At 66.6% G+C, this 56,282-nt stretch carries 54 protein-coding genes and 1 pseudogene (2 of these 55 cut by a window edge); 37 read left to right on the forward strand and 18 right to left on the reverse strand.

Translation table 11 applies throughout. The features are described 5' to 3' along the window. Positions 1-18: the end of an HNH endonuclease signature motif containing protein gene (locus RZA67_RS07945; RefSeq protein ID WP_317212152.1), read on the forward strand. 660 nt of this gene lie to the left of the window's left edge; only the last 18 of its 678 coding nucleotides appear in the window; its start codon lies off the left edge, out of view; its stop codon occupies positions 16-18. 63 nt (positions 19-81) lie between these two features. On the opposite strand, the gene RZA67_RS07950 is transcribed toward RZA67_RS07945, so the two are convergent. Beyond that, the gene (locus RZA67_RS07950; RefSeq protein ID WP_317212153.1) at positions 82-672 is read right to left on the reverse strand and encodes a response regulator; all 591 of its coding nucleotides are present in this window, start codon (positions 670-672) and stop codon (positions 82-84) included. After that, positions 669-1,910: an ATP-binding protein gene (locus RZA67_RS07955; RefSeq protein WP_317212154.1), complete on the reverse strand. Its 1,242-nt coding sequence runs from the start codon at positions 1,908-1,910 to the stop codon at positions 669-671. Before RZA67_RS07955 ends, RZA67_RS07950 begins: the two co-directional genes overlap by 4 nt. 103 nt (positions 1,911-2,013) lie before the next feature. On the opposite strand from RZA67_RS07955, the gene ispG reads away from it, so the two are divergent. From ispG to RZA67_RS07970, 3 genes are all read left to right on the forward strand, one after another. Next, entirely contained in the window at positions 2,014-3,279 is a 1,266-nt protein-coding gene (gene ispG / locus RZA67_RS07960; RefSeq protein ID WP_317212155.1) for a flavodoxin-dependent (E)-4-hydroxy-3-methylbut-2-enyl-diphosphate synthase, read from the forward strand. After that, positions 3,260-3,988, forward strand: coding sequence for a phosphatase PAP2 family protein (locus RZA67_RS07965; RefSeq protein ID WP_317212157.1), 729 nt, complete (start codon positions 3,260-3,262; stop codon positions 3,986-3,988). The genes ispG and RZA67_RS07965 overlap by 20 nt, the downstream gene beginning before the upstream one ends. Before the next feature lie 201 nt (positions 3,989-4,189). Then, complete coding sequence (locus RZA67_RS07970) at positions 4,190-4,837, forward strand: response regulator (protein ID WP_317212158.1); 648 nt, start codon at positions 4,190-4,192, stop codon at positions 4,835-4,837. 91 nt (positions 4,838-4,928) lie between these two features. On the opposite strand, the gene RZA67_RS07975 is transcribed toward RZA67_RS07970, so the two are convergent. Genes RZA67_RS07975 through zwf form a run of 5 tightly spaced genes read right to left on the reverse strand, consistent with a single transcriptional unit; the run spans position 4,929 to position 10,742 of the window. After that, positions 4,929-5,588, reverse strand: a complete 660-nt coding sequence (locus RZA67_RS07975) for a bifunctional 4-hydroxy-2-oxoglutarate aldolase/2-dehydro-3-deoxy-phosphogluconate aldolase (protein ID WP_317212159.1) — start codon at positions 5,586-5,588, stop codon at positions 4,929-4,931. Positions 5,589-5,628: 40 nt separating this feature from the next. After that, positions 5,629-7,545: a phosphogluconate dehydratase gene (gene edd / locus RZA67_RS07980; protein WP_317212160.1), complete on the reverse strand. Its 1,917-nt coding sequence runs from the start codon at positions 7,543-7,545 to the stop codon at positions 5,629-5,631. A gap of 37 nt (positions 7,546-7,582) precedes the next feature. Further along, entirely contained in the window at positions 7,583-8,305 is a 723-nt protein-coding gene (gene pgl / locus RZA67_RS07985) for a 6-phosphogluconolactonase (protein WP_317212161.1), read from the reverse strand. Continuing rightward, entirely contained in the window at positions 8,302-9,309 is a 1,008-nt protein-coding gene (gene glk / locus RZA67_RS07990; RefSeq protein ID WP_317212162.1) for a glucokinase, read from the reverse strand. The genes pgl and glk overlap by 4 nt, the downstream gene beginning before the upstream one ends. Then, positions 9,306-10,742 (reverse strand): glucose-6-phosphate dehydrogenase, encoded by a 1,437-nt coding sequence (gene zwf, locus RZA67_RS07995; protein ID WP_317212163.1) that lies wholly within the window; start codon positions 10,740-10,742, stop codon positions 9,306-9,308. The genes glk and zwf overlap by 4 nt, the downstream gene beginning before the upstream one ends. 332 nt (positions 10,743-11,074) lie before the next feature. On the opposite strand from zwf, the gene ugpC reads away from it, so the two are divergent. Beyond that, positions 11,075-12,163, forward strand: a complete 1,089-nt coding sequence (gene ugpC, locus RZA67_RS08000; RefSeq protein WP_317212164.1) for a sn-glycerol-3-phosphate ABC transporter ATP-binding protein UgpC — start codon at positions 11,075-11,077, stop codon at positions 12,161-12,163. A 279-nt stretch (positions 12,164-12,442) separates the two neighbouring features. Here ugpC and RZA67_RS08005 read toward each other — a convergent pair whose 3' ends face one another. Then, complete coding sequence (locus tag RZA67_RS08005; protein WP_317212165.1) at positions 12,443-13,300, reverse strand: folate-binding protein; 858 nt, start codon at positions 13,298-13,300, stop codon at positions 12,443-12,445. Positions 13,301-13,339: 39 nt separating this feature from the next. Between RZA67_RS08005 and RZA67_RS08010 the strand changes: the two genes are divergently transcribed. The 9 genes from RZA67_RS08010 (at position 13,340) to RZA67_RS08050 (ending at position 20,259) form a co-directional block, all read left to right on the forward strand. Further along, entirely contained in the window at positions 13,340-13,516 is a 177-nt protein-coding gene (locus RZA67_RS08010) for a DUF1674 domain-containing protein (RefSeq protein ID WP_317212167.1), read from the forward strand. A gap of 55 nt (positions 13,517-13,571) precedes the next feature. Next, the gene (sdhC, locus tag RZA67_RS08015) at positions 13,572-13,967 is read left to right on the forward strand and encodes a succinate dehydrogenase, cytochrome b556 subunit (RefSeq protein WP_317212169.1); all 396 of its coding nucleotides are present in this window, start codon (positions 13,572-13,574) and stop codon (positions 13,965-13,967) included. Next, positions 13,964-14,350, forward strand: a complete 387-nt coding sequence (sdhD, locus tag RZA67_RS08020; protein ID WP_317212171.1) for a succinate dehydrogenase, hydrophobic membrane anchor protein — start codon at positions 13,964-13,966, stop codon at positions 14,348-14,350. The genes sdhC and sdhD overlap by 4 nt, the downstream gene beginning before the upstream one ends. A gap of 31 nt (positions 14,351-14,381) precedes the next feature. Continuing rightward, positions 14,382-16,172, forward strand: coding sequence for a succinate dehydrogenase flavoprotein subunit (gene sdhA / locus RZA67_RS08025; protein ID WP_317212173.1), 1,791 nt, complete (start codon positions 14,382-14,384; stop codon positions 16,170-16,172). A 69-nt stretch (positions 16,173-16,241) separates the two neighbouring features. Continuing rightward, positions 16,242-17,027 carry a succinate dehydrogenase iron-sulfur subunit gene (locus tag RZA67_RS08030; RefSeq protein ID WP_317212174.1) on the forward strand — a complete coding sequence of 262 codons (786 nt, stop codon included), beginning with the start codon at positions 16,242-16,244 and terminating at the stop codon, positions 17,025-17,027. A gap of 72 nt (positions 17,028-17,099) precedes the next feature. Then, entirely contained in the window at positions 17,100-17,348 is a 249-nt protein-coding gene (locus RZA67_RS08035) for a succinate dehydrogenase assembly factor 2 (RefSeq protein WP_317212175.1), read from the forward strand. Between the two features lie 422 nt (positions 17,349-17,770). Further along, entirely contained in the window at positions 17,771-19,012 is a 1,242-nt protein-coding gene (locus tag RZA67_RS08040; RefSeq protein WP_317212177.1) for a lipoprotein-releasing ABC transporter permease subunit, read from the forward strand. Then, on the forward strand, positions 19,005-19,718 hold the full coding sequence (gene lolD, locus RZA67_RS08045; RefSeq protein ID WP_317212178.1) for a lipoprotein-releasing ABC transporter ATP-binding protein LolD: 714 nt from the start codon (positions 19,005-19,007) through the stop codon (positions 19,716-19,718). Before RZA67_RS08040 ends, lolD begins: the two co-directional genes overlap by 8 nt. Positions 19,719-19,821: 103 nt before the next feature. Next, entirely contained in the window at positions 19,822-20,259 is a 438-nt protein-coding gene (locus RZA67_RS08050) for a DUF6491 family protein (protein WP_317212179.1), read from the forward strand. A 608-nt stretch (positions 20,260-20,867) separates the two neighbouring features. On the opposite strand, the gene RZA67_RS08055 is transcribed toward RZA67_RS08050, so the two are convergent. The 4 genes from RZA67_RS08055 to htpG all read right to left on the reverse strand — a co-directional run bounded on the left by RZA67_RS08055 (position 20,868) and on the right by htpG (position 25,628). After that, positions 20,868-21,137, reverse strand: coding sequence for an oxidative damage protection protein (locus RZA67_RS08055; RefSeq protein ID WP_317212180.1), 270 nt, complete (start codon positions 21,135-21,137; stop codon positions 20,868-20,870). Positions 21,138-21,142: 5 nt separating this feature from the next. Further along, positions 21,143-22,261: an A/G-specific adenine glycosylase gene (gene mutY, locus RZA67_RS08060; RefSeq protein ID WP_317213955.1), complete on the reverse strand. Its 1,119-nt coding sequence runs from the start codon at positions 22,259-22,261 to the stop codon at positions 21,143-21,145. Positions 22,262-22,268: 7 nt separating this feature from the next. Further along, the gene (gene ftsY / locus RZA67_RS08065; protein ID WP_317212181.1) at positions 22,269-23,624 is read right to left on the reverse strand and encodes a signal recognition particle-docking protein FtsY; all 1,356 of its coding nucleotides are present in this window, start codon (positions 23,622-23,624) and stop codon (positions 22,269-22,271) included. 111 nt (positions 23,625-23,735) lie between these two features. Further along, complete coding sequence (gene htpG, locus RZA67_RS08070; protein WP_317212183.1) at positions 23,736-25,628, reverse strand: molecular chaperone HtpG; 1,893 nt, start codon at positions 25,626-25,628, stop codon at positions 23,736-23,738. 230 nt (positions 25,629-25,858) lie between these two features. Between htpG and rsmD the strand changes: the two genes are divergently transcribed. The 6 genes from rsmD to RZA67_RS08100 all read left to right on the forward strand — a co-directional run bounded on the left by rsmD (position 25,859) and on the right by RZA67_RS08100 (position 30,717). Further along, entirely contained in the window at positions 25,859-26,464 is a 606-nt protein-coding gene (gene rsmD / locus RZA67_RS08075; protein ID WP_317213956.1) for a 16S rRNA (guanine(966)-N(2))-methyltransferase RsmD, read from the forward strand. A gap of 25 nt (positions 26,465-26,489) precedes the next feature. Further along, positions 26,490-26,999, forward strand: coding sequence for a pantetheine-phosphate adenylyltransferase (gene coaD, locus RZA67_RS08080; protein WP_317212185.1), 510 nt, complete (start codon positions 26,490-26,492; stop codon positions 26,997-26,999). A gap of 82 nt (positions 27,000-27,081) precedes the next feature. Further along, positions 27,082-27,576 (forward strand): hypothetical protein, encoded by a 495-nt coding sequence (locus RZA67_RS08085; RefSeq protein WP_317212186.1) that lies wholly within the window; start codon positions 27,082-27,084, stop codon positions 27,574-27,576. A 153-nt stretch (positions 27,577-27,729) separates the two neighbouring features. Continuing rightward, the gene (locus RZA67_RS08090) at positions 27,730-28,011 is read left to right on the forward strand and encodes a YfhL family 4Fe-4S dicluster ferredoxin (RefSeq protein ID WP_317213958.1); all 282 of its coding nucleotides are present in this window, start codon (positions 27,730-27,732) and stop codon (positions 28,009-28,011) included. Beyond that, entirely contained in the window at positions 28,008-29,729 is a 1,722-nt protein-coding gene (gene ggt, locus RZA67_RS08095) for a gamma-glutamyltransferase (protein ID WP_317212187.1), read from the forward strand. The genes RZA67_RS08090 and ggt overlap by 4 nt, the downstream gene beginning before the upstream one ends. Positions 29,730-29,832: 103 nt before the next feature. After that, positions 29,833-30,717, forward strand: coding sequence for an MBL fold metallo-hydrolase (locus tag RZA67_RS08100; protein WP_317212188.1), 885 nt, complete (start codon positions 29,833-29,835; stop codon positions 30,715-30,717). A gap of 195 nt (positions 30,718-30,912) precedes the next feature. On the opposite strand, the gene upp is transcribed toward RZA67_RS08100, so the two are convergent. Continuing rightward, positions 30,913-31,545 carry a uracil phosphoribosyltransferase gene (gene upp / locus RZA67_RS08105; RefSeq protein WP_317212189.1) on the reverse strand — a complete coding sequence of 211 codons (633 nt, stop codon included), beginning with the start codon at positions 31,543-31,545 and terminating at the stop codon, positions 30,913-30,915. Positions 31,546-31,710: 165 nt separating this feature from the next. On the opposite strand from upp, the gene RZA67_RS08110 reads away from it, so the two are divergent. From RZA67_RS08110 to RZA67_RS08135, 6 genes are all read left to right on the forward strand, one after another. Beyond that, entirely contained in the window at positions 31,711-34,245 is a 2,535-nt protein-coding gene (locus RZA67_RS08110; protein WP_317212190.1) for a TonB-dependent receptor, read from the forward strand. Between the two features lie 2 nt (positions 34,246-34,247). Beyond that, on the forward strand, positions 34,248-35,366 hold the full coding sequence (locus RZA67_RS08115) for a phytase (RefSeq protein WP_317213959.1): 1,119 nt from the start codon (positions 34,248-34,250) through the stop codon (positions 35,364-35,366). Further along, positions 35,363-36,748 (forward strand): metallophosphoesterase family protein, encoded by a 1,386-nt coding sequence (locus RZA67_RS08120; protein WP_317212191.1) that lies wholly within the window; start codon positions 35,363-35,365, stop codon positions 36,746-36,748. The genes RZA67_RS08115 and RZA67_RS08120 overlap by 4 nt, the downstream gene beginning before the upstream one ends. Before the next feature lie 66 nt (positions 36,749-36,814). Continuing rightward, a complete protein-coding gene (locus RZA67_RS08125) occupies positions 36,815-37,432 on the forward strand; it encodes an inorganic diphosphatase (protein WP_317212193.1) in 618 nt (205 codons plus the stop codon). Positions 37,433-37,528: 96 nt separating this feature from the next. Further along, a complete protein-coding gene (locus RZA67_RS08130) occupies positions 37,529-38,956 on the forward strand; it encodes a deoxyribodipyrimidine photo-lyase (protein ID WP_317213960.1) in 1,428 nt (475 codons plus the stop codon). A 104-nt stretch (positions 38,957-39,060) separates the two neighbouring features. Continuing rightward, positions 39,061-39,756: an OmpA family protein gene (locus RZA67_RS08135; protein ID WP_317212194.1), complete on the forward strand. Its 696-nt coding sequence runs from the start codon at positions 39,061-39,063 to the stop codon at positions 39,754-39,756. A gap of 184 nt (positions 39,757-39,940) precedes the next feature. Here the strand turns inward: RZA67_RS08135 and RZA67_RS08140 are convergent, their stop codons facing one another. Then, positions 39,941-41,533: an N-acetylmuramoyl-L-alanine amidase gene (locus tag RZA67_RS08140; RefSeq protein ID WP_317212196.1), complete on the reverse strand. Its 1,593-nt coding sequence runs from the start codon at positions 41,531-41,533 to the stop codon at positions 39,941-39,943. 345 nt (positions 41,534-41,878) lie between these two features. Here RZA67_RS08140 and RZA67_RS08145 point away from each other — a divergent pair. Further along, positions 41,879-42,088 (forward strand): annotated as a pseudogene (locus tag RZA67_RS08145) (OmpA family protein); the annotation flags it as partial. 121 nt (positions 42,089-42,209) lie between these two features. Here the strand turns inward: RZA67_RS08145 and RZA67_RS08150 are convergent. Next, positions 42,210-43,232, reverse strand: coding sequence for a LysR family transcriptional regulator (locus RZA67_RS08150; RefSeq protein ID WP_317212197.1), 1,023 nt, complete (start codon positions 43,230-43,232; stop codon positions 42,210-42,212). A 146-nt stretch (positions 43,233-43,378) separates the two neighbouring features. Between RZA67_RS08150 and RZA67_RS08155 the strand changes: the two genes are divergently transcribed. The 6 genes from RZA67_RS08155 to RZA67_RS08180 all read left to right on the forward strand — a co-directional run bounded on the left by RZA67_RS08155 (position 43,379) and on the right by RZA67_RS08180 (position 51,174). Beyond that, positions 43,379-43,606 carry a hypothetical protein gene (locus tag RZA67_RS08155; protein WP_317212198.1) on the forward strand — a complete coding sequence of 76 codons (228 nt, stop codon included), beginning with the start codon at positions 43,379-43,381 and terminating at the stop codon, positions 43,604-43,606. Then, positions 43,603-44,373, forward strand: a complete 771-nt coding sequence (locus RZA67_RS08160) for an SDR family oxidoreductase (protein WP_317212199.1) — start codon at positions 43,603-43,605, stop codon at positions 44,371-44,373. Before RZA67_RS08155 ends, RZA67_RS08160 begins: the two co-directional genes overlap by 4 nt. A gap of 98 nt (positions 44,374-44,471) precedes the next feature. Then, the gene (locus RZA67_RS08165; RefSeq protein ID WP_317212200.1) at positions 44,472-45,689 is read left to right on the forward strand and encodes an efflux RND transporter periplasmic adaptor subunit; all 1,218 of its coding nucleotides are present in this window, start codon (positions 44,472-44,474) and stop codon (positions 45,687-45,689) included. Between the two features lie 94 nt (positions 45,690-45,783). Beyond that, the gene (locus RZA67_RS08170; RefSeq protein WP_317212201.1) at positions 45,784-48,954 is read left to right on the forward strand and encodes a multidrug efflux RND transporter permease subunit; all 3,171 of its coding nucleotides are present in this window, start codon (positions 45,784-45,786) and stop codon (positions 48,952-48,954) included. Positions 48,955-49,024: 70 nt separating this feature from the next. Further along, complete coding sequence (locus RZA67_RS08175; RefSeq protein WP_317212202.1) at positions 49,025-49,762, forward strand: SDR family oxidoreductase; 738 nt, start codon at positions 49,025-49,027, stop codon at positions 49,760-49,762. Then, entirely contained in the window at positions 49,756-51,174 is a 1,419-nt protein-coding gene (locus RZA67_RS08180; protein WP_317212204.1) for an efflux transporter outer membrane subunit, read from the forward strand. Before RZA67_RS08175 ends, RZA67_RS08180 begins: the two co-directional genes overlap by 7 nt. A 198-nt stretch (positions 51,175-51,372) precedes the next feature. Here RZA67_RS08180 and RZA67_RS08185 read toward each other — a convergent pair whose 3' ends face one another. After that, positions 51,373-52,236: an endonuclease/exonuclease/phosphatase family protein gene (locus RZA67_RS08185; protein WP_317212205.1), complete on the reverse strand. Its 864-nt coding sequence runs from the start codon at positions 52,234-52,236 to the stop codon at positions 51,373-51,375. 177 nt (positions 52,237-52,413) lie between these two features. Between RZA67_RS08185 and RZA67_RS08190 the strand changes: the two genes are divergently transcribed. The 4 genes from RZA67_RS08190 to RZA67_RS08205 all read left to right on the forward strand — a co-directional run bounded on the left by RZA67_RS08190 (position 52,414) and on the right by RZA67_RS08205 (position 55,069). Continuing rightward, positions 52,414-52,626, forward strand: coding sequence for a hypothetical protein (locus RZA67_RS08190; RefSeq protein ID WP_317212207.1), 213 nt, complete (start codon positions 52,414-52,416; stop codon positions 52,624-52,626). 96 nt (positions 52,627-52,722) lie between these two features. Then, complete coding sequence (locus tag RZA67_RS08195; RefSeq protein WP_317212208.1) at positions 52,723-52,896, forward strand: DUF1328 domain-containing protein; 174 nt, start codon at positions 52,723-52,725, stop codon at positions 52,894-52,896. Positions 52,897-53,149: 253 nt separating this feature from the next. Next, positions 53,150-54,139, forward strand: coding sequence for a TraB/GumN family protein (locus RZA67_RS08200; RefSeq protein ID WP_317212209.1), 990 nt, complete (start codon positions 53,150-53,152; stop codon positions 54,137-54,139). A gap of 174 nt (positions 54,140-54,313) precedes the next feature. Then, entirely contained in the window at positions 54,314-55,069 is a 756-nt protein-coding gene (locus RZA67_RS08205) for a hypothetical protein (protein WP_317212210.1), read from the forward strand. A gap of 27 nt (positions 55,070-55,096) precedes the next feature. On the opposite strand, the gene RZA67_RS08210 is transcribed toward RZA67_RS08205, so the two are convergent. Both RZA67_RS08210 and RZA67_RS08215 read right to left on the reverse strand, forming a co-directional pair. Then, positions 55,097-55,759 (reverse strand): CerR family C-terminal domain-containing protein, encoded by a 663-nt coding sequence (locus RZA67_RS08210; protein ID WP_317212212.1) that lies wholly within the window; start codon positions 55,757-55,759, stop codon positions 55,097-55,099. Between the two features lie 89 nt (positions 55,760-55,848). After that, positions 55,849-56,282 carry the 3' end of a methyl-accepting chemotaxis protein gene (locus RZA67_RS08215; RefSeq protein WP_317212213.1) on the reverse strand. The gene runs 1,798 nt beyond the window's last position, so only the last 434 of its 2,232 coding nucleotides appear in the window; its start codon lies beyond the right edge, outside the window; its stop codon occupies positions 55,849-55,851.

A 56,282-nucleotide genomic window follows, 5' to 3' on the forward strand; every position in this document is an offset into this window, starting at 1 on the left:
GCACCTGCAGGAGCGTGACGATCAACGGTCGTCACCTGCCGGTAGTGCCCGGCTCTGCCCGGCAAGCCGCAGCCGGCAGCGTTACCCGCGGCTGGGGTCGCGTTCGGGGCTGGGACGCTTGGCCAGTTTGCGCTGCAGCGAGCGCCGGTGCATGCCCAGCAGGCGCGCGGCGGCCGAGACGTTGCCGCCGGTCTCATGCATGGCCTGCTGGATGTGTTCCCACTGCAGCCGGCTGATCGGCGTCATCGCATCGGGCACGTCCAGCTCGCTGTCATCAGCCGGGCCGTCGTCCTCTTCACCCAGCGCGCGCAGGATCATCGGCACCGTGGCCGGTTTCGGCAGGTAGTCATCAGCGCCCAGCTTGATCGCTTCCACTGCGGTAGCGATGCTTGCATAGCCGGTCACCAGCAGGATCCGCATGTCCTCGCGCAAGGCCCGCAACGGCTGGATCAACGCCAGGCCTGATTCGCTGCCAAGTTTCAGATCGATCAGCGCAAACGCCGGGGGTTGCTGCCGCGCCAGCAGCAGAGCGCTGGCGATGTCCTGCGCGGTGCGCGTTTCCAGACCCTTGCGGGCAAGGCTGCGCTGCAGCGTGCGCAGGTAGAGGTCGTCGTCGTCGACCAGCAGGCCATCGCCGGCCAGCACTGCGTGGGAGGGCAGGGGGGTGTTCATGGGGTTTCCTCGTGAGGCGCCAGCGGCACGCGGAAGCCTACGCGGCTGCCGGTGCCGACAGCCGGACGCATCCACATCTGACCGTGAAGACGCTCGATGGTGGCATGGGACAAGGCCAGGCCGACGCCCATGCCTTCGCTCTTGCTCGAGCTGAAAAGGGTGCCAGGCAACACGGCCTGGCGCGTGTTGAAACCGTGGCCGAAATCACGAACCTCGCCGACCAGGTCTGCCCCGTCAATGCGCAGGTCCAGTTCCACTTCCGCATGGCCGGCCTTTTCACCGGCATCGGCCGCATTGTTCAGCAGCACCATCAGCAGATGGCCGACGCCGGCGTCCAGCGGCAGGGTCAGCGGGGCGTCGTCGTTGCGGCGCAGGCGGATCGTCGGCCGTACCAGCCGCCACTGCTCCAGCACCTGCAGCGCGGTCGCCGGGCCCCGGCCGGGACGGTCCGGCGCCGCCGGGGCCGCCAGTGCCAGCACCCGCTCGCGGCACTGCACCAGCAGCTCGCGCAGGGTCTCCAGGTCCTCGCGCACCTCCGGGTTGGCTTCCTGCTCGGCGATGTCGTCGGCCAGCAGGGTCATCGTTGCCAGCGGGGTATTGAGTTCGTGCGCCACCGACGCGGCGTGCGTGGCCAGCGCAACGATGCCCTCGTTGCGGGCAAAGCGTTCGCGCAGCAACGACAGCTCGTGCTCGCGGCGGCGCAGCGCCATCGCCAGGCGGGTGGAGAAGGCGAGCACGACGGTCGCCGAGATCAGGAAGTTGGCCACCACGCCCCAGCGCTGCAGTTCTGCCGGTGAGAAGTAGCCACCGTCCGGCAACGGCAGGCCGAAGATCGCGCTGACGCTGTAGCCGAGCAGGCAGGTCGCGGCCACGGCCAGGGTCCAGCGGGCGGGCAGGGCGAGGGCCGCCAGCGCGATGAGGATCACAAACAGCGAACCGAACGGATTGCTGATGCCGCCGCTGCAGCCCACCATCCACGTCAGCACCGCCACGTCCACCAGGATGTGGCCGAAGGCCGTCACCGGCGCGGTGTCGGTCTCCTGGTCGCTGCGGTGCTCGCGCCATTGCACGTAGATGTTGAAGGCAGCCAGTACCGCCACACCGGCCCACAGCGGTCCTTGCCGCAGCGGCAGGCCGAGTACCCAGGTTGCCACCAGGATGGTCGCCGCCTGGCCGGCCACCGCCAGCCAGCGCAGGCTGCACAGCGTTCGCAGGAAGGGGGCGTCGGCACCGGTCATGGGGCAGATGGTATGCGCAAGCCGATGAAGCTGCCTGCGACAATCGGCCGCATCGGTGCGTCGGCAGTCACCCGCCCGGCAGCCGCAGCGGTAGAATGGGCGGATGCACGACGCCGTCTCCCGCCCGACCCCTCCTGCCGAGCCTGCTGCCTGGCCCCGTCGCTTGACCCAGCCTGTCCGCATCGGCGGGGTGGTCGTGGGCGGGGGCAAGCCGGTGGTGGTGCAGTCGATGACCAATACCGATACCGCTGACGTGGCTTCCAGCGTCAAGCAGGTCGCTGAACTCTGGCGTGCCGGCTCGGAAATGGTCCGCCTGACGGTCAACAACGCCGAGTCGGCAGCGGCGATCCCGCGCATCGTCGACAAGCTGGCGATGATGGGTATCGAGGTGCCGCTGATCGGTGACTTCCATTACAACGGTCACCAGTTGCTGGCTGCCGAGCCGGCCTGTGCCGAAGCGCTGGCCAAATACCGGATCAACCCGGGCAATGTGGGCTTTGGCAAGAAGAAGGACACACAGTTCGCCCAGCTGATCGAGTTTGCGATCCGGTACGAAAAGCCGGTGCGCATCGGTGCCAACTGGGGCTCGCTGGACCAGGCCTTGGCTGCCCGCCTGATGGACGAGAACAGCCAGCGTGCCAAGCCATGGGATGCCGGGCGTGTGCTGCGCGAAGCGCTGATCCGCTCGGCGCTGGACTCGGCCGAGCAGGCGGTGGAGCTGGGCCTTGCCCGCGAGCGCATCGTGCTGTCGGCCAAGGTCAGCGGCGTGCAGGAACTGATCGCGGTCTACCGTGATCTGGCCAACCGGTCCGACTTCGCCCTGCACCTGGGGCTGACCGAGGCCGGCATCGGCAGCAAGGGCATCGTCGCATCGGCCGCCGCGCTCGGCGTGCTGCTGCAGGAAGGCATCGGCGATACCATCCGCATTTCGCTGACCCCCGAGCCGGGGCAGTCGCGGACGCAGGAAGTCATCGTCGCCCAGGAACTGCTGCAGACCACCGGCCAGCGCGCGTTCACCCCACTGGTGACGGCGTGCCCAGGATGCGGTCGCACCACCTCCGAGTTCTTCCAGGAGCTGGCCAAGGTCGTGCAGACCCACGTGCGCGAGAAGATGCCCCTGTGGAAGATCGAACACCCCGGCGCGGAGAACATGACGCTGGCGGTGATGGGCTGCGTGGTCAATGGGCCGGGCGAGTCGCGCCACGCCAATATCGGCATTTCGCTGCCGGGTACCGGTGAGGCGCCGTCGGCGCCGGTGTTCGTCGACGGCGAAAAGAAGGTCACCCTGCGCGGGGAAAACATCGCCCAGGAATTCGTCGCGCTGATCGACGACTATGTCGAGCGCACCTATGTCCGAAGCGCCGGATAAGCCCGAGGTCATGGCCGTCGGCGCCGAAGCGGCGCCGGTGGTAAGGCACTGGATGGCGCGCAATGCGTGGCGTTTCGTGCTGCTGTTTGCCGGGATGCTGCTGCCGCTGGCCGGTTTCGTCAGCCTGGCTGAGGAAGTCCACGAATTCGAGGCCTTCAACTTCGACGCACCGCTGCTGTGGCGCCTGCACGGGTGGCATGACCCGGCACTGGACTACTGGGTGGTGCTGATCACCCGGCTGGGCTACGAGTGGTTCCTGATTCCGGCCGATGTGCTCATTGTCGCCGGGCTGCTGCTCTGGCGGCGCTGGCGCGAAGCGACGTTTGCAGCACTGTCGTTGGCCGGTTCGGCGGTCCTGAACCTGGGCAGCAAGCAGTTTTTTCAGCGTGATCGACCGAGCCTATGGGAATCCATCGCGCCGGAGAGCACCTACAGCTTCCCCAGCGGGCACGCGATGGGCTCGATGACCTTCGCCTGGGTGGTCGTGCTGTTGGCCTGGAATACCCGCTGGCGCTGGCCGGCGGTGGTGCTGGCCCCGTTGTTCACCCTGCTGGTGGGCGGCTCGCGCGTCTATCTGGGCGTGCATTATCCCTCCGACATCCTGGCCGGGTGGCTGGCAGCGACCGTGTGGGTGGTCGGCTGCTTCCTGCTGCTGTTCCGACGGCGTACCCCTTGGCGCGCAAGGCCTGTGGCGGCTCTGCCGCGCTGAGGCTGTCGCCTCCGGCAGCGCCGTGGCAGCGATAGGGTATATTTATCAATCAGACAGGTTCGGTGGGATGGGGTGTGTGGCCATGGGGATGGAGTGTGATCTGCACCGCACATCGGCTCGCAGTGGCGTCAGTCGCGCTTGTAGGGGCCGGGCAAGGCGCCTAGCGTGGCACTCACAAGCGGCGGTGGAAGGGGTAAGTGCATGACGATTCGTGTCTATCTGGTCGACGACCATGCCCTCGTCCGTACCGGGATGAAGATGATCCTGTGCGGGGAGACCGATATCGATGTAGTCGGTGAAGCCGAGACCGGCGAGGAAGCGCTGCGTGAGATCCGCCAGCTGCAGCCCGACGTGGTGCTGTGTGACCTGCACCTGCCCGGTGTCAGCGGGCTCGAGGTGACCGAACGGATCGTGCGCGGGCAGCAGGACGTGCGCGTGGTGATCGTGTCGGTACTTGAGGATGGGCCGATGCCCAAGCGGCTGCTCGAGGCCGGCGCGGCCGGTTACATCGGCAAGGGCTGCAATGCGCAGGAGCTGTTGCGTGCGGTACGTGATGCCGCGTTGGGACGGCGCTACCTGGGCAGCAGCATCGCGCAGAATCTGGCCTTGTCCACGGTGGAGGGCAGCGCATCGCCGTTCGACGCGCTGTCGCCGCGCGAACTGGAAGTGGCGCTGCTGCTTACCCAGGGCCTGCGACAGGAAGACATCGCGCGGCGCCTGAGCCTGAGCGCCAAGACCATCAACACGCACAAGGCGCGCCTGTTCGAGAAGATGGGTATCCACGACAACATCGCGCTGGCGCGCATGGCCAGCCAGTACGGGCTGGTCGACCCAGCGCGCCCGATGTAAACCCGGAAGGGCGACTCCCGGGTAGAGCCGACCCCACGGTCGGCTCACCGCGCCAAGGCGCGGCAAACCCTGCACACAGCGCCGGAGCGGTTCAGGCCGTACGCACGCGCGCAACAATGCGGGCCGCCTGCGCGGCGCTGTCACGGACCTTGTCCCATGCGCCATCGGCGATCCAGTTGGCCGGCACCATCCACGAGCCGCCGATGCAGACCACATTCTTCTGCTCCAGGTACTGCGCGGCGCTGTCTTCGGTAATCCCGCCGGTCGGACACAGCTGCAGGTCGGCCATCGGCCCGGCCAGGCCCTTGATCATCGCCAGCCCGCCCACCGCCGTGGCCGGGAACAGCTTGCAGACGCGGAAGCCGCGCGCATACAGCGACAACAGCTCGGTCGGTGTGGCCGCACCGGGCACCACCGGCAGCGGCGCCTCGGCCAGCGCATCGGCCAAGGGCGCTGGGGTGCCTGGCGTGACCAGGAAGTCGGCACCGGCGTCGATGGCCTGCTGCATCTGCTGCACGCTCAGCACGGTGCCGGCGCCAACCACCACGCCGGGCAGCTCGCGCTTGAGCATGGCCAGAGCCTCAAGCGCCACCGGGGTGCGCAGGGTCAGTTCGATGGCCGGCAGGCCGCCCTCGAGCAGGGCTGCGCTGACCGCGCGGGCCTGCTCCAGCGTGTGGACGGTGAGTACCGGCAGGATGCCGGCTGCGCGCAGCAGGTCGGCCGCGCGCTGTTGGTGCTGTTCAATGCTCATGCTGCATTCCTTTCATCATGCGTGGGGCTGCCCTGGACGCTCACGCGTCCTTGGCTTCGTGCGGCGCCAGCGCCGCGTCCGGGTCGCGTCCCAGATCGTATTCGGCGTCGTAGTTCCAGGCGCTGCCGTCGGCGGCAGCCGGGCCGCAGGAGATCGAGATGGCACCCTGGTCGGCCGGGCCCACCACCTGGCGGTTCACCGCGAACAGGTTGCGGCCCAGGTCGTGCGCGGCCGGTGCGGTGTTCGGCGCCAGGTCGCGCGCTGCCCAGTCGGCCGCGTCCACCAGAACCTCCAGCGTGCCGGCTTCACCGTCCAGACGGATCATGTCGCCCTCGCGCACCTTCGCCAGCGGACCGCCACGCGCTGCTTCCGGGGTGACATGGATGGCCGCCGGGATCTTGCCCGACGCGCCGGACAAGCGACCGTCGGTAACCAGCGCCACGCGACGGCCCTGGTTCTGCAGCAGGCCCAGCAGCGGTGCCAGTGAATGCAGTTCGGGCATGCCGTTGGCGCGCGGGCCCTGGTAGCGGACCACCGCCACGAAATCCTGCGGCAGCACGCCGGCGGCGTGCAGCTTGTTGAGCACCTGCGGGGCGTCGACCACCACCGCCGGCGCTTCGATCTGCCGGTACTGCGGCTTCACCGCCGAGAGCTTGATCAGCGAACGGCCGAGGTTGCCGCGCAGCAGGCGCAGACCGCCCTGGGCCTCGAACGGCTCGGCCACCGGGCGCACAACCTCGGTGTCGGCGCTGGTTTCGATGCCGGGCAGGTAGGTCAGCGCGCCGTCACGCAGCTGCGGCTCGCGGGCGTAGTCGGCCATGCCGCCACGCGCGACGGTGACCAGATCGCCGTGCATCAGGCCGGCCTTGATCAGCTCGCCGAACACGAAGGCCGGGCCGCCCGCAGCGGCAAACCGGTTCACGTCGGCCTCGCCGTTCGGGTAGACCCGGGCCAGCAGCGGGATCAGCTGCGACAGCTCGTCCATGTCGTCCCAGGTCAGGATGACACCGGCTGCGCGTGCCACCGCGATCCAATGGATGGTGTGGTTGGTCGAGCCGCCGGTGGCCATCAGTGCGACCACCGCATTGATGATGGCGCGCTCGTCGATCAGCCGACCCAGCGGACGGAAGTCGTCGCCCAGTGCGGTGATGTCCAGCGCACGCTCGGTGGCTTCGCGGGTCAGTGCGTCGCGCAGCGGCGTACCCGGGTTGACGAACGAGGCGCCCGGCAGCTGCACGCCCATTGCTTCGAGCAGCACCTGGTTGGAATTGGCCGTACCGTAGAAGGTGCAGGTGCCGGCGCTGTGATACGAGGCCGCCTCCACTTCCAGCAGTTCTTCGCGGCTAGCCTGGCCGGCAGCGTAGCGCTCGCGGACTTCGGCCTTCTGTTTGTTGGGAATGCCCGGGGTCATCGGACCGGCCGGCACGAACACCGCCGGCAGGTGGCCGAAAGCCAGCGCGCCGATCAGCAGGCCCGGCACGATCTTGTCGCACACCCCGAGGTACACGGTGGTATCGAACATGTCATGGCTCAGCCCGATGGCGGTGGCCTGGGCGATCACATCGCGCGAGAACAGCGACAGTTCCATGCCGCCGCGACCCTGGGTGACGCCGTCGCACATGGCCGGCACGCCGCCGGCAACCTGCGCGGTAGCGCCGAGGTCACGGGCGATCTGACGGATCTGCTCCGGATAGGTCTCAAACGGCTGGTGCGCCGAGAGCATGTCGTTGTACGAGGTGATGATGCCCAGGTTCGGCGTCACCCCACCGCGCAGGCGGCTCTTGTCGGTGCCGCCGCAGGCGGCGAAACCATGGGCGAGGTTGCCGCAGCTCAGGCGGCTGCGGAACGGGCCATCGCGCATCGCATCGTCCAGCGCGGCCAGATAGGCGGCGCGCGAAGCGGCGCTGCGGCGCACGATGCGTTCGGTGATGGCGTGCAGGCGGGGGTGCAGACTCATGGGCTACCAGTATTCCGAGGTGGCGGGAGAGATGCGCTCAAGCGCACCAGTGGACGCGCAGACGCGCACCGGGCAGGTTGATGGCGTTGAGGATCGGGTACTGCTGCGGGTCGTTGTTGTCCAATGCGTGGCGCAGCACTTCCAGCTTCTGCGCACCGCGCAGCAGCAGCAGGCGATGGCGGCTCAGCGCCAGCCCGCGCGGGGTGAGGGTGATGCGCAGCGGCCACTGGTTGGCGCCCGGGCAGCCGGTGGCGTCCAGTGCGGCGTAGGGCAGGGTGCTTTCCACCACCCGGGGCAGGTCGCGCGAACCGGGGAACAGCGAGGCGGTATGTCCATCGTTGCCCATGCCCAGCACCACCAGGCTCGGCGGCTGGCTGTGGTTGGCCTGCAGGTTGGCCGCGTACACGCACTCGGCCAACGGTTTGCCGATGCGCACCAGCGGATCGAAATGCACGCCCTCGGTGCGCTTGAGCAGGTGTTCGTTGACCAGCCAGGCATTGCTGTCACGGTCCTGTGGCGAGAGCCAGCGCTCGTCGGCCAGGCTCACCTCGACCCGGTCCCAGGCCAGGTCCAGCTCGGCCAGCGCCTGGTACACCGGCGCCGGGGTGCTGCCGCCGGACAGCAGCATGCGCGTGCGCCCGTTCTCGGCGATACCCTCGGCCAGTGCGGCCGCCATCTCCGCGGCCGATTTCTCGATCCAGTCGTCCGGGTCGCGATAGGTGACCAGATCAAAGCGGTCGGTGATCAGCGGTGGGGTCATGCACGGGCTCCGGCGAGGGCACGTTCGGCATCCACCGCGTAAGCGGCGGCGCCGAGCAGGCCAGGGTTGGGGTGGATCACGGCCAGCGACGGCACGCGACCCATGATCGAAGAGAAGCGCCCCTTGTTCTCGAAGCGTTGGCGGAAACCGGAGTGTCGCAGCGATTCCAGCATCCGCGGCACCAGGCCGCCGGTGAGGAACACGCCATCCCACGCGCCCTGGATCAGCACCAGGTCACCGGCAATGGCGCCGAAGATCGCGCAGAACAGATCCACCGCACGCAGCGCCTGCGGATCGTTGGCTGCCGCACGCGCGGTGACTTCGGCCGGCTGCAGCAGGCCCGGGTCGAACCCGGCCATCTCACACACCGCGCGATGGATGTTGACCAGACCGGGACCACAGACCAGGCGCTCGTTGGAGACGCGGCCGAAGGTTTCCGACAGGATTTCCAGGATGCGGATCTCCTCCGGCGTGCCCGGCGGGAAGCTCACATGGCCACCTTCGGTTTCCAGCGGCCAGCAGCGGTCATCGCGCACCACCAGTCCGCCCACGCCGAGCCCGGTACCGGGACCGATGACGCCGTAGTTGGCCGGTTGGCCGGGCAGGCGCGGGCTCCAGCGGGCACCGCCCAGCTGCACCACGTCCTGCGGCTGCAGCAGCGAGATCGCCATGGCCTGCGCGGCGAAGTCGTTGATCAGGTGCAGTTCGTCAAAGCCCAGTACCTGCGCGGTGCGGCTGCGTGAGATCACCCAGGGATGATTGGTGATGCGGGCCTCGTCGCCGTCCACCCGCCCGGCCACTGCGAAGACGCCACGCGTGGCGACCGCATCGGCCTGCTGCAGGTAGTGCGCGGCCGCATCGGCCAGCGAGGGAAACTCGCTGACGGCGAACTCGGCGATGCTGTCCTGCTGCAGCGGCGCGGCCTCGCGGGTGTCGGCCAGCGCAAAGCGCGCGTTGGTGCCGCCAATGTCGGCCACCAGCACCAGCGAGGGTGCCGCGCTCATGCCTTGTCTCCACGCGCGGCGGCTTCGAGTTCCTGCGGCAGGAACGTGGCCGCCTCGGCCGGGCCCCACTGACCGGCCGGGTACGGCTCAAGCGGCAGCTGGGCGGCCTTCCACGCATCGGCGACGCTGTCGATCCAGGCCCAGGCCGCGCGCACTTCGTCATCGCGCACGAACAGGGCGTGGTTGCCGTTGAACGCATCCAGGAACAGGCGCTCGTAGGCGATGCGACGATGCAGGCCGGTCGGCACGGAAAGTTCCAGTTCCAGCGGCTGCAGTTCCAGCGCGCCCCATTCCGGGCCGGCCAGACTGCTCATCAGGCCCAACTGGATGTTCTCCTGCGGCTGCAGCTGGAACACCAGACGGTTCGGCGCAGCCTGGCTGCGGGTGGGGCGCTCGAACAGCCAGTGGGTGACCGGCTTGAGCGTGACCACCACACGCGAGGTGCGTTCAGGCAGCCGCTTGCCGGTGACCAGATGGAACGGCACGCCGCTCCAGCGCCAGTTGTCGATGTGCGCGGTGACCCCGGCAAAGGTTTCCACCTCGCTGCCTTCCGGCGGCTGGTAGGCCTGTGCAGGCTGCCCGTTGATGCTGCCGGCGGTATAGCGCCCGCGGATGCTGTCGCGTGCCGCAGTGCGCGCTTCCAGCGGCCGCAGCGAGCGCAGCACCTTGACCTTCTCGTCGCGGATGCGGTCGGCCTCCAGCGAAGCCGGTGGCTCCATCGCCACCAGGCACAGCAGCTGCAGGATGTGGCTCTGGACCATGTCGCGCAGCGCACCGGAGCGCGCGTAGTAGGCGTCGCGGCCGTCCACGCCCTCGCTCTCGGCGACCAGGATGTGCACCGACTCGATGTAGTTGCGGTTCCACACCGCTTCCAGCAGCGTGTTGCCAAAGCGCAGCGCGATCAGGTTCTGCACTGCCGCCTTGCCCAGGTAGTGGTCCAGGCGGAACACCCGGTCCTCGTCGATCCACTGGGCGATGGTGGTGATGATCTGCTCGGCGCTTTCGCTGTCGCTGCCGATCGGTTTTTCCAGCATCAGCCGGTGCGGCGCGGCCAGCACTCCGCCCTTGGCGAGCCCTTCGCAGGTGGAGATGTACAGCCCGGGCGGGATGGCCAGATAGCTCACACAGCGGCGGTCGGCCAGGTCGGAGACCGCATCGGCCACCGAATCGACATCACGCAGGTCCACCGAACGGTAGTCGATGCGACGCAGCAGCGACTGGATGTCTTCGATCGGCGCCTGCGGCATGGCCTGCTGCAGACGCGGACGCAGGATGTCATGGAAGGCGTCGGTGTCATGCGCCGACAGCGCCATCGCGCGGATGCGGAAATCTTCCGCCAGCAGTCCGTCGGTCAGCAGCCGCAGCAACGAGGGGAACAGATAGCGCTGGGCCAGATCGCCGGTGGCGCCGAACAGGAGGAGGGTATCGTGCATCGTTCGAGTTTCAGATCCGGGTGACATCGTTGTCAATCGCTTGCTCGCAGGGTTTCGGCAGGGTCCGGTCGGCAGTCGGTCCAGGGTCTGGACAGCTGTCGCCGGGACGGATTCCGGGCGCATCGGGACATGCGGTGGTGCAGCACGACCCATGGGTCAGAATGCCCTGTCTGGATAGTGCCACGTGAAAACGTTTACATGGCAGAATGGGCAACTGTATTCGATTGCATTGGCTTCCGTCATGCGGCATCGAAGCAAATCCACTGTCATCGGGAGGGCCGACGGCAGTCCACATGCAACAGCTCCGGCATCGGGCGGACGGGAAGAGTGATATGGCAAAAGTGCAGCTGCAGGGTATTCGCAAGGTCTACGACAACGGGCAGGTCGCCGTCCAGAACGCGTCGTTCGAGGTTGCCGATGGCGAACTGATGGTGCTGGTGGGGCCGTCGGGCTGCGGCAAGTCGACGCTGCTGCGGATGATTGCCGGGCTTGAGGAAATCAGTGGCGGCACCCTCACCATCGGCGACCGCGTGGTCAACGACGTCGCGCCCAAGGACCGCGACATCGCCATGGTCTTCCAGAGCTATGCACTGTATCCACACATGACCGTGGCCGAGAACCTGGCCTTCGGGCTGAAGCTGCGCGGCCATGACAAGGCCACGATCGAGGCGCGCATCAGCGAGGCGGCGCAGACCCTGGGCCTGACCAGCATGATGGACAAGCTGCCCAAGGCGATGTCCGGTGGCCAGCGTCAGCGCGTGGCGCTGGGGCGCGCGCTGGTGCGCGAGCCGGCGGTGTTCCTGCTCGACGAACCGCTGTCCAATCTGGATGCCAAGCTGCGTCACAGTGTGCGCACCGAGATCGCGCAGCTGCACCGCAAGCTCGGCACCACGATGATCTACGTCACCCACGACCAGGTCGAAGCGATGACGCTGGGTCAACGCATCGTGGTGCTCAAGGATGGCGTGATCCAGCAGATCGACACGCCGATGGCGCTGTATGACCGCCCGGCCAACCTGTTCGTGGCCGGGTTCCTTGGCAGCCCGGCGATGAACGTCCTGCGCGGCACGCTGCAGGGCAGTGCGGCCGGCGTGAGCGTGCAGGCGGCCGACTGGAAGGCGCCGCTGGGCCAGGCGATCATCGACCCGTCATGGCTGGGCAAGGCGATTGCCGTGGGCGTGCGCCCCGAGCACCTGCAGCCGGCCGAGGCAGGCGATGAGCATGTGTTCAGCGCCCGCATCGAAGGCATCGAGCCGGTGGGCAACGAGATCTTCGTCAACATGGTCAGCGGGGGTCACGCGCTGACCATGCGCGTGGCACCGCGCGCGCTGCCTGCGGTGGGCGAGGACATCCAGGTAGCCGTGCAACCGCAGTCCCTGCATTTCTTCGATGCCGACACCGGCGAGCGCCTGGTCGCCTGAAGCCGCCTGGCGCGTGGGGAACAGCGTGACGACTGACAGTCGTCACCTGCCGCAGCCGCGCGGTGTCGTAGCGCCGGGCTCTGCCCGGCGAGCGCGCAGCGCGGCCGTCAGCGTTGCGTTGCGGTGTCCGGGGTAGGTGACGACCGTTGGTCGTCACGCCTCAGCGGCACAGCCGTGCCGTGACGCCGTGTCCAGGAGCAACAGCGTGACGACCAACGGTCGTCACCTGCCTCAGCCGCGCGGTGTCGTAGCGCCGGGCTCTGCCCGGCGCTGCGCCGCTCAGCGGTTCAACCCGTCCAGCAGCGGCAGGCGCTGTGCGGGGTGGCCGTCGACGTGCAGCGGCGCGTCGCTGGTCTCCAGCGGCAGCACCGCCAGCGCCAGCGGGCCGGCCACGCTGACTACCGTGCCCAGCGCGGTGTCCGCTTGCTGGACGCTGCTGCCCGGCGCGGCGGCACCGTCCAGCTCCAGCAGCTGCAGGGCGCGCTTGGCTTTGCCGAGAAAATGCGTGCGCGCCACGATCTCCTGGCCCGGGTAGCAGCCTTTGCGCACGCTGTAGCCGTCCAGCCGGTCCAGCCCGAGCTGCTGCGGTGTCCACTGCTCGCGCTGGCTGGCCACCAGGCGCGGCACGCCAAAGCGCAGGTCGGCCTGCCGCCACGCCTCGATGAACCCGGCATCCGCCGTGCGGTCTGCCGCGGCCGGGGCGATCTGCATCAGGCGCGGCAGCGCGTCGCTACCCACATCCAGTTCCAGTACCGCATCGCCAGCAATTACAGCACCCCGCGCGGCGTCCGGGACGGCCAGCGCGCCGCCGATCTGCAGATCAAGGCGCTCGGTCACCTTCACCTTGCGACGAAATACGAACCGCTGCAGCTGCGCAGCGATCTCATCGGCGCCACCGTCGGCCAGCACCAGCAACAGATTCTCCGGGCTCAGCCGCAGCAGCTGGAAAACGGCAATCGTGCGGCCCTTGGCGGTCAACCAGCTGCTCCAGTGCCAGTGCCGGTCGGGCAAGGTGGTGACGTCGCTGGAAAACTGCGCCTGGGCGAAAGTCAGCGCATCCGGGCCGGTGATATCGACCAGCTGATGGTCGCCAAGCCACGGAAATCCAAGGGAATCAGGGGAAAGGTTGTCAGGCACGTGATCGAGGTCTAGAATTTGTGCGTTGCGAGACCGACCATGATAGGCCAAACAACCCCCTCTCCCGACTCAGTATCTGAAGCTCCGCTGGACGACCCGCAGGCCCCCGTGCCTGAGGACACGCCCGCGCAGCAGAAGGAAATTGGTGGCCGTGGCGGACTTGATCCGGTGCGGTACGGCGATTGGGAGAAAAACGGACGCTGCATCGATTTCTGATCAGCATTGAGCCAACGCGGCATTTGCCGCCCAGCCGAGACAACGAGCCCAGCGAATGGCGACCAGAGAACGTCCCCTTTCCCCGCACCTTCAGGTGTATCGCTGGCAGATCCAGATGGCCACCTCGATCCTGCATCGAGCCACGGGCATCCTTCTGTCTGTTGGTGCCCTCATCATCGCTGGAGGCCTGCTGGCCTTGATGATGGGGCCCGAATCCTGGAACTGCTTCACCGGGCACGCCGGTGCGTGGTATGGAATGCTGTTCCTGTTCGCATGGACGTGGGCCTTCGCCTACCACCTGTGCAACGGCATCCGCCACGTGGTGCAGGATTTCGCCATCGGTTTCAGCATTGCCGCCTTCGTGCGCAGCAGCTGGATGTCGGTCATTGCCTCGCTGGTGATCACCGCGCTGGTCTGGGCTTACGTGCTGCTCGTTGGAGGTGCCGCATGAGCCGGTTCCGTACTCCCTTGAAGAACGTGCGCGGTCTGGGCGCTGCCAAGAGCGGCACCGAGCACTTCGTGCATCAGCGTCTGACCGCCACCGCGCTGGTCGCGCTTTCCATATGGTTCCTGGTCTTCGTGCTGAGCCTGATGGGCGCCGATTACGTGACCGCCACGGCCGCCGTTGCCAAGCCGTGGAATGCGATCCTGCTGGTCGGTTTCCTGGTGGCCATGTTCTGGCACGCCCAGCTGGGCCTGCAGGTGGTGCTCGAGGACTACATCCACAATTCGCTGCTGGCCGTGGCCCTGCAGACCATGGTCAAGTTCGTTGCCGTGCTCGGCGCGATCGTCAGCGTGTTCGCGGTTGCCCGCATCGCGCTCGGCGTCGCCTGAGCGCAGGCACCCAGACAGGAATCCAGAGTAGATGTCCGCTTACAAGATCACTGAACACAAGTACGACATGGTCGTGGTCGGCGCCGGTGGCGCTGGCCTGCGTGCCACGTTCGGCCTGGCCGCCAAGGGCCTGCAGACCGTCTGCCTGACCAAGGTCTTCCCGACCCGCTCGCACACCGTCGCCGCCCAGGGCGGTATTTCCGCCGCGCTCGCCAACATGGGCGAGGACGACTGGCGCTACCACTTCTACGACACCATCAAGGGCTCGGACTGGCTGGGTGACCAGGACGCCATCGAGTACATGTGCCGCGAAGCGATTCCGGCCATCATCGAGCTCGAGCACTACGGCGTGCCGTTCAGCCGCACCGAAGAGGGCAAGATCTACCAGCGCCCGTTCGGTGGCATGACCACCAAGTACGGCGAAGGCCCGGCGGCGCAGCGCACCTGCGCGGCGGCCGACCGTACCGGCCACGCCATGTTGCACACGCTGTACCAGCAGTCGCTCAAGCACGATGCACGCTTCATGATCGAGTACTTCGCGCTCGACCTGATCTTCGATGACGAAGGTGCCTGCCGCGGCGTGCTGGCGCTGGACATGGCCGACGGCTCGCTGCACCTGTTCCGCGCCCAGGGCGTGGTGCTGGCCACCGGCGGTTACGGCCGTGCCTACTTCAGCGCCACCTCGGCGCACACCTGCACCGGTGACGGCGGCGGTCTGGCCATGCGTGCCGGCATCGCCATGCAGGACATGGAGTTCGTGCAGTTCCACCCGACCGGCATCTACGGCGCCGGCTGCCTGATCACTGAAGGCGTGCGCGGCGAAGGTGGCATCCTGCGCAACAGCAGTGGCGAGCGCTTCATGGAGCGCTACGCGCCGCACTACAAGGACCTGGCCTCGCGCGACGTGGTCGCCCGTTCGATGACCATCGAAATCCGCGAAGGCCGCGGCGTTGGCGAGCACAACGACCACATCCTGCTTGACCTGACCCACCTGGGCCCGGGCGTCATCGACGACAAGCTGCCGGGTATCGCCGAGAGCGCGCGCATCTTTGCCGGCGTCGACGTGCACAAGCAGCCGATTCCGGTCATTCCGACCGTGCACTACAACATGGGCGGCATTCCGACCAACTTCCACGGCGAAGTGGTGCGCAAGGTCGGCGACAACCCGGACGCCGTGGTGCCGGGCCTGTACGCCATCGGCGAAGCGGCCTGCGTGTCGGTGCACGGCGCCAACCGCCTGGGCTCCAATTCGCTGCTCGACCTGGTGGTGTTCGGTCGTGCGGTGGCCAACCGCTGCGCCGAGACCATCAAGCCGAACGCGCCGCACAAGCCGCTGCCGTCTGATGCGTGCGACAAGGCGCTGGGCCTGCTGGACAAGCTGCGCTACGCCAACGGCGACACCCCGACCTCGGTCATCCGCGATCGCATGCAGCGCACGATGCAGGCCGACGCGGCGGTGTTCCGTACCAGCCAGACGCTGAAGGAAGGCTGCGAGAAGATGGCGCAGGTGTTCGATTCGTTCCAGGACGTGAAGGTCTCCGACCGTTCGCTGGTCTGGAACTCCGACCTGATCGAGACCTACGAGCTGAACAACCTGCTGCTCAACGCAGTGGCGACGATCAACTCGGCCGAGCAGCGCAAGGAAAGCCGTGGTGCGCACGCGCACGAGGACTTCCCGGACCGCGACGACGTCAACTGGCACAAGCACACGCTGGTCAACGTCGATGAGAAGGGCAAGTGCAGCTTCGACTACCGTCCGGTGCACATGTACACGCTGACCGACGAGGTCGACGTGGTGCCGCCGAAGCCGCGCGTGTACTGATCGCGTCCCCCGCCTACCATGCAATCCGCGCCCCGAGGGCGCGGGCCGCCTGAGCCAACGAGAGCAGCCATGGCCGAGTTTTCCCTGCCGAAGAATTCGACGATCACCAAGGGACAGCACTTCCCCGCCACGACCGGCGGCAAGAATGTGCGTACCTTCAAGATCTACCGCTGGAGTCCGGACGACGACAGCAACCCGCGTACCGATACCTACGACATCGACCTTGATGCCTGCGGTCCGATGGTTCTGGACGCGCTGATCAAGATCAAGAACGAGATCGATCCCACCCTGACCTTCCGTCGTTCATGCCGCGAGGGCATCTGCGGCTCGTGCGCGATGAACATCGACGGCACCAACACGCTGGCCTGCACCCGCGCCATCGCCGACTGCAAGAAGAAGGAAGTGCCGATCTACCCGCTGCCGCACATGAGCGTGGTCAAGGATCTGGTACCGGACCTGACCCACTTCTACGCGCAGTACGCGTCGATCAAGCCGTGGATCCGTACCCAGACCCCGGCGCCGACCGACCGCGAACGCCTGCAGTCGCCGGAAGACCGCAGGAAGCTCGACGGCCTGTACGAGTGCATCCTGTGCGCCTGCTGCTCGACCAGCTGCCCGAGTTACTGGTGGAACGGCGAGCGTTACCTGGGCCCGGCCATCCTGCTGCAGGCCTACCGTTGGATCATCGACTCGCGCGATGAGGACACCGGTGCGCGCCTGGATGATCTGGAAGATCCGTTCAAGCTGTATCGCTGCCACACCATCATGAACTGCGCACGGACCTGCCCGAAGGGGCTGAATCCGGCGCTGGCCATCGCCGAGATCAAGAAGCTGATGATGGCGCGCCGCGCCTGATCAGGGCCCTGCGGGTGAAGGTATGACGCAACGCCGGGCAGTGCCCGGCGTTGCTGTATGGGAATGAGGACGATGGACGAACAAACCCTGTTGAAGAAACTGCGCTGGCGCTGCCGCCGCGGCATGCGGGAGCTGGACCAGTTGTTCGAGCGCTATCTGGACAGCCGATGGGGCAGTGCACCGGCCGACGAGCGCGAGGCTTTCCTGTTCCTGCTCGACTGCGAAGACGATAAGTTGTGGCGGTGGTTCATGGGCTACGAGGCCTGTCCGCATGCCCACCTGCTTCCCCTGCTGCACCGGATCAGCGCCCTCAAGGCTTGAGTGGCGCCCATCGCGGCTGCAGTACGGCGCCCAGACGGTGGTGCTGCTGGCCGCGCCCTGGCTGCTGGCCACCAGTGCCGTGCCGCCGGCCTGGCAGCTTCCTCTGCTGCTGGCCGTGTGGGGCGTCGGCGGTGTGGGTCTGTGGCGGGGCCTGCGACAGCCGGCACAGGTGCTGCAGCTGCCCTTGGCGCCCGCGCCGCTGCTGCTGCAGGGTCGCGCGTTGCCGTGCCCCCGGCTGCAGGTGCGCGGGCCGTGGCTGCAGTTGAGCTGGGGGTCTGGTTGGCGCCGTCAGCGCCTGCTGTTCTGGCCCGACACCCTTGACCGCGCGCAGCGACGTGAACTGCGACTGGCCATTTCGGCCAGAGCAGTACCGCAAGCGGCCGGTCGATGGCACCATAACCTGAATTCATCGGCGAACCTGCATGTTCAAGCCACTTCCCGTAGCCATCGGCCTGCGCTACCTGCGTGCCAAACGGCGCAACGGCTTCATTTCCTTCATCTCGATGGCGTCCATCCTGGGCATCGCGCTGGGCGTAACGGTGCTGATCACCACGCTGGCGGTGATGAGCGGCTTCCAGAAAGAGATCCGTGACCGTCTGCTGCAGATGTCGGCCCACACCACGATCAGCCGCGACGGTGAGCCGATGCCGGACTGGCAGCGTGCGGTGGACACCGCCTACAAGGATGCGCGCGTGGCTGGCGCGGCGCCGTACATCGAGATCCAGGCGATGATCAGCGGCACCCGCGTGCAGGGTGCGCTGGTGCAGGGCGTGGACCCTGCGATGGAACCCAAGGTATCGGTCATCGCCGACAAGATGGTCAGCGGGCGCTTCGACGACCTCAAGCCGGGCAGCTTCAACCTGCTGCTGGGCAAGGAGCTGGCGCTGTGGCTGGGCGTGGATGTGGGCGACCAGGTGGTGGTGACTCTGGCTGAAGTGCAGGCCACGCCGGCAGGGGGGGTGGCTCGCATGAAGCGCTTCACCGTCAGCGGCATCTTCGAGGCCGGTTACAACGAGATCGACCGCGGTGTGGCGTTTGCCAACATGCAGGACCTGGAGCGCGTGCTGCGCATCGACGGCGCGACCGGCGTCCGCCTGAAACTGCACAATCTGGACCAGGCGCTGGATGTGGGCGTCAGTCTTGCGCAGAACCTCGGCGGTGCCTACCGGGTGAGCGACTGGACCCAGCAGAACGCCAATCTGTACCACTCGCTGCGCATGGAAAAGACCGTGATGGGCATTCTGCTCTCACTGATCATCGCCATGGGCGCGTTCAACCTGGTGTCCTCGCAGGTGATGCTGGTCACCGACAAGCAGGCCGACATCGCCATCCTGCGCACGCTGGGCCTGACCCCGCGCGGGGTGATGGGGGTGTTCATGGTGCAGGGCTCGTTGATCGGGGTGATGGGCACGCTGTTCGGGGTCATCGGTGGCATCACCCTGACCTTGAACCTGGAGCGCATCCTGGCCGGCATCGAAGCGCTGTTCAACGTCAAGCTGCTGCCCGAAGACGTCTACTACATCACCGGTCTGCCGACCGACATGCAGGCCGGCGACATCGTGGCGATCACCCTGGTGGCGCTGCTGATGAGTTTCCTGGCCACCCTTTATCCCGCCTGGCGCGCGGCACGTACCCAGCCGGCGGAGGCGCTGCGTTATGAATGAGATGTTCTCTCCCGGGCAGGAAGTGATCCGTGCCGAGGCGCTGGGCAAGACCTACGCCGAAGGGCGCATGCATACCCCCGTGTTCGACGGCCTGGACCTGCGCGTGGACGCCGGCGAGACCGTGGCGATCATCGGTGCGTCCGGCGCCGGCAAGAGCACGCTGCTGCACCTGCTCGGCGGGTTGGACGTGCCCAGCGCCGGCGAGGTGTTCGTTGCCGGAAAGCAGATGTCCGCGCTGTCGGATAGTGCGCGCGGCACGCTGCGCAACCAGGCGCTGGGGTTTGTCTACCAGTTCCATCACCTGCTGCCGGAGTTCACCGCGCTGGAAAACGTGATGATGCCGGTGCTGCTGGGCGGTGGCGAGGTGGCGGTGGCGCGTGAACGGGCGACCCAGTTGCTGGAATCGGTGCAGCTCGGTCACCGCCTGCAGCACAAGCCGGGTGAACTGTCCGGTGGCGAGCGCCAGCGCGCCGCCGTGGCCCGTGCGCTGGTCAACCAGCCCGCCTGCGTGCTGGGTGACGAGCCGACCGGCAACCTGGACGACCGCACCGCCGGCACCGTGTTCGACCTGATGCTCGAACTCAACCGCGCGCGTCACACCTCACTGGTGCTGGTGACCCATGACCGCAGCCTGGCACACCGGCTCGACCGGGTGCTGGAGCTGCGCGAGGGCAAGCTGCACGCACTGGCACACGCCCAGGTCTGAGCGGGGGTTCTGGCTGAGTGGACGGCAACAGCGGTCGCCGCCTGCTCGCCTGCAGCGCGTTGTCGGTGCATCATCGAGACAACGACCCTTCCGAGCGCTGACCATGAACAAGCTGATCGCCGCGGCCGCACTGTGTCTTGGGCTGACGGCCTGTGCCAGCAGTGGCCTGACCGGCACCGAGCGGCTCGCGCTGTACCGCGCCCACGCCGCGCCTGCGCAGAGCGACATGCCGTTGTTTGGCAGCCTCAACGGCTGGACCGAGCTGGGTGACAGCGCACTGGCGGTGTGGACCCGGCCGACCGAAGCCTACCTGCTCGAACTGAGTGGCCCCTGCCCGAACCTGGCCTACGCGCCGGCGATCGGCCTGACCAGCCGCATGAACCGGGTGTCATCGCGTTTCGACCGCGTGCTGGTGCATGACCCCACCGGCGGCCCGAACCTGCCATGTTTCATCAGCAGCATCCGCCGTCTGGACGTGAAGGCGCTGCGCGCCGAAGAGCACGAGCTGCGCCAGGCGCAGGCCCAGGAACGCGAATCGTAACGCCGCACGGCAGGTGACGACCGTTGGTCGTCACGCTTCAGGGCAATGGCGTGACGACCAACGGTCGTCACCTACCGGAGCGCGCAGTTCGTAGCGCCGGGCTCTGCCCGGCGAGCGCGCAGCGCGGCCGTTGGCGCAGCGGTGCCCGAGCACGATAGGTGACGACCGTTGGTCGTCCCGCTTCAGGGCAACGGCGTGACGACCAGCGGTCGTCACCTACCGGAGCGTGATATTCGTAGCGCCGGGCTCTGCCCGGCGAGCGCGCAGCGCGGCCGTTGGCGTGGCGGTGGCCGAGCACGATAGGCGACGAGCGTTGGTCGTCACGCTTCAGGGCAACGGCGTGACGACCAGCGGTCGTCACCTACCGGAGCGCGCTGTTCGTAGCGCCGGGCTCTGCCCGGCGAGCGCGCAGCGCGGCCGTTGGCGTGGCGGTGGCCGAGCACGATAGGCGACGAGCGTTGGTCGTCACGCTTCAGGGCAACGGCGTGACGACCAACGGTCGTCACCTACCGGAGTGCGCTGTTGGTAGCGCCGGGCTCTGCCCGGCGAGCGCGCAGCGCGGCCATTGGCGTGGCGGTGGCCTAGGAGCAGCCGGGCAGAGCCCGGCTCTACGCTTCGGGCACGAAGCCGGCCGGTTTTTCGGCATCTTTCTCGAACAGGAACTTGACCAGCTCGGTCTCCAGAAACGCGCGATGCTTCGGGTCGCGAGGCGACAGACGGTTTTCGTTGATCAGCATGGTCTGGTGTGCCAGCCATGCCGCCCAGGCCTGTTTGCCGATGCTGGCAAAGATGCGCTGGCCCAGCTCGCCGGGGTAGGGCACGAAATCCAGACCTTCGGCATCGCGCTGTTCGTACTGGCAGAAAACGGATCGGCTCATGGTTCTCACGTGAGGTTGCGGGATCGGCGCGGTGGGCGCGCGGGTACGGTGAGCGTGTCACCCTCAAGCAGTTTACGGATCGGCGCAGGCAGGCCCAGCGAGGCCAGCTGTTCAGCCGCAACCCAGCGCAGGCCGGGTGTCTCCACGCGCAGGCCCTGCACGCGGCGGGCGAGAATCTGCAGCTGCAGCCGGTAATGGCTGAAGGTGTGCTGCAGCACCGGCAGTTCTTCGGCATCCTCCAGCGAGCCCTCGACATGGGCATCAAACCAGTCCTGCAGCGCGCTGCCACTGTCGGCCTGCGGCAACGTCCACAGCTGGGCCCAGATGCCGGTGTCCGGCCGCTTGTGCAGCAGCACGCGACCCTGCGCGTCACGCAGCAGCAGGGCGACTGCCTCGCGCTCAGGCAGCACCTTGCTGGCTTTGGGCGTAGGCAGTTCGGCGGTGCGTCCTTCGCGGCGCGCCACGCAGGCCTGCTGCAATGGGCAGATGACGCACGCCGGGCGACTGCGCGTGCACACCGTGGCACCGAGATCCATCTGCGCCTGGGTGTAGTCGGCCATGCGCCCGACCGGCACCTGTGCCACGTGTGCGGTGGCCAGTGCCCACAGCGGCTTTTCCACTGCCGGCAGGCCGGGAAAACCGTCGATACCGTGGTAGCGGGTCAGCACGCGTTTGACGTTGCCGTCGAGGATGGGGAATGGATCATTCCAGGCCTGGCTGAGGATCGCGCCTGCGGTACTGCGGCCGATGCCGGGCAGTGCATGCAGCGCATCGAAGTCGCGTGGCAGCTCGCCCCCATGTTCGGCGACGCAGTGCTGTGCGGCTGCATGCAGGTTGCGCGCGCGGGCGTAATAGCCCAGGCCCGCCCATTGCGCCATCACCGCATCGTTGTCGGCGGCCGCCAGGTCGGGCAGGGTGGGGAAGTGCTGCAGAAAGCGCTGGAAATAGCCGATGACCGTGGCCACCTGGGTCTGCTGCAGCATGATCTCCGACAGCCATACCCGGTAGGGGCTGCGCGGGTGCTGCCAGGGCAGGTCGTGCCGACCGTGGTCGTCAAACCAGTGCAGCAGGCGGGCAACGAATGCATCGCCTGCGTCAGCTGCCCCGCATGCACGCGTGGCCAGTGCCGCGTCAGGCACTGCCCAGTGCTTCAGGCAGCAGGGCGTCGACGAAGGCTTCCGGGTCGAACAGGCGCAGATCTTCCGGGCGCTCGCCGATGCCGGCAAAGCGGATCGGGATGCCGAACTCGCGCGCCAGCGCGAACACCACGCCACCCTTGGCGGTGCCGTCCAGCTTGGTCACCACCAGGCCGGTCACCTTTACGGCAGCATTGAACTGGCGCAGCTGCGAGAGCGCATTCTGGCCCGTGGTGCCGTCGATCACCATCAGTACCTCATGCGGTGCGGCAGGGTCGATCTTGCCCAGTACACGGCCGATCTTGCCCAGCTCGTTCATCAGCCCGCCCTGGGTATGCAGACGGCCAGCGGTGTCGGCAATCAGCACCGAGGTGCCGCGTGCCTTGCCGGCCTGCAGCGCATCGAACGCTACCGAGGCGGCGTCGGCATTCTGCCCCTGCGCGACCACGGCCACGCCGTTGCGCTCGCCCCACGCCTGCAGCTGGGCCACAGCGGCGGCACGGAAGGTGTCGCCCGCGGCCAGCATCAGGCTATGGCCTTCGTCCTTGAAGCGCTTGGCCAGCTTGCCGATCGTTGTGGTCTTGCCGACGCCGTTGACGCCGACGGTGAGCACCACGAACGGTCTGGCTGCACGGTCGATGACCAGCGGCTTGGCCACCGGCTGCAGAATGGCGATCAGCTCGGCGCGCAGCGCGCGCAGCAGGGCCTGTGCATCGGCGAACTCGCGCGCCTTCATGCGCTTGCGCAGGCTCTCCACCAGCGAGGTGGTGGCCGTAACGCCGACGTCGGCAGTCAACAGCGCCGTCTCGATCTCATCGAGCAGGTCGTCGTCGAGCTTGGGGTTGCGCGAGAACAGCCCGCCAAAGCTCCTGGCGAAACTGCTGTTGCGCAGGCGCTCTCGCCAACCGGGCTTGCCGGCCGGTGCAGCCGGCGCATCGGTGAACACCGGCAGATCGGCAGCCGGGGCACTGGCTTCGGCCACCGGCACCACCGGGGCCAACGGCGCGATTACCGATGCGATGGCCAGGGCGTCGGCCTGCGGGTCCACGGCGGGTTCCGCCACGGCGGTCGGCAAGGGGGTAACCGGGACAACCGGCTCGACCAGGGTTTCCGGGTCCGCCGCAGGCACAACCGGCGCGACGACCGGCGGCACCCCAGGCACCACCGGCGCGACCGGCGCGACCGGCGCCTGCGTCGGCGCTGCCGGCGCGACAGCGGAAGGCTCGGGCGTTGCGGCCGGTGCGGACGAGGGGAACGCGGCCGCCAGCTCTTCAGCCGTGAAGGTCTGGGTCTTGGGCGCCTCGGTGGCCGGGGCGTCCTGGGGCTTCTTGCGGCGGAAAAAACTGAGCATGGGCGAAAGCGGCTGTAAATCAGAGGGCTATGCTACCACCGGGGCCGATCAGCCCCATGTGGAGGACGGTGCGGCGCGGCGGCCGGACCCGCAGGCCCGGCCGCACAGTGCTCAGCTGGCCAGTTCCAGCAGCAGCTTGTTCAGGCGCGCCACGTACGCACCCGGGTCCTTCAGGCTGTCACCGGCGGCCAGCGCGGCCTGGTCGAACAGTACCCGGCCCAGGTCGTTGAAGCGCTCGCCTTCGGCCTCGGCGTCAAGCTTGGCGATCAGCGGGTGGGTCGGGTTGATCTCCAGCACCGGCTTGCTGTCGGGCACCTTCTGCCCGCTGGCCTCGAGAATCTGGCGCATCTGCACGCCCAGGTCCTGCGCGCCAATGGCCAGCACCGCCGGCGAGTCGGTCAGGCGGTGGGAGACGCGCACTTCGGCCACGTCCTCACCGAGCAGCGAGGTCAGGCGCTCCAGCAGGGCCTGCTTGTCCTTGGCCGCGTTTTCCTGCGCCTGCTTGTCCTCCTCGCTTTCCAGCGCCCCCAGGTCGAGGTCACCGCGGGCGATGTCGACAAAGCCCTTGCCATCAAACTCGGTCAGGTAGCCCATCAGCCACTCGTCGATGCGGTCGGTCAGCAGCAGGACCTCTACGCCCTTCTTGCGGAACACTTCCAGATGCGGGCTGTTGCGCACCTGGCCGAAGCTCTCGCCGGTGAGGTAGTAGATCTTGTCCTGGCCTTCGGCCATGCGGCCAATGTAATCAGCCAGCGACACGTTCTGGGTTTCGCCTTCGCCGCGGGTGGAGGCAAAGCGCAGCAGGCCGGCGATCTTCTCGCGGTTGCCGAAGTCCTCGGCCGGGCCTTCCTTCAGGACCTGGCCGAAGTCTTTCCAGAACGTGGCGTACTGCTCCGGCTTGTCCTTGGCCAGCTTCTCCAGCATGTCCAGCGAACGCTTGGTCAGCGCGGCCTTCATCGAGTCGATGACCGGGCCAGCCTGCAGGATTTCGCGCGAGACGTTCAGCGACAGGTCGCTCGAGTCGACCACGCCCTTGATGAAACGCAGGTAGAGCGGCAGGAACTGCTCGGCCTGGTCCATGATGAAGACGCGCTGCACGTACAGCTTCAGGCCCTTCGGCGTGTCGCGGTGGTACAGATCGAACGGCGCGCGGCCCGGCACATACAGCAGCGAGCTGTACTCCAGCTTGCCTTCGACCTTGTTGTGGGTCCACGCCAGCGGGTCGGCGTGATCATGCGCCACGTGCTTGTAGAACTCGGTGTATTCCGCGTCGGTGACCTCGCTGCGCGGGCGGGTCCACAGCGCGCTGGCGCGGTTGACGGTCTCCCATGCCGGTTCGGCGCCCTCGTCGCCCCCTTCGGCCGGCATCTGGATCGGCAGGCCGATATGGTCCGAATACTTCTTCAGGATGCCGCGCAGGCGCCAGCCGTCGGCGAAATCGTGTTCGCCATCCTTCAGGTGCAGCACGATGCGGGTGCCGCGCTCGGCCTTGTCCACCGCCGCCACATCGAACTCGCCTTCGCCGCGCGAGGACCAGTGCACGCCCTCGCTGGACGGCAGGCCCGCGCGGCGCGAGTACACGTCCACCTGGTCGGCGACGATGAAAGCGCTGTAGAAGCCGACGCCGAACTGACCGATCAGCTGCGAGTCCTTCTTCTGGTCGCCGGAGAGCTGGCGCAGGAAGTCGCCGGTGCCGGACTTGGCGATGGTGCCAAGGTGGGCGATGGCGTCCTCGCGGCTCATGCCGATGCCGTTGTCGTCGATGGTGATGGTATGCGCCTGGGCATCGAAGCTGACCCGCACGCGCAGTTCGCTGTCATCTTCCAGCAGGCCCGGCTCGGTCAGCGAAGCAAAGCGCAGCTTGTCGGCCGCGTCGGCGGCATTGGACACCAGCTCGCGCAGGAAGATTTCCTTGTTCGAGTACAGCGAATGGATCATCAACTGCAGCAGCTGCTTGACTTCGGTCTGGAAGCCAAGGGTTTCGGTCTGGGTCGTTTCGGTCATCGGAAGTCTCCATGTGCAATGCCGCGCCAGCAGGTGCGGCCCGCAGCAAGGGGTAAGGGTGATTGTCCCGAAATCAAGGGCAGCGGATGCGCCTGCGAGCCCCGCCGCGCCCGGCAGGTGACGACCGTTGGCCATCCCGCTCCTGCGCCTGGCCGGCAGCCCGCAGCGTGTCGAACGACCATCGGCGGCCCGCACCGCCGGTGCGGCTACAATCGTGCCATGTCGATTCCATTCAATTCTTCCCTGCGGAGCTGCCGGTGAGTGCCCGCGGCGGCAACGAAGGCCAGGTCCGCATCATCGGTGGCCGCTGGCGCAACACCCGGCTGCCGGTGCCGACGCTGCCGGGCCTGCGGCCCAGCAGCGACCGCGTGCGCGAAACGCTGTTCAACTGGCTGCTGCCCAGGCTGGGCGGGGCGCGGGTGCTGGACCTGTTTGCCGGCAGCGGCGCGCTGGGGCTGGAAGCGCTCTCACGCGGTGCCGCCCATGCCACCTTGGTCGAGCGCGATCCGCAGCTGGTGCGCAACCTGCAGGCGGCCGTGGCCAGGCTGCAGGCCGCCGACCAGGCCAGCGTGGTGCAGGCCGATGCGCTGCGCTGGCTGCAGGGCGCAGCCGACCAGCAGGCCGACCTGGTGTTCATCGACCCGCCGTTCGCCGATGGGCTGTGGCAGGAGGTGCTGGCCCAGCTGCCACGCCACCTTGCTGCCGATGCCTGGCTGTACCTGGAGTCGCCGGCCGGGCATGCGCCCGTGCTGCCGCCAGCGTGGATGCTGCACCGCGAGGGAGGCAGCCGCGAAGTGCGCTTTGCCCTGTATCGCCGCACCGCTGCTACACTTTGATCTGTCTTTGACCGTCCAGATGCCCATGACCGTGGCCAATCGCCGCATTGCCGTCTATCCCGGAACGTTCGACCCGATCACCAATGGTCACATCGACCTGGTGAACCGGGCCGCGCCGCTGTTCGAGAAAGTGGTGGTCGGCGTGGCGCAGAGCCCGTCCAAGGGCCCCACGCTGCCACTGGAACTGCGTGTGCAGCTGGCCCGCGAAGCGCTGGGCCATCATGGCAACGTGGAAGTGCGCGGCTTTGACACCCTGCTGGCGCACTTTGTGCGCTCCATGCAGGGTGGGGTGCTGCTGCGCGGCCTGCGGGCGGTGTCCGACTTCGAGTATGAGTTCCAGATGGCCAGCATGAACCGCCATCTGATCCCGGAGGTGGAGACCCTGTTTCTCACCCCGGCCGAGCAGCACAGCTTCATTTCCTCGTCGCTGGTGCGCGAAATCGCGCGGCTGGGCGGCGATGTCTCCGGCTTCGTGCCGGCCTCGGTGCTCGATGCCCTGCGCAAGGTGCGCGCGGCCCGGGCCAGCCAGGACTGATGTTCCAACACTGCCGTCGCCGGCCTGCCGGCACTGGCATCCGCACGATCTGCAACCACTGAACCACCACGGGAGGAAACCCATGAACACCACCATGCGCGCGATGCTCATCGCCTCGTTGGCCCTGTCCTTCACTGCCTGCAAGAAGGAAGAGGCCGTTGCCCCGGCCGACCAGGCCCAGCAGGCGCTGGTCGCTCCGGCCAAGGACGACGATGCGGGCTGGAAGAAGTACCTGCAGGCCGTGGCTGTGCAGAACATGGGCAACGTCACCAACAGCCCGTTCCTGTACTACCTCGCCCCGGAATCGGACCCGGAGTTCCAGGCCAAGTTCGAGCGGCAGACCGAGAGCGCGACCCAGGCCGTGGCCCGTGGCGTGCAGCCGGGCAACATGCTGGCCTTCGGTTCGTCGGCCTCGTCCAAAATGGCCGACATGATCGGCATGGTGTTCAAGGACGTCAGCGCTGACTCGATGAAGGGCGTGCGCGTGGTGTTCATCGGCGATGCCGCTGACAATGCCCGCGTGCAGTCCATCGTGCAGCCGACCGGCGCCGAGTACGTGTTCGTCGAAGCCAAGTAACCGGCTTGCTGGCCACGCCTTCGGGCGTGGCCGCCGGTGGCGGTCATGTCGGCCGCCGCCGCTGACCGCTCCGCGCGCCCGCGCTGGCCGGCCAGGATTCAACCGCTGGCCCGCCAGGGCCACCGTGATGCGCGGGCGAGGAGTTGTTGCGCCGTGTCGCTGAAAATCAATGAGCTCTGCGTCAACTGTGACGTCTGCGAGCCCGCCTGTCCCAACCAGGCCATCTCGATGGGTGAAACCATCTACCTCATCGACCCGGCGCGCTGCACCGAATGCGTCGGTCATTTCGACGAACCGCAGTGCGTGGTCGTCTGTCCGGTCGAATGCATCGACCCGGACCCCGAGATCGTGGAAACCGAAGCCGAGCTGCTGGCCAAACTGCGCCGGCTGCAGCACGATCATCCGGAACTCTATGCGGAGCCCCCAGCCGAATGAAACTCATTGCCCGACCCCTGTTGCTGCTGGGCCTGCTGCTGACCCCCCTGGCCTGGGCCGACGCGCCCGCGCGCGCCACGCACCCCGACGGTGCGGCCATCGCCAGCGGCCATGCACTGGCCACCCAGGCCGGCATGGACATTCTGGCCCAGGGCGGCAACGCGTTTGACGCCGCAGTGGCGGTATCCTCCACGCTGGCGGTGGTCGAGCCGATCAGCTCCGGGCTCGGCGGAGGCGGCTTCTTCCTGCTGCACGATGCGGCCACCGGCAAGGACGTGATGCTCGACGCGCGCGAGACCGCACCGCAGGCGGCCACGCCGCAGGCCTTCCTGGACAAGGACGGCAATCTGGATCGCGACCGCTCGATCAACGGCGCCTGGTCGGCCGGCATCCCCGGCCTGCCGGCGGCCCTGGTGGAACTGTCGGCCCGGCACGGCAAGCTGCCGTTGAAGACCGCGCTGCAGCCGGCCATCCGCATCGCCCGCGAAGGTTTTCCGGTCTATGCGCGCATGGCCAAGGGCTACGCCTCGCGCGCCGACGTGATGCAGCGTTACCCGGGCACGCGCGAAGTCTATCTGCGTAACGGCCGACCAATCGCTGAAGGTGATGTGTTCCGGCAGCCGGAACTGGCACGGACGCTGGAGCGGCTGGCTGAGGGCGGATTCGACGGGTTCTACCGGGGCCAGACCGGCCGTCTGCTGCTGGCGGGGGTGAAGCAGGCCGGCGGCCGCTGGACCGCCGAGGAACTGGCCGGTTACCAGGTCAAGCTGCGCGAGCCGATCGTCTTTGATTACAACGGTTGGAAGATCACCACCGCACCGCCGCCTTCCTCGGGTGGCATCGCACTGGCGGCCATGCTGCAGATCCTGGAAGGCTGGGACATCAAGGCGATGGACCCCGCGCACCGCACGCACCTGGTCGTGGAGTCGATGCGCCGCGCGTACCGCGACCGCACCTTCTTCCTGGGTGACCCGGATTTCGTGCAGATTCCGCAGAAGGTGCTGACGAGCAAGGATTACGCACAGGGGCTGCGCGCCACCATCCACCCGGAAAAGGCCACGCCGAGCGATCTGCTCTCCGGCAACCCGACGCCGCTGGAAGACGACGAGACCACGCACTTTTCCATCATCGATGCAGCCGGTAACCGGGTCGGTGCCACCCAGACGGTGAACCTGCTGTACGGCTCGGGCCTGATTCCCAAGGGCACCGGCGTGCTGCTGAACAACGAGATGGACGATTTCGCGCTCAAGCCGGGTACGCCCAACGCGTTCGGGGTGATGGGCTACGAAGCCAACGCACCCAGGCCGGGCAAGCGCATGCTCAGCTCGATGACCCCCACCTTCATGGAAAACGATGACAAGGTCGTGGTGCTGGGCACGCCGGGTGGCAGCCGCATCATCACCATGGTGCTGCTCGGGGTGCTGGGGTATGACGCGGGCCTGCAGGCACAGCAGGTGGCCGCATTGCCGCGCTACCACCACCAGTGGCTGCCGGACCTGATCGAAGCAGAGACCGACACCTTCGATGCCGACACGATCAAGCAACTGCAGGCGATGGGTCACCGGATCGACCTGCCTGGCGAAGTCGCCGCCGGCGGGCGCGGTTCCAGCCATGTATGGGGCAACCTGCAGACGGTGGAATGGGACCGTCGCAGCAACACCCTCTACGGCGGCAGCGACCCGCGCAACCCGGTGGGCAGCGCCCAGGTCACCGACTGACACCCTCCCGCGCCCGGCAGGTGACGGCCGCTGGTCGTCACCCTGTTATCTCCGCCGCCGCCGCTGAACCATTATTTAACGCCGCCGCGCCGATAATTACCCCATGAAACTCTGGTCAATCCGTGGCAACACGCAACGCCTCGACGGCGGCGCGATGTTCGGCAACGCACCGCGCGCGGTGTGGGAAAAATGGGCAGCACCCGACGATCTCAACCGTATCGAACTGGCCTGCCGGGCTTTGCTCGCCAGCCCGCTGGAAGGTCGCACGGTCCTGTTTGAAACGGGCATCGGTGCGTTCTTCGAACCGCGCATGCGCGAGCGCTACGGCGTGCAGGAAAGCGAGCACGTGCTGATGGAATCGCTGCGCGAGGCTGGCTTCGAGCATGAGGACATCGACGTGGTGGTGCTCAGTCACCTGCATTTCGATCATGCCGGCGGCCTGCTGGCGCCATGGTGCGAGGGCCGCGAACCGGAGTTGCTGTTCCCCAATGCCACCTTCGTGGTGGGCGCGGCGCATTGGCAACGTGCACTGCAGCCGCATCCGCGGGACCGTGCCAGTTTCATTCCCGAGCTGCCAGCGCTGCTGCAGGCCAGCGGGCGTCTGGAGATCGTCGATGGCGAGTACTCCAAGGCCCTGGGGCGCAGCGTGCGTTTCAGTTTCAGCGACGGGCATACGCCCGGCCTGATGTTGGCCGAAATCGCCGGTCCGGAAGGTGCGCAGGGCCAGCCTTACGGCGGCCTGGTGTTCTGCGCCGACCTGATACCGGGTCGCTCCTGGGTGCACGTGCCGATCACCATGGGCTATGACCGCAATGCCGAGCTGCTGATCGACGAGAAGCGCAGCTTTCTGGAAGACAAACTGGCGCGTGGCGTGCAGTTGTTTTTCACCCATGACCCGCAGGTGGCCATGGCCAGGGTCGGCCGCGATGAAAAGGGCCGTTTCGTGACCAGCCACGAGCAGGGCGAGCTGGTCGGCGCAGAGCTCTAGCCCCGCAACCGCAGCTCGCCGCACTCTGCCGAAGAACGGCGCCGCCACGGAGCGGGTAGGTGACGACCGTTGGTCGTCACGCTTCAGCGGCGCAGCCGTGCCGTTCGTTGTGCGCCCAAGCAACAGCGTGACGACCAACGGTCGTCACCTGCCATACCCACAGCTGCACCCACCCATGCCGCCTACGGTGGCGGCTCAGCCTACGCGCGTGCCGAAGATGCGGTCGCCGGCGTCGCCCAGACCCGGCAGAATGTACGCCTTGTCGTTGAGCTTTTCGTCGATGGCGGCCGTATAGATCTCCACGTCCGGATGCGCGGCCTGCACGGTGGCGATGCCTTCCGGTGCGGCCACCAGGAAAATCCCCTTGATGCGGCGTGCGCCGGCACGCTTGAGCATGTCGATGGTCGCCACCAGCGTACCGCCCGTGGCCAGCATCGGGTCCAGGATCAGCGCGTCGCGCTCTTCCAGGCGGCCGGTCAGACGCTCGAAGTACGGCACCGGCTGCAGGGTTTCCTCGTTGCGCTGCAGGCCCACCACGCTCACACGCGCAGCGGGAATCAGCGACAGCACGCCGCTGAGCATGCCCAGCCCCGCACGCAGGATCGGCACCACGGTGATCTTGGCCCCGGCGATGCGCTGCACGGTGACCGGGCCGGCCCAGCCGTCCATGGTGTGCGCCTCGGTCTCCAGGTCGGCCGTCGCCTCGTAGGCCAGCAACGTGCCCAGCTCGTTGGCCAGTTCACGGAAGTCCTTGGTGCTGAGCGCGGCGTTGCGCATCAGGCCGATCTTGTGCTGCACCAGCGGGTGGCGCACTTCGACGATGTTCATGGTTGCTTCTACGGCAGGGCGAGGGTGTCCATTTTGCCGCAGTGCCTGCAGCGGGGCCAGCCGATGACGTCGATGACGCTGTCATCAGGCCGCCCGGTGTCATGGCGGTGCAATCTCTTCGACATACCGTGCTCTCCCATTCTTGACACCGAATGGGGACACCACGTGCAGAACCGGAATCCGTTGGCAATCGCCATTGCCAGCACCCTCGCCCTGACACTCGGCGCCAGCGCGCAGGCCAGGGCGGATGTTGCGGCCAACGCCATCGACCTGGACCGGGTCGAAGTGCGTGCCCAGCTTGAGTCGCAGGTGCGCGCGGTAGACCTCAAGCGCAGCAGCAACGCCATCGAGGACGCGGTGTCCTCCGATGCGCTGGGGCAGTATCCGGACAAGAACGTGGCCGAGTCGCTGCAGCGGTTGCCGGGCGTGAGCGTGACGCGCGACCAGGGCGAGGGGCGCTTTGTGGTGGTGCGTGGCCTGGACGCCAACCTCAACAGCGTCAGCGTCGACGGCATCGCGGTGGGCACCCCGGAAGATTCCAGCCGTGCTGCGCCGCTGGATGTGATTCCCTCCGACTCCACCGAACGCCTGCGCGTGGTGAAGTCGCCGACGCCGGACATGCCCGGTGACAGCATCGGCGGCGCCATCCTGGTCGAATCGGCCTCGGCCTTCGACCGCGACGGCCGCAGTGTGCGCGGCAAGCTCGAAGCCAGTCATCAGTCGCTCTCCGGCCACACCAGCCCCAAGGCGGCGTTCAACTACAGCGAAGTGGTGGCCAACACGTTTGGCGTGGCGCTGGGCGTGAACTACCAGCAACGGCGTTTTGAATCGGACAACACCGAAGTGGAGTATGACGGCGAGCGCGATGCCCGCCCCGGTGATGTCACTGCCATCAACCTGCAGCACCGCAAGTATGAGATCGAACGCACGCGACTGGGCGCCAACCTCAATCTCGACTGGCGTCCGGATGCGGACAACCAGTACTACCTGCGCACGCTCTACAGCCGCTTCGACGATGCCGAGACCCGCCAGCGGGTGATCTTCAACTTCGACGAGGCCGACAGGGTGGCTACCGGCACCGACCAGTTCCGTCTGGACGACATGCCGGCCGATGGCATCGACAAGCGCATGCGCTACCGGACCAAAAAGGAAAATACCTTCGCCGTCAGCCTGGGGGGTGAGAACCGCCTGCGCGCGGCAGTGGTCGACTACAAGCTCGGCTACACCCGTACCGAAGAGCGGGTCGACGATGAAATGGAAGCGCGCTTCACCCTGGCCGGCGAGGACATGTCCGGCACGCTGGACCAGCGTGGGCGCCTGCCGCGCTACACCTTCAGCGATGCCGGCTGGCAGGACAACAACAACTACACGTTCGATCGCATGATCATCGGGCCCAAACAGGTCAACGACAGTGAACGCAGCGCGCAGGTCAACGTGCGCTTTGACGGCGACAACAGCAGCTACAGGTTCGGTCTGCTGGGCCGGTGGCGCGACCGTGACGTCAACGTCGACGAGGCCGAACTGCGGCGCGGGCCGGCGATCGATCTGTCCAGCTGGACCGCGGCATCGCCGTCGTTCCGCCACGGTACCTTCGGCCAGGGCATGAGCTCGGATGCAATGCGCCGTTACTGGGCACAGAACAGTGGCCAGTACAGCGCCCGCCCGCAGGACGTGGCGGGCAATGCGGTCACCTCGCTGGAAGAGGACTACACCGCACGCGAAGACATCTTCGCCAGTTACGCGATGGGTACCTGGGACATCGGCGCGCTGCGCATCATCGGCGGCGTGCGCGTGGAAAGCACCCGCTTCAAGGCCACCGGCAACAGCGTCGAGCTGGACGAGGGCGACGGCTATACGGTGAGCCCGGTAGTGGCCAACCGCAGCTACAGCAACGTGCTGCCCGGCCTGCACCTGCGTTATGACGCTGCCAACGACTGGGTACTGCGCCTGTCGGCCAACAAGACGGTCGCGCGCCCGTCCTTCGGCGACGTGTCGCCGCGTCGCGCGCTCAACCGCGGCGACGAGGAACTGCGCCTGGGCAACCCGGCGCTGGACCCGTACGAGTCGACCAACATCGACCTGTCGGTGGAAAAATACATCGGCACCTCGGGCATTGTCTCGCTGGGTCTGTTCCACAAGCGCATCGACGGCTACATCGTCCAGACCACCCGGCTCAACGACCCGGCCTACGATGGTCTGGATGTGACCACTTCGATCAACGGCGACAAGGCTACCGTGCGTGGTGTCGAGTTCAACTACCAGCAGCAGCTGGACTTCCTGCCGCCAGGGCTGGACGGGCTGCTGGTCGGTGCCAGCGGTACCTGGCTGGACACCGACTTCAACCCGGGTCTGGCTGACCGCAGCGGCGAAGACTTCACCCTGCCGCGCGCTTCAAAGCACGTCTACAGCGCCCATATCGGCTATGAGAAATATGGCCTGAGCACGCGTCTGGCGGCGGTCTACCGCAGCGAGTATCTGGATACGCTGGGCGCCGGCCGCGCGTTCGACATCCATGTGGCACCCAACACCCAGCTGGATTTCTCGCTGGACTACAAGTTCACCCCGCGCGTGAGCATGTACCTTGAAGCGCAGAACCTGCTGGACAAGCCGCTGGAGCTTTACCAGGGCACGCGCTCGCGCACTCTGCAGCTTGAAGAATATGGGCGTACCTACGCTGTTGGCCTGAAGGTGGCACTGTGATGATGCATCGTTCGATCCTGGTGGTCGCGCTGGCCACCGTCCTGCTGGCTGGCTGCAGCAGGCCGGCCACGTCCGAGTCCGGGCGGGCCGCCGGCCCGGCGGCCACCGACCTCGCCAGCGGAACGCGCGCGGTGGCCACCATCGCCGAGGCCTTCCTGAGCCCGATGACGCCCGATGACAACATCGACTCGCCCGCCAGCTGGCAGACACCGGACGGCAAGGTCTGGCTGATCGCCACGGCCAAGGCCACCGACAAGCTGGTGGTGTATGACGGCAGCACCGGCGCCCACCTGCGCGATGTGGGCAGTACGGGAACGGCACTGGGCCAGTTCGACCGCCCCAACGGCATCGCGGTGGTCGACGACCTGCTGTGGATCGTCGAGCGCGACAACCGCCGTGTGCAGGTGCTCTCGTTGCCGGAATTCAGGCCGCTGGCGGTGTTCGGTGAGCGAGAGCTGCGCAAGCCCTATGGCCTGTGGGTGGACAAGCGCAGCGACGGTTACACGCTGTACGTCACCGACTCCTGGGTCGACGGCGAGGATGCCGAGGGCAACGACATCCTGCCGCCGCTGGCCGAGCTGGACAAGCGTGTGCGCCAGTACCACGTCAGCCGCGAGGGCGACGCGATCAGCGCGCAGCTGGCCGCCAGCATCGGCGACACCAGCGAGGCCGGCGCACTGCGCGTGGTCGAGTCGATCTGGGGCGACCCGAAGAACGATCGGCTGCTGATCGCCGAAGAGGACGAGACCTACGCCAATGAGTTCAAGGTCTACACGCTGGCAGGCCGCTTCACCGGCGCTACCTTCGGCCGCGATGTGTTCAAGGCGCAGGCCGAGGGCGTGACCCTGCGCACCTGCGGCAGCGAGGGCTGGTGGATCACCACCGAGCAGGGCAAGGGGCGCAGCGTGTTCCACCTGTTCGACCGGCATACGCTCAAGCCGGTGGGCGCCTTCCAGGGCAACACCGTGGCCAACACCGACGGCATCTGGTCGATGCAGCAACCCAGCGCTCGTTTCCCGCAGGGTGCGTTGTATGCGGTGCATGACGACCAGGGCGTGGTGGCATTTGACTGGCAGGACATCGCTGGACAGCTTTCACTGCCGTTGGAGTGTGGCGCATGAACACGTTGATCAAAGGCACCCACATTGCCGCGCTGGCCCTGCTGCTTGCCGCACCGGTGTCGACCTGGGCGGCCAGGGAGGCGTCGCGCGTCGAGCCCAACACCCAGGTACCCGCCGGCAACCCGCATCATGCCGCAGGTGCGCTGCCCGACCGCATCGTGGCCACGCCCGCCGCCGACGCGGCCCATGGCTTCGCGGTGGCCTGGCGTACCGACGCCTCGGTGCAGGCACCGCTGCTGGAGATCGCGGTGGCCGGTGACTCACCGGCCATCGGGCCGGTGCGCCGGATCACCGCGGGCAGCCGTGCGTTGCAGAGCGAGAATGGCCTGTCCCACCATCACCGCGCCGATGTCGAAGGACTGCAGCCGGATACCCTCTACGTCTACCGCGTGCAGGGGCAGGGCAGCTGGAGCGCCTGGAACCAGCTGCGCACCCCGGCCGCGGCCGGCAAGCCTCTGACCCTGCTGTACTTCGGCGACACCCAGAACAAGAACGTCAGTCATGTGAGCCGGGTCATCCGCGCGGCGCAGAAAGCCGCCCCGCAGGCGACGGTGAGCCTGTTTGCGGGCGACCTGGTCAGTGGCGGCGATGGGGCCGACGACAACGAGTGGGGCGAGTGGTTTGCCGCCACCGGATGGCTGGCCCAGGAGACCCTGGTCGCGCCGGCGATCGGCAACCACGAGTACTTCGAGGAGTTCGAGGACACCCTACAGGAGCGGCGCGTGCTCGGCCGGCACTGGCCGGTGACCTTCGCGCTGCCGCGCAACGGCGCGCCGGGCGTGGCTGACACCACCTACTGGTTCGACGTGCAGGACGTGCGCATCGCCGTGCTCGATGGCACCTCCGCGCTCGACCTGGGCACCGCGCAGGCGCAGGCCAAGTGGCTGGACGGCGTGCTCGCCGACAACCCGCATCCGTGGAGCATCGTGCTGTTGCACCAGCCGTTCTACTCGCCCCGCGAAGGCAGGCAGAACGTCGCGCTGCAGCAGGTGCTGCTGCCGGTGGTGCGTCGGCACAACGTCGACCTGGTGCTGCAGGGCCATGATCACACCTACGGTCGTCGGGGTGAAGGACAGGCGCCCACGCCGCAGTACGTGGTGACCGTGGCCGGTCCAAAGCAGTACCGGCTTTCGGACGAGGCCAGGGCCACCATGGCCCCGGTCGGCGAGGATACCCAGCTGTTCCAGGTGCTCACCATCGACCCCAGCCACCTGCGTTACGAAGCACGCACGGTCACCGGGCGACGCTACGACGCGTTCGAGCTGACCCGCAGTCCGGACGGACGCAAGCAGCGGCGGGAGCTCACCGAAGGCCGCATCGCACCACGCGATTGCGGGCGCGAACAGACGCTCAAAGGCCGCACGGACCGCTGCTGGGAATGATCATCACCGGCTGTGCCACGCCGGTGGCGCAGTCTGTTTTCTTTCAATGCACGCCGGAGGTGCTGGATGCAGCTGCAACGAGGATGGTCGATGGCCGCACTGACCCTGGGCCTGGTGTTGATGGTCGGTGCCAGTGTGGCCGCTGACGCGGTACTGCACCCGTTCCTGACCGCGCAGCCGAAACAGGCGCCGGCCGAAGTGAACCTGGCCGTGGAGATTCCAGCAGGCAGCTTCACCAAGTACGAGATCAAGGAAGACGGGCTGGTCCATGTGGACCGCTTCCAGTCGATGCCGGTCGCGTATCCGGCCAACTATGGCTCGATGCCGCGTACCCTGGCCGGTGACAACGACCCGCTTGACGCACTGGTGCTGACCCGCGAACCCCTGCATCCGGGCGTGATCGTGCGCTTCCGCCCGATCGGCTACCTGAAGATGCTCGACGGTGGCGAGCACGATGAGAAGGTCATCGGCGTGCCCACCGACAAGGTGGACCCCAGCTATGCCGGCATCCGGGATCTGGACGACCTGCCGATGATCGAACGCCAGCGTATCGAGGCCTTTTTCCGCATCTACAAGGATCTGCCGGCTGGGCGCAATCCGGTGCAGCTTGGCGGCTGGGGCAACGCCGCCGAGGCCCGCCAGCTGATCACCGAGGCCATGCAGCGCTTCGACGCGGCGCGCTGAAGCGCTCGGGCCGCGCGGCACTCGAGGTCGTCAACGGCCTACCTGGCCTTCACCCCTGATGACTATGCTATGCGCCTTGTCATCAAGGGTGTGCCTGTGTCTGTAGCATTGCTGTGGTTCCGCCGCGACCTGCGCCTGCAGGACAATCCCGCGTTGCAGGCCGCGCTCGACGCCGGGCATACGGTCGTGCCGGTCTACATCCACGCACCCGCCGAAGAGGGCGAGTGGGCGCCAGGCGCTGCCAGCAACGCGTGGCTGCATCGCTCACTGGCGGCGCTGGATGCCGACCTGCGTGCACGTGGCTCATCGCTGGTGCTTGCCGAGGGCGGCAGCCAGCAGGTGCTTGAACAGCTGATCGCGCAGACCGGTGCCGAAGCGGTTTACTGGAACCGCAAGTACGAGCCGGCGACCCAGCCGCGCGACGCGGCGATCAAGAAGGCACTGCAGGAACAGGGGCTGTTGGTGCAGAGCTGCAACGGCAGCCTGCTGTTCGAGCCGTGGGAACTGGCCACCCAGCAGGGCAACCCGTACAAGGTGTTCACTCCGTTCTGGCGCACGGCGCTGACCCGCTGGCGCCTGCCCGCACCACAGGCCGCGCCCAAGCGGATGGTCGCCCACGGCGTGGACGGCCTTGCACTGGACACGCTGGCTCTGGCGCCTTCGCTGGGCTGGGACGCCGGGTTCTGGGAACACTGGCAGCCGGGGGAAGCCGGCGCGCATGAGGCGATCACCGTGTTCGTCGACGGTGCCTTGAACGGCTACCGCCAACAGCGCGACCTGCCCGACCGGGTGGGCACCTCGCTGCTGTCACCGCACCTGCATTTTGGCGAAATCGCACCGTGGGCTGCCGCCCATGCACTGGAAGCCGAGCGCAGTGCCGGCCGCAATGCCGACATTGACGCCTGGCTGCGCGAACTGGGCTGGCGCGAGTTCGGTTACCACCTGCTGCATCATTTTCCGCAGACCCCAACCCGGAATCTCAACCCGCGCTTTGACACCTTCAAGTGGGCATCGCCCAGCAAGGCCCAGTTGCAGGCGTGGCAGCGGGGGCGCACCGGTGTCCCCATCGTCGACGCCGGTCTGCGCGAGCTCTGGCACACCGGCTACATGCACAACCGCGTACGCATGATCGTTGCCAGCTACCTGTGCAAGCACATGCGCGCGCACTGGCTGGAGGGCGCGCGCTGGTTCTGGGACACACTGGTGGACGCCGACCTGGCCAACAACACCATGGGCTGGCAGTGGGTGGCCGGCACCGGTGCCGACGCGGCGCCGTATTTCCGGGTGTTCAACCCGGTCACCCAGTCGGAGAAGTTCGACCCGCAGGCGCGCTACATCAGCCGTTGGGTGCCCGAGCTGGCCGCGCTTCCGTTGAAGGCACGGTTCGCGCCGTGGCAGCACCCGCAGCTGCTGGCCGAGCATGCGCCGGACTATCCGCGCTCCCCGCTGGTCGACCTGGCCGCGGGCCGCGACGCGGCGCTGGCCGCCTACCGGCACACCAGCACTACCTCCGCAGAAAGCTGAACGGGGCCCGGAATGGAGGCCCGGTCATCATCCCGGCATCGCGTGCGCGTGGTTATGCTCCCCGCCACCGCATGCCGGCTGGTCCGGTCAACAAGGAGAGCTCCATGATTCGAAACACCACCCGTAATGTAGCCGTGTCCCTGATGGTCGCCGCCGCGCTGTCAGCCTGCGCGACCGGTGGCTCCTATGTGCAGAGCGACCAGTACGGCAACCAGACCGAGCAGCAGAACCGCACCGGTCGTGGTGCCTTGATCGGTGCCGCCATCGGTACCGCTGCCGGTCTGCTCAGCGGCAACAGCGCGACCGAGCGTCGCCAGCACGCCATGATCGGCGCGGGCATCGGCGCGCTGGGCGGCGCAGCCGTGGGCAATTACCAGGACCGCCAGGAACGCGCGCTGCGTGAGCGCACCGCCAACACCGGCATCGATGTGTCCCGCGACGGCGACAACATCATGCTCAACCTGCCCGACGGCATCACGTTTGATTTCGGCAAGTCGACCCTCAAGCCGCAGTTCTACGGCTCGCTCAACGGCGTGGCCAAGACGCTGGCCGAGTACAACCAGACCATGATCGAAGTGGTCGGTCACACCGACAGCGTGGGCAGCGATGCGGTGAACAACCGTCTGTCCAAGGAACGTGCTGATTCGGTGGCCGCTTACCTCAACGGGCAGGGTGTGCAGCAGGCGCGTATTGAAACCCTCGGTGCCGGTAAAGCCTATCCGATCGCCGACAACAGCACCGATGCGGGCCGTGCGAAGAATCGCCGCGTCGAGATCCGCGTGATTCCGCTGACTCAGTAATCCGCAGCGCAGGTTGTGTTACGGCCTGGCCGCAACGAAATGCCGCCCTCGTAGGCGGCATTTCTGTAAGCGCAGGCCACTGGTCGGCATCCATTGAACGACCAGATTTCATACTTCAACCCGCATTCGCAACGCTGATCTGCAAAGCCCTTACGCACGAATCGATCAGTTTCAACAGTATGAGTCATTGCACGCCAGCAGAGCACGAAACCGTATGGTCAACGGCGGACGTTACAATACCGTCTGCGTCTCTCACGGTGCTTCTCAATGTGAAGGTTGCAGGGGGGTTGGTATTGGGTGCGTCGCAGTAGAACGTGGGCGTAATCACGTTATCGACGGCCGTCCTGAACGAGTTGGTTTTCGTGCGGCACTTCCAGTTCGGTGGGCAGATGACGGGTACGAGCACCACCGTAACCGGGAAGCGCGGGTGTCCCTGCAGGGTTACAGGGACAGGCAGCCTTACACGAAATTTCCCCGAAACGGAGGGAATGGAGGCGATCTTGAACGGCGAGCATTCGGTCTCACCCTTCTTGAAAGTCCTGTAGCCTTTTTCAACGCCGCGCATCGCAGCGGCGCGAAAAACTGAACTCTGGAGGGCTTTCGAGTCGTCTACGTTACTGTGGAAGCCAATTTCGACCAGTGTAGTGGGCATCGCTGCCTCCCGTACCTCGCCATAGTTTGTGCCGTCTCTGACACCGGGTCGAATTGGGTACGTGGCGTAGGATGGCAGCTGTTGAATCTGCTCGGTGACATAGCAATGGATATTTGAGCCAAGCTGGTATGAATTGGGGTCATCAATGTTGGCAATGATAGTCGCGCCGCGAGCAGAAGGATTGTCACTGGCATCGGTATGGAGGGAGATCAATGTCCCGGCATTGATATAATTTGCGTACTCTGGTCGCGCCCTGATATCTTCATCATATTCGCGAAGATAACCTCGAGATGGCGGCTTCCGATTCGGCGATCCATTTGGAAACTTATTCCAGATCTTTTCCCCCAGGCTCGGGTAGAGTCGTTTAAGATGATAGCGCGCACCGAGTTCAGCCCATGCGAGTCCGCTCTCAGGGTCTATCTCGGCATTGCCTATGTCGCGAGTATGATGGATCGTGGTGATAGTGTCAGAGCTTCGCTGCGCCAATAAGCGTGCGAGAGTCGAGGAATACCCTGGTGTGACAGTGTCTTCGTAGACGTCCGTTGTTCCAGCGTACGGTGTAGGACGTTGATGGCGCCAGGTTTCATCAGCATGGTGGAGATAACGGCCATGCCCGGGATTAAGGACAACCGAACCCGGTACAGATGTGATGACAGCAGGGGGTGTCCCAGTGGTTTTCTTTGTCGAGTGCTCCGGCGGATATATCTCATTGAGATGCCTGCCGCCAATTCGAATCTTGACATAGCGAAATCTTACCAGTCCAGCTATCAGCTCATACGCTTCATTCTCGACGTCTCTAAGCTTGGCACCTAATTCCTCGCTGAAGACCGGCGCATCCTTTGGTAAGTAGCCAGCGCCGAGGTCGATCCACACCACACCAGTGACGGGATCGGCGGTGACCACGACCGTGATTTGCGCTGCCTGAGTTGGCAGGCGCTCTTGATGGTCAACGAATCTCTGCAGCGCGGGTTCAATCTCGCTGGCCAATGCTTGGCTATTCTGGATGGTGAGTGGCGGGATATCCGAACTCACCCCTGCTTGCCCGTAGGCGCCCAGGCTGAATGTCGAGACAAATACACTGCCGAAGGCAAGCATCAAGCACGTTTCACAACGTATTCTGTTCATGATTCATCTTTCAGTTTAAGCGGGATTATCCATGAGTAACGGATCTCTGCTGGCGCAAGCAGGAGTAGAGGCGCGCTTGGATTGCGGCAACGCACATTGTCTGCGTCACGTCGCAGGGCATTGCTCCGATCACCTGATCAAGGTGAGATGCGGCTTCATCTATCAGTAGCGCTCGACCGATATAGAGCATCCGATGGCGACTCTGAATCTAGATAGACGCAGTATCGCGATGGACGGCAGCGCTGAGTGCACTGCGTTCACGAAGATATTCTGCGGTTTGAGTCGTGAGTGACCAATAGGCTTAGTCCCCATCTGCGTGTCGGAAGATTCGCAAAATTAGGCGCCGACAGCGTGGGCAGCGATGCAATGAACAACCGCCTGTCCAAGGAACGTGCCGATTCGGTGGCCGCCTACCTCAATGGGCAGGGCGTACTGCTGGCCCGTATTGAAACGCTCGGTGCCGGCAAGGCCTATCCGATCGCCGACAACAGCACCGATGCGGGCCGCGCGAAGAATCATCGTGTCGAGATCCGCGTGATTCCGCTGACCCAGTAATCCGCAGCGCAGGTTGCACTGCAGCACAATGCCGCCCAAGAGGGCGGCATTTTTGTGTTCGCACCTGCTCACGAGCAATGACAACCAACGGTCGTCACCTGCCGGTGGCGTGCGCTCCGGGTCAGGCGGCGGTGGCTGTTTCCAGAATGCGCTTGCCGGTCGCTTCCAGCTCGGCTTCAAGCTTCTCGTTCTGCTGCTGGGCGTACTTGGCCGCCGGGCACTGCGAGAGCATGTAGTTGGCGTCGAAGTTGAGCTTGTCCACCAGGAAGTCGACAAACGCTCGCACCTTCGGCGAGACCAGCCGGCCCCCGGCGAAGACGGCGTTGAAGTCCACATCCGGTCCGGTCCAGCCGGCCAGCACCCGGCGCACCATGCCGGTCTCGATGAAGGGCTTGGCCATCACATCGCCGGTCAGCAGCAGGCCTTCGCCACAGACCAAGGCACCGTTGAGCGCTGACGGATCGTTGGCCACCATCAGCGGATTGACCGGGAAATCACGCAGTTCGCCGCCGTTCTCACCGAGCTGCCAGGTGATGCGTCCGGGATGGGTATGGTGCGCCTTGCGCATCGCCAGGATGCGATGGAACTGCAGTTCGTCCGGGTGCAACGGCTCGCCATGCCGCTCGATGTAGGACGGGCTGGCAAACACCTGGGTACGCAGCGTGCCGAGCTTGCGTGCCACCAGGTTGGAGTCGGGCAGGGCGCCCACGCGCAGGGCGAGGTCGGCTTCGCCGGAAATCAGATCAAGCTTTTCGTTGCCCAGATGCATGTCCAGCTTGATCTCCGGGTACAGCGCGTGGAACTGCCCCAGCAGCGGTGCGATCCAGGTGATCCCGATCGAATAGGGCACGGTGAAGCGCAGCCAGCCACGCGGGCCGGACTGCAGCTGGTTGACCGCGCTTTCGGCTTCTTCCAGCTCGCGTGCGATGCGCTGGCAGTGCTCGTGGTAGATCGAGCCGGCTTCGGTCAGGCCAAGCCGGCGTGTGGTCCGGTGCAGCAGACGTGCGCCCAGCCGCGATTCCAGCTCCTGCACCTTGCGGCTGACCGTGGTCTTGGGCAGGCCCAGCGACTTGGCAGCGGCGATGAAGCTGCCCTGCTCGACCACTTTGACGAAGATCAGCGTTTCGTTGAGATCGTGGGACATGGTCGGGCTCCTGGACGGCGGGGACGCGCTTATGGTGACAAAAAGATTGGACCGCGAGCGGGATGATTATTCCCCTTAATCAGGACTAATCAAGTAGGAGTTAGGGGGCTAAGGTGGCGCCATTCCCGTGATGGAGCTGGCCAACCATGAGCCTCCGCAACATTCTGAACACCCTGCGCGGCCTGCGCCGCAGCACGCTGGACCAGGCGATGACCGTCGAGGCGCGCCCGAGTTCATTGATCCACAAGGACTTTCGCGAGTTCACCGCGCCGGCCAGGAGCCAGCGCGGCGGTGCGATTCGACTGACCGGGCGCACGCCCGACCGCTTGGCGCGAATCGGGATAATCCCATCAGCGGGAGTAAATATCCCGTGAATGGGACGCTCGCTCCCGAAGTGCTGGTGCTGGGCGGCACCGGCGCGCTCGGCCAGGGGCTGGTAGCGGCGCTGCTGGAGGCGGGCAGCCCGGTGCTGGTCGTCGGCCGCGATCCTGCACGGCTTGCCGCCCTGAGCGAACAGTTCGCCGACGAGCCGGGGCTGCAGACCCTGCTGGGCTCGTTGGCCGACGATGGCTCGGCCCGCACGTTGGCCCAGCGCGTAGCCGCGCGGCCCCGGCCACTGGCGGCGGTGGTGGCGGCGATGGCCGGTCCCTACAACCGTGGCCGCGTCATCGACCGCAGCGGTGACGCCCTGCTGCAGGCGCTGCAGCTGGACCTGATGCCGCACGTCCACGCGGCCCGCCACCTGCTGCCGCTGCTGCAGAACCAGGTTCAGCCGCGCCGCTACGTGATGCTTGGCAGTCCCGCCGCGGTCAAGCCATGGGCCGGCTACGGCGAAACCTCGATCACGGCCGCTGCGCTGCGCATGTATGCCCAGGTGGTGCACCAGGAAGCACAGTCGCTGGGCGTGCGGGTGCAGATGCTCGATGTCAGTGACCCGGTGTGCACCCCGGTCAACGCGGCCAACGCCTGCAGCGAGTGGCCCAGCGCGTTGCTGATCGGGCGTCGGCTGGTTTCGCTGCTCGATGGCTGTACCGACAACCGCGCCATCGTGCGCTGTGATTCGCGCGACGCGCAGCTGCCCAGCCGACTGCTGAAGCTCGACGCGCCGCCGCCACGTCCCTTGGCTGCCGACTGCGCTTGACCTCAACGTTGGTTGAGGTTGCACCATCCTGCCGCCGCGTCGAAAGGCGCCTCCGCATCACCGTCTACGTATCACCACCCCTTATGGATACCTTCCCCATGACATCCCAGTCCTCATTCCAACGACGTACCCGCCAGCTCGCACTGGTCGGTGTCTCCGCGCTGGCCCTGGCGGTGCTGACCGCCTGCAGCGGCAGCACGGCCGGCGAGGCCGGCGCACCGCCGCCGCCGGAGGTCAGCGCAGCACCGGTGCTGGTCAAGCAGGTCAGCCAGTGGGACGACTTCAGCGGCCGCGTGCAGGCGGTGGAAAGTGTCGAGCTGCGCCCTCGCGTCTCGGGCTACATCGACAAGGTCAACTATGTCGAAGGCCAGGAAGTGAAGAAGGGCGATGTGCTGTTCACCATCGACGCGCGCAGCTACCAGGCCGAGTACGCCCGCGCCCAGGCCGAGCTGGCCCGTGCGCGCACCCAGGCATCGCTGGCGCGCAGTGAATCCGAGCGTGCCAAGCGCTTGTCCGATCAGCAGGCCATCTCCACCGAGACCTGGGAACAGCGCCGCGCCACCGCCGAACAGGCCACCGCCCAGGTCCAGGCGGCGCAGGCCGCGCTGGCATCGGCGGCGCTGAACCTTGAGTTCACCAAGGTGCGTGCCCCGATCAACGGTCGTGCCGGCCGCGCCATGGTCACTGCTGGCAATCTGGTCAGTGCCGGTGATGCGGCCAGTGTGCTGACCACGCTGGTTTCGCTGGACACCGTGCACGTCTACTTCGATGCTGACGAAGCCACGTTCCTGCGCTATACGCAGATGGCGCGTGCCGGCCAGCGGCCCAGCGAGCGCGACCAGGCGCTGCCGGTGCGCGTGGGCCTGAGCGGCGAGCAGGGCTACCCGCACGAAGGCAAGGTCGACTTCCTCGACAACCAGGTCACCCGCAGCACCGGCACCATCGGAGTGCGCGCACTGCTGGACAACAAGGACCGCCAGTTCACCCCGGGCCTGTTCGCCCGCGTCCAGCTGCTCGGCAGTGGTCGCTTCGAGGCCGTGCTGGTGGACGACAAGGCGGTGCTGACCGACCAGGACCGCAAGTACGTGTACGTGGTCGACAAGGATGGCAAGGCACAACGCCGCGATGTGCAGCTGGGGCGTACCGCCGACGGTCTGCGCATTGTCGAGCAGGGCCTGAGCGCCGGCGACAGGGTCATCGTCGATGGCGTGCAGAAGGTGTTCATGCCCGGCATGCCGGTGCAGGCCAAGGCCGTGGCGATGCAGGCGCCTGCTGTGGCCCCGCGTGCCGATGGACAGACCGCTGCGCTGAACTGACCGAATCGACCGCCGCCTGATGCTGCAGCACCTGCCCCCCGGGCAGGTGCCGGGCAGCTGCATGCCGGCGTCCGCCAGATCCCAAGGACATCCCATGGATTTCTCACGCTTTTTCATCGACAGGCCGATCTTTGCGGCGGTGCTGTCGATCATCATCTTCGCCGCTGGCCTGATCACCATTCCGATCCTGCCGATCAGCGAATACCCCGATGTCGTGCCGCCTTCGGTGGTGGTGCGCACCGTCTACCCCGGCGCCAACCCGAAGGTCATCGCCGAGACCGTCGCCACGCCGCTTGAAGAAGCGATCAACGGCGTTGAGGGCATGATGTACCTCAAGTCGGTGGCCGGCTCGGACGGTGTGCTGCAGATGACCGTCACCTTCCGCCCCGGCACCGACCCGGACGACGCGGCGGTGAAGGTGCAGAACCGTGTGGCCCAGGCGCAGGCGCGTCTGCCCGAGGACGTGCGCCGCCAGGGTGTGACCACGCAGAAGCAGTCGCCCACCTTCCTGATGGTGGTGCACCTGACCTCGCCGGATGGAAAGTACGACACGCTGTACCTGCGCAACTACGCCCGCCTGCATGTCAAGGACGCGCTGGCGCGCATCCAGGGCGTTGGTGACGCACAGATCTTCGGCGGCGGCGACTACGCCATGCGCGCCTGGCTCGACCCGGACAAGGTCGCCTCGCGCGGCCTGACCGCCAGCGATGTGGTGCGCGCCATGCGCGAGCAGAACGTGCAGGTCTCCGCCGGCCAGCTTGGTGCCGAGCCGATGCCCAACAGCCAGTTCCTGACCCTGATCAATGCGCAGGGGCGCCTGCGCAGCGAGCAGGAGTTTGGTGACATCGTGCTCAAGAGCGGCAGCGATGGCGAAGTCGTGCGTCTTTCCGACGTGGCCCGGCTGGAACTGGGTGCCGGCGATTACACCCTGCGCTCGCAGCTTGACGGCAAGAACGCGGTGGGCATCGGCATCTTCCAGGCACCGGGCGCCAATGCGCTGGAGATCCGCGATGCGGTGATCGGCACGATGGACCAGATGCAGAAGACCTTCCCGGCCGACGTCAAGTACGAAGCGGTGTATGACACCACCATCTTCGTGCGCGACTCGATCAAGTCGGTGGTGTCCACCCTGCTTGAAGCGATCGGCCTGGTGGTGCTGGTGGTGATCCTGTTCCTGCAGACCTGGCGCGCTTCGATCATCCCGCTGATCGCCGTGCCGGTCTCGGTGGTGGGCACCTTTGCCGCGCTGTACCTGCTGGGCTTCTCGATCAACACGCTCACCCTGTTCGGGCTGGTGCTGTCCATCGGCATCGTGGTCGATGATGCGATCGTGGTGGTGGAAAACGTTGAACGCAACATCGAAGAGGGCCTCTCCCCGATGGCCGCCGCGCACCAGGCCATGCGTGAGGTCTCCGGGCCGATCATCGCCATTGCCCTCGTGCTGTGCGCGGTATTCGTGCCGATGGCCTTCCTGTCCGGTGTCACCGGCCAGTTCTACAAGCAGTTCGCGGTGACCATCGCCATTTCCACGGTGATCTCGGCGATCAACTCGCTGACCCTGTCACCGGCGCTGGCTGCGCGCCTGCTCAAGGCACACGGTGCCCCCAAGGATGGCCCAACGCGCCTGATCGACCGCCTGTTCGGCTGGGTGTTCCGTCCCTTCAACCGCTTCTTCAAGACCAGCTCGGACAAGTATGAGCGTGGCGTATCGAAGATCCTCGGCCGTCGCGGCGCCGTGTTTGTCGTGTACGCCGTATTGCTGCTGGGTACCGGCATGATGTTCAAGCTGGTGCCGCCGGGCTTCATTCCCACCCAGGACAAGCTGTACCTGATTGCCGGTGTGAAGCTGCCCGAAGGCGCCTCCATCGCCCGCACTGACGCGATGCTCAAGAAGGTAGCCGACATCGCCCGCGAAACCGACGGCGTGGCCCACACCATTTCCTTCCCCGGTCTGAATGCCCTGCAGTTCACCAACACGCCCAACACCGGTGTGGCCTTCATTCCGCTCAAGCCCTTCGCCGAGCGCAATGGACGCACCGCCGCGCAGATCAACGCCGAGATCAACCAGAAGATCGCCGGTCTGCAGGAAGGCTTCGCGTTTTCGATGATGCCGCCGCCCATCCTGGGGCTGGGCAACGGCAATGGCTACCAGATGTTCATCGAAGATCGCGGCAATCTGGGCTACGGTGCGCTGCAGAATGCCGTGCAGGCCATGCAGGGCGCGGTGGCGCAGACCCCGGGCATGGCCTTCCCGATCACCAGCTACCAGGCCAACGTGCCGCAGCTTGATGCCGAGGTCGACCGGGTCAAGGCCAAGGCCCAGGGCGTGCAGCTCACCGAACTGTTCGACACCCTGCAGACCTACCTCGGCTCGGCCTACGTCAACGACTTCAACGAGTTTGGCCGCACCTGGCAGGTGATCGCCCAGGCCGATGGCCAGTTCCGTGACAACGTCGAGGACATCGGCCGCCTGCGTACCCGCAACGACCGTGGCGAGATGGTGCCGATCGGGTCGATGGTCACCGTGCGGCAGACCTTCGGCCCGGACCCGGTGCTTCGCTTCAACGGCTACCCGGCTGCCGACCTGGCCGGTGAGGCCGACCCGCGCCTGCTGTCCTCGGCCCAGGCGATGGGCAAGCTCAACGAGATCGCTCAGCAGGTGCTGCCGGCCGGCATGACCACCGAGTGGACCGACCTGAGCTACCAGCAGGCCACCCAGGGCAACGCTGCGCTGGTGGTGTTCCCGGTGGCGGTGATGCTGGCCTTCCTGGTGCTGGCGGCGCTGTACGAAAGCTGGAGCCTGCCGCTGGCGGTGATCCTGATCGTGCCGATGACCCTGCTGTCGGCGCTGTTCGGGGTGTGGATGACCGGTGGAGACAACAACGTGTTCGTGCAGGTCGGGCTGGTCGTGCTGATGGGTCTGGCGTGCAAGAACGCGATCCTGATCGTCGAGTTCGCCCGCGAACTGGAAATGGCCGGCAAGGGCATCGTGGAGTCGGCACTGGAGGCCTGCCGCCTGCGTCTGCGACCGATCGTGATGACCTCCATTGCCTTCATCGCCGGTACCGTGCCGCTGGTGCTTTCCCACGGCGCGGGTGCCGAGGTCCGCTCGGTCACCGGCATCACCGTATTCGCCGGCATGCTGGGTGTAACGCTGTTTGGCCTGTTCCTCACCCCGGTGTTCTATGTGGCCCTGCGCAAGTGGGTCACCCGCAATGGCGGCGGCCAGCTGGTCAGGCACGGCGAGCCGGCCCTGAAGCACTGACCATCTCTGACGTTGCAGCGGTGGGCCGGCCTGGCCCGCCGCTCACCCCCAGACAAGCAAGGACTTTTCAATGAACGCACACAGCAACAAGATCGCACTGGTCACCGGCGCCACCCGTGGCATCGGCACCGAAACCGTCCGCCAGCTGGCCCAGGCCGGCGTGCACACGCTGCTGGCCGGGCGCAGTCGCGAGACCGCGGTGGAGCTGGCACTTCAGCTTCAGGCCGAAGGCCTGCCGGTGGAAGCCATCGCCCTTGATGTGACCGACGCGGCCAGCATTGCCGCCGCCGTGGAACAGGTAGCGCAGCGCCATGGCCGGCTCGACATCCTGGTCAACAACGCCGGCATCCTGCTTGATGACATCCAGCAGCCGGTCTCCGCGCAGAGCCTGGACGTGTGGCGGCGTACGTTCGAGACCAATGTGTTCGCCCTGATCGGCGTGACCCAGGCGTTTCTGCCGCTGCTGCGGCAGTCGGCTGGCGCACGCATCGTCAACGTGTCCAGCATCCTCGGTTCGCTCACCCTGCATGCCGACCCGGCCTCGCCGATCTATGGCTTTGCCGTACCGGCCTACAACGCGTCCAAGTCGGCAGTGAACGCCTGGACCGTGCAGCTGGCTTACGAGCTGCGCGAAGGTCCGCACAAGGTCAACACCGTGCATCCGGGCTACGTAAAGACCGACATGAACGGTGGCGAGGGTGAGGTGGAAGTCTCCACCGGCGCGAAATCCAGCGTGCAGATGGCACTGATCGACGCCGACGGCCCCAATGGCAGCTTCACCTACCTGGGCGAGGTGCTGCCGTGGTGATCCGTCCTCTGCTCGCGGCCATGACCAGCGTGCTGCTGGCCGGCTGCATGACCGTCGGCCCGGATTACGCCACGCCGGTCCAGGCACCGGCGCAGCTGCAGGCCGCCACCGCCACGGTGTACAGCACCGAGGCACCGGTGGCCACGTGGTGGGCGCAGTTCGACGACCCGGTGCTCGAGCAGCTGATGCACAACGCGCTGGCCGACAACCTCGACCTGCGCGTGGCCGTGGCCCGCGTGCAGCAGGCACGCGCGGTGTTCGTCGAGCGCCGGCTGGACCAGGCGCCGCACATCACCGCCAGTGCCAGCCAGGACCGGCGCAACCAGCCCGAGGCGCTGGCGGGTGGCCAGCGCGTGCTCAGCGAAAGCTACCAGCTCGGGTTCGACGCCGGCTGGGAGCTGGACCTGTTTGGTCGCCAGCGTCGCGCCGCCGAAGCGGCACGCGCCGACCTCGATGCGGAGTGGGCGAACCTGGCCGACGCGCAGGTACTGGTGGCCGCTGAAGTGGCGCGCAACTACTTCGAGCTGCGCGGGGCGCAGAAACGCATCGCGGTGGCCGAAGGCACCCTGCACAACCTGCGCGATACCCAGAAGCTGACCGAAACCCGGTGGGAACTGGGCGCAGGCAGCGAACTGGAAGTGCAGAGCAGCCGCGCGCGCCTGAAAGCCATCGAGGCAGACATCCCGCTGCTGGAAGTGGCACAGGCGCAGTACCGGCATCGGCTGGCCGTGCTTCTGGGCCTGCGTCCGGAGGCGATGGAGGGCATGCTGGCCCCGCGTGACGTGCCTGCGTTCGCCAAGGCCTTGCCGCTGGGCGACACGCGTGAACTGCTGCGCCAGCGTGCCGACGTGCGCGTGGCCGAGCGCCGCCTTGCCGCGGCCACCGCCCGCGTGGGCGTGGCGACGGCAGACCTGTTCCCGCGGTTGTCGCTGAGTGGGTTCGTGGGTTTTCTCGGTGGCGATGCCAGTGGTCTGGTCAACGGCAGCAACAAGGCGTGGTCACTGACGCCGAGCCTGAGCTGGTCTGCGTTTGATCTGGGCAGCGTGCGTGCGCGGCTGAAGGCCAGCAAGGCCGAGGCCGAGGGCGTGGCAGCCCAGTACGAGCAGGCCGTGCTGCTGGCGCTGGAAGACACCGAAAACGCGCTCACACGGTACGCCAAGCAGCAGGCCCGGCTGGCGATCATCGCCGAGCAGGCGCAGGCCGCGCGGCGTGCCGAGCAGCTGGCGCAGATCCGCTACCGCGAGGGATCGGAGGACTTCCTGACGCTGCTTGATGCGCAGCGCACCCAGCTCGCCGCAGACGATGCACTGGCCGCCGCCGAAGCCGACGTCAACGTCAGCGTGGTGGCGGTGTACAAGGCGCTGGGTGGCTGGGGCCAGGCCGCCCAGCCCAGCATCGCGTTGGCGCACTGAGCCCGCGCGGGGAGGGAGTGGGCTTTCCGGTAGGTGACGACCGTTGGTCGTCACGCTTCTGCTCATGCCTTTGCCCAGGATCCCGGAGCGTGACGACCAACGGTCGTCACCTACCAACAGCACCGGCGTGACGACCAACGGTCGTCACCTACCCACGGCGCGGGCGTGACGACCAACGGTCGTCACCTGCCCACTGCTTTACTGCGGCCAGTCCAGTTCCACCAGCAGCGGGAAATGATCCGAGGGCAGAATCCCGTCCACGCGCGTATCCAGCGTGGCGAACGCTCGTGCCTTGAACCCGCGTACCAGCACCCAGTCCAGCTCCGCCGTGGCCGTACCGGTGAAATCGTGGAACGTCAGCTTCGGTCCGCGCGGCTGCGCCACCTGTACCCGCGTGTCCTGCAATACCTGGGTAAAGGCGTTGTAGGTTTCGCTGCCCGGCTCGCTGTTGAAGTCGCCGGTCAGCACCACCGGCACATCCGCCGGCAGCGTTTTCAGGTACGCCAGAATGGCCTGTGCGCAGCGCACCCGCGCGGCCTCGTCTTCCTTGCGGTAGGGCAGGTGGGTGTTGACCAGATAGAAGCTGCGTCCATCGTCCACGCGCTCGAACAGTCCCCAGGTCACCATGCGCGGATACGGATGGCCCCAGCTGATGCTGCCCGGCACCTCCGGGGTGTCAGAGAGCCAGAAATTGCCCGAGTCCTTCAACGTGACCACGCCACTGTCGTAGAACACTCCCATGTGTTCGTCACCCTCGCCACCGCGGCGGCCTTCGCCAAACCAGCGGTAACCGGGCAGATGCTCGGCCAGATAGTTGGCCTGCTCCAGTACCAGCTCCTGGGTACCGACCACGGCCGGATGGTTGCTCCGGATCACGCTGACCATCGCATCGCGACGGTCTGGCCAGCGCTTCTGCGGCTCGCTGTCCGCTGGCGTGCGCACGTTGAACGACATCACCTTCAGCGGTTGGGCCGAGGTAACGGACGGCGCGGCCATCGAGGCGATCGGCATGGCCAGGCTGAGCAGGAGCAGGGCGGCAGGTCGCCGTAGACGGTGCAGCATTGGAATCCCTCCATTCCATGAAATCGGTTTCAGCCGAGTGTGCCATGCGGCGCGGCAACCCGTATGTGCCGGAATGGCTGGTTTGGCCAACGTCGCATGACTACAATCCACGCCCGCGCGTCCGCGATCGCGACGGAATGCGTTGAAAGGTTGGATGGACCTATGAAAGTCGTAGTGATGGCAGTATCCGTGTTCGTGGTCTCCAGCCTGTTGCTCACCCCGTTGCTGCTGCTTGCCTGCCAACTCGGTGCCCATGGCAGCCTGCATTGGAACCTCATGCACATGACGGTCGAGCATCTTGTTGCCGCATCGTGCAAGGCCATGTTGCTGGCAGGGGCGATCACCGCGGTGGCGCTGCTGCGTCCCCGGATGGGTCGGCCGCGGCGCTGATCTTCACGCAATGCTGGCTACGCACTCACCCATGTTCGACGCTGGGGAAGCTACTTTCTTTCCCAACGCGTAACTCGCATGGAAAGGACGTTTCAGATGATCAAGTGGGCCATTATCTTTGCCATCATCGGCGTGATCGCCGGTGTGCTGGGCTTCGGCGGCATCGCCGGCGGCGCGATCGGCATTGCCAAGTTCCTGTTCTGGGCGGGCATCATCATTGCCGTGGTGCTGTTCCTGATCGGCATGAGCGTGGCCAAGAAGGTCACCTGACCGCCAGGCCCGCTGTGCGGACAAAAGAACGCGTCCCGGAAGGGGCGCGTTTTTTTTGTCGGGCGCCGCTCCAGGTGCGAAGTCGATGTGAGCTCGACTTCATCTGCTGACCCCCAACCTGGCTGCCGCCCCGTGCGGCGGCTGGGATGCGCTAACAATCGTTTTACACACCCGACAACCGGTCTGGATAGAGTGCGCGCACCATCGGAAGGGACGTGCCATGCAGCAACGCGCAGTGAGGCGATCAGGTTGGATGTTGCTGCTGGTCCTGCTTGCGGTCGGAGCGGCGCCATCTGTGTTCGCCCAGCAGCAGGCTGCAGGGCCGGTGGTCGACATGGCGACGGTGCAGGTCAGCGGCGAGCAGCCGGGCCCGGGGTTGTGGAAAGTCACCTCGCCGCAGGGCAATGTGCTCTGGCTGCTGGGCACGGTGAGCCCACTGCCGGCAAGCGTGGAATGGCGCTCGGACCAGGTTGAGGCTGTCATTGCCGGCGCCGATCATATTCTCGGTCCGCCAGGCTGGAAGCTGGACGCGGACATCGGCTTCTTCCGGGGCCTTACCTTGCTGCCGCTGGCCCGGCGCACCGCCCGCGACCCGCAGGGCCGCACACTTGAGCAGGTGCTGCCACCGCCGGTGTACGCGCGGTGGCTGCAACTCAAACAGGCCAACATGGGCCGCGACAGCGGCGTGGAGAAGGAACGGCCGCTCGTGGCGTCGGGTCGCCTGTACATGGCCTTCCTCAAGCGCAATGGCTTGCGCGATGCAGGGCAGGTCAACAAGGCGCTCGAACGGGCCTACAAGGCGCGGGGTCTGGAACGGCAGGAGGCGAGGGTGCTGCTGCCCGCAGGCAACCTCCGCGACGCGTTGAAAGAGATGCAGACGACCGAGGTCAATGACCGGGCGTGTTTCGAGCGCACGCTGGACACCGTCGAGTTCCAGGCCGGGCTGTTGCGTGAGCGCGCAGATGCCTGGTCGGTAGGCGACGTGGCAGCACTGCAGCGCATGGCCGGATGGGGCATGGCGCAGAGCTGTACGGACGCGCTGGCTGATACCGAATTTGCACGGCGCCGGGGCTGGACCGACCTGCCCGAACGGGCGCGGACGCACTGGCTGCAACTGGCCGAGCAATCCCTGCGCAGCCATGCCAGCACCTTCGCCGCCGTACCTGCATCCTATCTGCTGGGTCCGCAGGATTACCTGGGCGCGCTGGCAGCACGCGGTTTTACCGTCGAACCGCCCATGTAGATACCGTGTCGCCCAGGGCCCGTTGACGGCAAGCCCCAGCACCAGCACGCTCCCGTTTCCGTTTCCGTTTCCGTTTCCGTTTCCGTTTCCGTTTCCGTTTCCGATGGTGTGCCCGTGAGAATCGCACTGATCCAACTCCGCGCCGATGAGGTGGAGGCCTGCGCTGGGTGCGGCATGCCCGCAGAGCGCATCGGGCAACTGCTGGACCTCGCCGCCGCCCATCGCGCTGATCTTGCCGTGTTCCCGGAAGGCTATCCCTTCATCGTGAGCAGCGAAGAAGCGGTGCCCCCCAGGCTCGAGCAGGCGAAGGCCGACCTGGAAGCACTGCCCGCACACCCGGTGGCCTGCATCCTTGGCGGCTATGTGATGGAGCGCGATACGCCGCGCAACGCCAGTTTTCTGATCCATCAGGGACATCTGCACGAGCCCTATTTCAAGCGCGTCCGCTGGCAGGATGAGCAGTTCGAACCCGGCACGGCGCTGCTGCGCTGGCGCTGGAACGACCACCAGGTCATTCCTCTGATCTGCGCTGATGTCTGCGTGCCGTGGAACGAGCCGGACGGTCGCACGGCGCAGATGCTGGGCGAGGCCATCGCCCTGGGTGCCGGGCCTGCCTGTCCGATCATCGTCAGCACCTTCGGCGCTGACCTGCGCACGTCTTACTGGACCGCGCCGCTGCGGGCGTGGGCGCGGGCCTGCAACGCGCCGGTGCTGGTGGCTGCCATTGCCGGCGCCAGTTGCCGCCAGTTCGACGAAGGCGACGGTGAGCGCGCATACGGCGGCGGTGGCAGCGGCATGTACTGGGTTGAGGGGGGCAGGGACCGGGTGTGGCCCAAGGCCGCAGACAGCGTGGACCCGGCGATGTACGTACTCGACACCGACCACCCCCAAAGCCTGCGGGTGCCGCTGGATGCCCTCGCGCACGCGTGAAGCGGGCCGGCGGCCCGCCCGGTGATGTCAGTCGGCGCCGCCCATCGTCGGATGCACCGCATTGGCGATCGTCTGGCGCAGGATCTGCCGCCGGCGCGCTGACCATGCCTGCGCACCAAACAGCAGCTCGCTGCTGGCCTGCGCGGATTTGAAGATGAGCAGCATGCCCATGATCGCCAAGGCCGACATCCGCTCGTCGTCGCCGAAGGGCACGGCCCGCGCGCGGGCGATGAGCGCACCCAGCAGCTCCACGAACGGTGCGGCCAGCGTCTGGTGAAACATATCAAAGCCCGGTCCGGGGTCGAGCTGCTCGTGCAGCATGATCCGGGCCACGTCACTGGTCTCTGCTTCGAGCACCATGTCGATCAACGGGTCCAGCAGGGCGCAGGCCGCTTCGACCGCCGCTGCCCCGTCGGCGCAGCCGGCAGCCTGCGTTGCCGTCTCGATCGCGCCGGCCAGACGCTGGTTGACCATCGCACACACCTGCATCACCACCTCCAGGTAGATGCCTTCCTTGCTGCCGAAGTGGTAACCCACCAGTGCAACATTGACGCCGGCCTCCGCGCTGATGACGCGGATGCCGGCGCCGCCGAAACCGTGCCGCGCAAACACTTTGACGGCCGCGCCCAGCAACCGCTCGCGCGTTTCAAGCGTGTCTGCACGCACACTGTTGGGGTCGCTGTGTCGCATCGTTCGGTACATCGGGCCGGGGTGTGCTGATCGGGATCAGCCGCCGACAGGATACTCCCCCGATACAATGCGTAACACGCCGCGCCGCGTCAGAACCCGCCGTGCACATCACCTGCCGGGGCGGGTCCTGCGGCACGCGCCAGCGCGCTGCGCAGCGAGTCCATCGACACCACCGTGGCACTGCGCGCACCTGTGAGACCTGCCGTGCTGGCAGCAACCGGCGAGGCCATGGCGCTGCCGGCAAGCGTGAAGCGCGCAACGGCCTGGGACAGCGAGACGGCCTGGTCTTCCATCGAGCGCGCGGCAGCCGTGGCTTCTTCCACCAGAGCGGCGTTCTGCTGCGTGGTTTCGTCCAGCTGCACGATGGTCTGGCTGACCTGCTCGATGCCGGCCGACTGTTCGGCCGAGGCCGCCGAGATCTCCGCCATGATGCTGGTGACGCTGCGCACCGAGGTGACGATCTCCTCCATGGTCACCCCTGCCTTGGCCACCAGGTCGGCGCCGGTCTCCACCTTGGCAACCG

The organism is Stenotrophomonas sp. C3(2023) (assembly GCF_032911385.1).
GTDB lineage: Bacteria > Pseudomonadota > Gammaproteobacteria > Xanthomonadales > Xanthomonadaceae > Stenotrophomonas.

What these genes read in the sequence shown, in the direction of transcription:
- RZA67_RS07950 (WP_317212153.1), bottom strand. Translation starts at nt 672, where the DNA reads ATGAACACCCCCCTGCCCTCCCACGCAGTGCTGGCCGGCGATGGCCTG.
- RZA67_RS07955 (WP_317212154.1), bottom strand. Translation starts at nt 1,910, where the DNA reads ATGACCGGTGCCGACGCCCCCTTCCTGCGAACGCTGTGCAGCCTGCGC.
- ispG (WP_317212155.1), top strand. Translation starts at nt 2,014, where the DNA reads ATGCACGACGCCGTCTCCCGCCCGACCCCTCCTGCCGAGCCTGCTGCC.
- RZA67_RS07965 (WP_317212157.1), top strand. Translation starts at nt 3,260, where the DNA reads ATGTCCGAAGCGCCGGATAAGCCCGAGGTCATGGCCGTCGGCGCCGAA.
- RZA67_RS07970 (WP_317212158.1), top strand. Translation starts at nt 4,190, where the DNA reads ATGACGATTCGTGTCTATCTGGTCGACGACCATGCCCTCGTCCGTACC.
- RZA67_RS07975 (WP_317212159.1), bottom strand. Translation starts at nt 5,588, where the DNA reads ATGAGCATTGAACAGCACCAACAGCGCGCGGCCGACCTGCTGCGCGCA.
- edd (WP_317212160.1), bottom strand. Translation starts at nt 7,545, where the DNA reads ATGAGTCTGCACCCCCGCCTGCACGCCATCACCGAACGCATCGTGCGC.
- pgl (WP_317212161.1), bottom strand. Translation starts at nt 8,305, where the DNA reads ATGACCCCACCGCTGATCACCGACCGCTTTGATCTGGTCACCTATCGC.
- glk (WP_317212162.1), bottom strand. Translation starts at nt 9,309, where the DNA reads ATGAGCGCGGCACCCTCGCTGGTGCTGGTGGCCGACATTGGCGGCACC.
- zwf (WP_317212163.1), bottom strand. Translation starts at nt 10,742, where the DNA reads ATGCACGATACCCTCCTCCTGTTCGGCGCCACCGGCGATCTGGCCCAG.
- ugpC (WP_317212164.1), top strand. Translation starts at nt 11,075, where the DNA reads ATGGCAAAAGTGCAGCTGCAGGGTATTCGCAAGGTCTACGACAACGGG.
- RZA67_RS08010 (WP_317212167.1), top strand. Translation starts at nt 13,340, where the DNA reads ATGATAGGCCAAACAACCCCCTCTCCCGACTCAGTATCTGAAGCTCCG.
- sdhC (WP_317212169.1), top strand. Translation starts at nt 13,572, where the DNA reads ATGGCGACCAGAGAACGTCCCCTTTCCCCGCACCTTCAGGTGTATCGC.
- sdhD (WP_317212171.1), top strand. Translation starts at nt 13,964, where the DNA reads ATGAGCCGGTTCCGTACTCCCTTGAAGAACGTGCGCGGTCTGGGCGCT.
- sdhA (WP_317212173.1), top strand. Translation starts at nt 14,382, where the DNA reads ATGTCCGCTTACAAGATCACTGAACACAAGTACGACATGGTCGTGGTC.
- RZA67_RS08030 (WP_317212174.1), top strand. Translation starts at nt 16,242, where the DNA reads ATGGCCGAGTTTTCCCTGCCGAAGAATTCGACGATCACCAAGGGACAG.
- RZA67_RS08035 (WP_317212175.1), top strand. Translation starts at nt 17,100, where the DNA reads ATGGACGAACAAACCCTGTTGAAGAAACTGCGCTGGCGCTGCCGCCGC.
- RZA67_RS08040 (WP_317212177.1), top strand. Translation starts at nt 17,771, where the DNA reads ATGTTCAAGCCACTTCCCGTAGCCATCGGCCTGCGCTACCTGCGTGCC.
- lolD (WP_317212178.1), top strand. Translation starts at nt 19,005, where the DNA reads ATGAATGAGATGTTCTCTCCCGGGCAGGAAGTGATCCGTGCCGAGGCG.
- RZA67_RS08050 (WP_317212179.1), top strand. Translation starts at nt 19,822, where the DNA reads ATGAACAAGCTGATCGCCGCGGCCGCACTGTGTCTTGGGCTGACGGCC.
- RZA67_RS08055 (WP_317212180.1), bottom strand. Translation starts at nt 21,137, where the DNA reads ATGAGCCGATCCGTTTTCTGCCAGTACGAACAGCGCGATGCCGAAGGT.
- ftsY (WP_317212181.1), bottom strand. Translation starts at nt 23,624, where the DNA reads ATGCTCAGTTTTTTCCGCCGCAAGAAGCCCCAGGACGCCCCGGCCACC.
- htpG (WP_317212183.1), bottom strand. Translation starts at nt 25,628, where the DNA reads ATGACCGAAACGACCCAGACCGAAACCCTTGGCTTCCAGACCGAAGTC.
- coaD (WP_317212185.1), top strand. Translation starts at nt 26,490, where the DNA reads ATGACCGTGGCCAATCGCCGCATTGCCGTCTATCCCGGAACGTTCGAC.
- RZA67_RS08085 (WP_317212186.1), top strand. Translation starts at nt 27,082, where the DNA reads ATGAACACCACCATGCGCGCGATGCTCATCGCCTCGTTGGCCCTGTCC.
- ggt (WP_317212187.1), top strand. Translation starts at nt 28,008, where the DNA reads ATGAAACTCATTGCCCGACCCCTGTTGCTGCTGGGCCTGCTGCTGACC.
- RZA67_RS08100 (WP_317212188.1), top strand. Translation starts at nt 29,833, where the DNA reads ATGAAACTCTGGTCAATCCGTGGCAACACGCAACGCCTCGACGGCGGC.
- upp (WP_317212189.1), bottom strand. Translation starts at nt 31,545, where the DNA reads ATGAACATCGTCGAAGTGCGCCACCCGCTGGTGCAGCACAAGATCGGC.
- RZA67_RS08115 (WP_317213959.1), top strand. Translation starts at nt 34,248, where the DNA reads ATGCATCGTTCGATCCTGGTGGTCGCGCTGGCCACCGTCCTGCTGGCT.
- RZA67_RS08120 (WP_317212191.1), top strand. Translation starts at nt 35,363, where the DNA reads ATGAACACGTTGATCAAAGGCACCCACATTGCCGCGCTGGCCCTGCTG.
- RZA67_RS08125 (WP_317212193.1), top strand. Translation starts at nt 36,815, where the DNA reads ATGCAGCTGCAACGAGGATGGTCGATGGCCGCACTGACCCTGGGCCTG.
- RZA67_RS08135 (WP_317212194.1), top strand. Translation starts at nt 39,061, where the DNA reads ATGATTCGAAACACCACCCGTAATGTAGCCGTGTCCCTGATGGTCGCC.
- RZA67_RS08140 (WP_317212196.1), bottom strand. Translation starts at nt 41,533, where the DNA reads ATGAACAGAATACGTTGTGAAACGTGCTTGATGCTTGCCTTCGGCAGT.
- RZA67_RS08150 (WP_317212197.1), bottom strand. Translation starts at nt 43,232, where the DNA reads ATGTCCCACGATCTCAACGAAACGCTGATCTTCGTCAAAGTGGTCGAG.
- RZA67_RS08155 (WP_317212198.1), top strand. Translation starts at nt 43,379, where the DNA reads ATGAGCCTCCGCAACATTCTGAACACCCTGCGCGGCCTGCGCCGCAGC.
- RZA67_RS08165 (WP_317212200.1), top strand. Translation starts at nt 44,472, where the DNA reads ATGACATCCCAGTCCTCATTCCAACGACGTACCCGCCAGCTCGCACTG.
- RZA67_RS08170 (WP_317212201.1), top strand. Translation starts at nt 45,784, where the DNA reads ATGGATTTCTCACGCTTTTTCATCGACAGGCCGATCTTTGCGGCGGTG.
- RZA67_RS08175 (WP_317212202.1), top strand. Translation starts at nt 49,025, where the DNA reads ATGAACGCACACAGCAACAAGATCGCACTGGTCACCGGCGCCACCCGT.
- RZA67_RS08185 (WP_317212205.1), bottom strand. Translation starts at nt 52,236, where the DNA reads ATGCTGCACCGTCTACGGCGACCTGCCGCCCTGCTCCTGCTCAGCCTG.
- RZA67_RS08190 (WP_317212207.1), top strand. Translation starts at nt 52,414, where the DNA reads ATGGCAGTATCCGTGTTCGTGGTCTCCAGCCTGTTGCTCACCCCGTTG.
- RZA67_RS08195 (WP_317212208.1), top strand. Translation starts at nt 52,723, where the DNA reads ATGATCAAGTGGGCCATTATCTTTGCCATCATCGGCGTGATCGCCGGT.
- RZA67_RS08200 (WP_317212209.1), top strand. Translation starts at nt 53,150, where the DNA reads ATGTTGCTGCTGGTCCTGCTTGCGGTCGGAGCGGCGCCATCTGTGTTC.
- RZA67_RS08205 (WP_317212210.1), top strand. Translation starts at nt 54,314, where the DNA reads ATGCCCGCAGAGCGCATCGGGCAACTGCTGGACCTCGCCGCCGCCCAT.
- RZA67_RS08210 (WP_317212212.1), bottom strand. Translation starts at nt 55,759, where the DNA reads ATGCGACACAGCGACCCCAACAGTGTGCGTGCAGACACGCTTGAAACG.